The sequence below is a fragment of the Brachybacterium sp. AOP29-B2-41 genome, assembly GCF_052378395.1.
Lineage (GTDB): Bacteria > Actinomycetota > Actinomycetes > Actinomycetales > Dermabacteraceae > Brachybacterium.
Map to the genome: position 1 here is coordinate 1 of NZ_JBQSXR010000006.1, position 55,441 is coordinate 55,441.

Consider the following 55,441-nt stretch of genomic DNA (forward strand, 5'->3'; position numbering starts at 1 on the left):
CCCCCCCCGTTGGGGGGGGGGCCCCGCGTCGTCGTGCTGCGGAGCAGCGGCCAGGACCGCCGGGTCAGGCGCCCTGGTGGCCTGCGAACTCGTCCGGGTTCGGGCCGCGGCGGGCCTCGGGGCCCTTGTGCAGCGCGTTGATCTGCGCGACCTCGTCCTCGGTGAGGGTCAGCTCGAGGGAGGCGAAGTTCGAGACGATGCGCTCGGGGGTGACGGACTTCGGGATCACCACGTTGCCGAGCGCCAGGTTCCAGGCGATCAGCACCTGCGCCGGGGTCGCGCGATGGGCCTCGGCGATCCGGGTGATGACGGGGTCCTCGAGCTCGCCGCCGCCCTGGCCGAGCGGGGACCAGGACTGGGTGATGATGCCCTTGCTGGCATGGAACTCACGCAGCTCGGGCTGGTTGAGGTAGGGGTGCAGCTCGATCTGGTTGAGCACCGGCAGCACTCCGGTCTCGGATTCGAGCACGGTGAGGTCTCCGATGCGGAAGTTCGAGGTGCCGATCGAGCGGATCCGGCCCTGTTCCTGCAGCTCCACGAGCGCCTTCCAGGTCTCCACGGCGAGGCCCTTGGACGGGGCGGGCCAGTGGATCAGGTAGAGGTCGAGCTCCTCGAGGCCCAGGTCCTCCATGGTCGCGTCGAACGAAGCGAGGGTCGCCTCGCGGCCCTGGTCCTGGTTGGGGACCTTGGAGGTCACGAACACCTCGTCGCGGGCGAGCCCGGCGGTCGTGAGTGCCTGGCCCACGCCGGCCTCGTTGTTGTAGCCGCGGGCGGTGTCCACCTGGCGGTAGCCGGCCTCGAGGGCCCTGACCACGACATCCGCCGCCACCGCGTTCTCGACCTTCCAGACGCCGTAGCCGAGCTGCGGGATCGAGCGGCCATCACGGAACGCGATGCTGGGTGAGGTGATCATGGGGCTCCTTGCGCTGGGGGGCACGGCGGGTGCCGTGCGGGTAAGCCCTTCCAGACTAGCGGTTCATGCCCTGCTCACCCCGAGGGAGAGCGGCCGGTCGCTGGGATCGGACTCGAGCCAGCGGGCGAGCGCGGGCGGTTTCACGTCGTATTCGTCGAGGCGGTCAAGCGGCAGCCAGGCGGTGCCTGCCTGGCGGCCGTCGGGCGCGGTGCCCTCTCCGGGCTCCTCCCCCTCGGCCAGCCCGCACCAGTAGGCGACGTTGACCTGGTGGAAGGGCGCGATCGGGGTGTCGTCGCGCACGCTCCGCTCGGTCATGAACTCGTAGAGACAGGCGACCTGATGCACCTCGACGCGCGCACCGATCTCCTCCCTGCACTCACGGATCAGGGCCGTGGGCTGATCCTCGCCGTGGTCCTGACCGCCTCCGGGCAGCTCGAACATCTCGTGTCCGGCAGGATGGACGTATCGGTTCATGAGCACCTGCCGGTCTCGCACGATGAGCGCCTTCACGGCCACCCGCGGGGTCCTGGGGCTCATGCGCCAGTCTCCTGAGCATCGGTCTCATCTCCGCGGGCGGGGCCGACGGCGGGTCCGTCGGTGGGTCCGCCTGGAGGTCTGACAGCGGGTCCGTCGGTGGGTCCGCTGGAAGGTCCCTCGGTGGGCGGGAGAATGCTCGCCAGGCGCTCCTCGAACCGTCGGCGCAGCTCCTCATCATCGGGGGCGGCCAGCAGATTCTGCACGGCGGCCTCGTCGCTGAGCAGGCTCATCAGCTGCTGGAGGGCTGCAAGATGCTCGCGGGCGTCGGTGAGCAGCGGCATCGCCACCAGGCGCACGTCGACGGTGCCGTCTCGGGTGCCCATCTCCCCGAAGGTGACCGGGCGGACGAGCGTCGCGACCGCGAGCCCCGGCACCAGCACGTGCTGCGGATCGGCATGCGGGATCGCGGAGGGGATGGGCGTCGGCAAGCCTGTCGGATAGGTCCGTTCCCGGGTGCGCAGCGCCTCCGGGAAGTCCAGGGTGACCGCCCCGGCGTCCAGCAGCCGGCCCGCGAGGGAGCGCAGCACGTCCTCGCTGTCGGAGACGTCGAGGTGGGCCAGGACCACGGTCAGGGCAAGGGGCGCGGCGGGCCCCTCGGCCGCGGGCGGCCTCGGATCTGTGCTCATGGTTCCTTCCCGGGTGGCGACCCCTCGATTCTGACACCTTCCCGCCGCCCGCCTGCGTACCCTGGGCTGATCCGGCAGGGCGCGTCCTGCGCGCCGCCAGCCCCTCATGACCAGGAGTGCCCATGCCTGCCCCTCGTGACTCCGCCGTGGTGGTGCGGGCGGCGCGGCTCTACTACGAGCAGAACCGCTCGCAGACGGAGGTCGCGCAGGAGCTGGGGCTGTCCCGCTCGAACGTCTCGCGGATCCTCACCCAGGCGCGGGACCGCGGGATCGTGGAGATCACCATCCATGACCCGGAAGGGCCGCCACGTCGCGACGAGACCCTCGAGGCGGCGCTGAGGGCGGCATTCTCCCTGCGAGCGGTGCATGTGGTCTCCGCCCCGCGGGCCACAGCGATGGAGTCGGTCGCCCGCGAAGGTGCCGCGATGCTCGCCGAGCGGGCGGCGAGCGTGCGCAGCATCGGAGTGTCCTGGGGGCGGACGGTCCAGAACGTGGTCGCGCAGCTGGAGACACTCCAGCTGCGGCCCACCCCTGCCGTTTTGCCACTGGTGGGCGGGCATAGCGCACTGGACCAGTTCGACTCCGGGGACTCCGTGCTGAAGGTGCTCGCCTCCCGGCTGGGAGCAACACCGCAGACGCTCTACGCCCCAGCGGTGCTCGAATCCGCGACCACAGTGGCCACGCTGCGCGCCGAATCCAGCATCGGCAGGGTGCTGGCGGCGGCCGCGCAGGTCGAACTCGCGCTCGTGGGCATCGGCTCTCACGGGGTGCATTCCTCCCCGCATGTGCTCGAACTGATGCGGCTGAGCGAGTCCGAGCGGGCGACCTTCGAAGCCCAGCAGCCAGTGGGCGATGTGTGCGGACGCTTCATCGACGCGCACGGGGTGCCGCTGGGGGCGCCGACGGACCAGCGGGTGCTCGCGGTGACCTTCTCGGAACTGCTGCGGATCCCCGAGGTGCTGGGGGTCGCCGCCGGAGCAGAGAAGGCCGAGGGCGTGCTCGGGGTGCTGCGCAGCGGAGCGATCGACACCGTGGTGTTCGACGTCGACCTGGCCCGCGAGGTGCTGGCCCGGGCCTGAGCCCACGCTCGGCGCAGCGCTGAGACGCTCACCGGCTCGGGCCGGATCGGGCCCGCTCGCGTCAGCTCGGGCCTGTGCGCCTCGGATCCCACCCGCTCACCTCGAAGTGGGCGATTCCGAGCCGGATCCGGCCCGCTTCTGGTTCGGAATCGCCCGATCCACGGCGCAGCGGGCCGGGCAGCTCAGGCCCGGCCCTTGAGGACCTCCTGGAAACGGGCCGTGAGCTCGTGGTCCACCGGCAGTTCGACTTCGTCGAGGTGGGTGATCGGGGCGGCCAGCCGGGTCGAGGACAGCAGCCACGCACCGTCGGAGCCGGTGACGTCCTCCACGGTCAACAGCTGCTCGCGCACCGCCGCGCCCTCATGCTCGCCGAGCCAGTCGAAGAGCATCTTCACGCAGGTTCCGGGCAGCACACCGGCGCTGACCGGGGTGGTGAGGAACGTCCCGTCACGGCGGACCAGCAGCGTGGAGGTCGGCCCTTCGAGCACATAGCCGTCGCTCGCCACGAACAGGACATCGACCGCGCCGCGCCGCTTCGCCTCGCGCACGGCCGCCATGTTCACGGCATAGCTGAGGGTCTTCGCACCGGGCAGCAGCCAGGGGCTGGTCCCGGCGGAGGCGGTGGACAGGCCCCGGTCCAAGGCCGCCACCTTCATCCCGGCCCGGTACGGGGTCCAGTCGTCCGAGATCCGGGCATGGATCCAGCAGGTGGGGACGCCGGTGCCCTCGATACCGCGGGTGTACATCACGCGCACGCTGAGCTCGGCCACCGGGTCGTGGGCGGCGATCGCGGCATCGACCGCCTCGGCCAGGGTGGCGAGATCGGGCTCGGGCAGCTCGACCTGGGCGGCGCTGCGGGCGAGCCGTGCCAGGTGAGGGCCGACGTTGACCGGCACACCGTCGAAGGCGCCGATGGTCTCGAAGACACCGTCGCCGCGAGTGGCGACGAGGTCCGTAACCGACAGCTGCGGGACGTCCGCGTCGGCCAGGTGGAAGCGGGCGCCGCCGTCCGCCGGGGCGCCGGTGGCACCTGGGACGAGGACGAGGACCGGAGCAGGGGAAGGGCTGGTCGTGGTCATGTCACGGCTCCTGATCGGGGGGCCTCACGGGGGTGGAGGCGGTCCGTCCAGGGTAGACCCCCGACCGGGAGGGCACGCTGCGCCGGGGCCGAGAGGCTGCGCCAGGGCCAACGGGCCGCCATGGCGCCGAGAGGTCGTGCGGACCCCGATGGGTCAGGAGTGCCCGATGCGGTCGCCGATCACGGAACCGCTGGCAGCACCCGGGTCGAGCGCGTCGCCGAGCATCTCCAGCAGCCGCTCGAGCAGGGAGCGCGGCCCCTGCTCCCCGTCGTTCGTGATGCGTCCGGCGGGTCCGGAGCCCGCGCTCTGCGCAGGACCGTTCTCCAGAGCCTGAATACCCGCCGAGCGGTCACCAGCCGGCGCTCCCTCGCTGGCCCCCTCAACCCCGGCTTCCGCACCGGCACCGGACTCCCCGCCCGCGCCGCCGCCACCGGAGCCGCCGCCCGAGCCTGATGCGCCACCGGACCCGGAACCGCTGCCGGAGCCGCCCGCGGACTCGCCACCGCTGCGCCCTGCAGCGGAGTCCTCACCTGCGGCGTCCCCACCTGCGGAGTCCTCACCGCCAGCGCCCCCCAGCGCGGCGGGCTCGTCAGAGAGCAACGAATCCTGCGGGGTGATCTGACCGGATTCTCCGATCAGGTTTCCGAGACCGCCGGCGAGGCCGAGCCCGGTCAGCAGGCCCTCGAGCGCGAGACCCATCCCGATCGCGCTGCGGATCATGTCGGCGAGCAGGCCACCCAGCAGGCTGCCGAGGAAGGCGCCCAGGAACGCCGCGCACCCTTCCGGGGTGCTGAGCACCTCGCGCAGCAGCTCCGCGAAGGGGCCGCCCCGACCGGGGCCCGTACCGCGCAGCGCGTCCTCCACCATCCCGAGCAGGTCGCGCAGGAACTCTCCGGGGCTCGACCATCCGCCGCCCCCGGACCCGCCGCCGAATCCGCCGAGGGGGCCGTCCGGTGCGGAGGCGGCCTCCTGCTCGTCGGCATGCTGGGCGAGTCGGCGCGCCCGCTGGCGCAGCTCGACCTCCTGGTCCTGCAGGGAAGGACGCACGACGCCGGACCAATCGGCACGGAAGCGATCGGCGTCCTCTCCGATCCATTCGATGTTCTCGATGCTCGAGGTCAGCAGGGCCTCGAGGTCAGCGAGCGCTTCCGCTCGGCGCGAGTACACCGTCCCCATCGTCCGCAGAGCCTCGGTGTCCGCGCCCCAGAATGCGTTCATCAGCCGCCGGTCCCCTTCTTCATCCCCATGACCGGCCGCGCCGGATCCCCCACTTGTCGGTCCTACGGTAATGACTCCCCGACCCGAGGGCCATGGGGAGGACTACCCATGCTCCGGCCTGCACCGATGCCCGAGAGCAGGTAGCGGACAGGCCGTGCTCGCACAGCAGTCAGGAGCCCCTGAGCAGCTCCCGCACCCAGGAGGGCAGGCGACCCTCGCCGACGCGGGCGGCGAGCAGGTGCGCGTAGGCCGTGTCGATCCCCCCGCGCCCGTCGAAGCTGCCGGGGTCCCGGTCGTAGTTCATGTCCGTCTCGAGCCGGATCCGTTCCGGTTCCTGCGGGCTGCGGCTCGCCTCCAGCCGGAGGGAGACGAAGGCCTGCTCCTGCTCAGCGGCGGCCTGCTGGAGAGCATCCAGCAGCAGGGTGATCTGCGAGTCGGTCGCGAAGGCGGCATCGCCTCCGCCAGTGGTTCCGTCGCGGTCCGTGATCACGAGCCGGCCGGCCCATTCCTCGCCGTGAGGGATGAAGGCTGCTGCGACGGCAGCCCAGTCTTCGGAGAGCTCGAGCGAGCTCAGCAGCACCCCGGCGAGGTCCTGGACGAGAGCGCCCTGGCGTGCCATCGGAGAGTCGGACGGAGGCGGGGTCTGGGTCATCAACGGAGATTCCTCCACACGGGTCGGTTCGCAGTGTCGTTCAGGAGTGCCGGTCAGGAGTGCCGGTCAGGAGTGTCAGCCGGGGAAGCGGGCTCCGTCAGGATAATTGGGCAGGTGCTCCTCCACGATCTGCTCGCCGTTCTCGTGGATCCGCACGTCATAGCCGCTGGGCACGTACTCCCAGGGCTCGCTGCCCTGCTCCGGGCTGACGCCCTCGGGCTGCTCCTCGCCCCAGGTCACGCGGGTCTCGTACGAGTAGGAGCTGCCGTCGTCGGCGATGCCGTCGGCCATCAGCGATTCAAAGGAGTAGATGGTCTCCGCCCCGCTGCGGGCCTGGTTCACCTCATCCCACTGCCGGGTGTAGTTGATCTCCTCGCGGATGCCGCCGAGCTGGCGGGCCAGCATGTGCCCGGCGTTGAACTCGACCGGTTCGGAGGTGCCGTCCCCGGCCATGTCCCAGCGCTCGGCGATCTTCGACTGGATCGACTGGCTCCGAGACATCTCGCGGTCGACGATGACGTCGGGAACGTACATGTGCTCGGTGCGCCCCAGCTCATCGGTGCGATAGAAGGTCGAGTCGTTGACGTGATACGTCGCGTCGGGGAACACCTCGCGGAGGTTGGGGTTCATCTCCTTTCCCCCGCCAGTGGCCTCGATGTAGGTGATGCGGCCCTCGCCGTCGGTGTAATAGGTGCCGTGGTCTCCCACGTCGTAGGTGGTGTCCGGGGAGAGGTCGAGCGGGGCACCGTCCGCGTCCAGGCCGAACGGTTCGTCGTCCGCGACCGGGGCGAGTTCATGGTCACCGTCCACGGTGACGGTGGAGGCGGTCTCCGGTGGAATGAGCTCCATGCCGGAGTCGGGGAAGGCGAGCCCGCTCTCGCCGACCGCCGCGGAGACGTCCAGGGCGTTCACCGCAGCCCCAGCGGTCTTGGCATGCATGGTCGGCGGGACGCCCCCGGCCATCAGCCGGAGATCTGCGGCAGCGAGGGTCGCCATGGTGCCGACGGCGGCGGAGGCTCCGGCGCCCTGGAGCAGGTCGGTGCGGGATATGGGCGGTGGTGGGGATATGACGGGCGGCGCCGCGTCCCGGCCTCCTCCCCTGCCCGCAGGCCCCTCTCGTCCCACGCCGCCACCTCCGGCGGTTCCGGCGGAGGAGGTCTCGTCCTGTTCCCAGGCATGCGCATCGAGCTCTCGCTCCTGCTGCCGGAGCCGGGAGACGCGCGCGAGCAGTCCCGGGCGCACCTGACCGCTCCAGTCCGCGCGAAAGGACTCGGCATCCGGCCCGACCCAGTGGACGGCGTCGATCACCGCGCCGAGCCGAGCGGCGAGGTCGTCGATCCGTTCGCTGCCGCCGCCGAGAGCGCCGGCCGTCTGCCGCAGCACCTCGGTGTCTGCTCCCCAGAAACCGGTCACGTCATCTCCCCCGCTCGTGGCCACGTGGCATTCACGCTACGGAGCGGCGTCGTGCCGCGGGAATGGGGAGTTCTCCCCATCAGGCGTGGCGGCGCCGAGAGTTCACCGGTGCGCCACCGGACGGCCAGGGCGAACCTGGCCGCCCGCGGAGTTCAGCCTCCCAGCACCGCGATCACGCGGCCGTGCCGGCTCCAGGCGACGTGCGTCTCGAGCGGGTCACCGGGCACCTCGAGCTCCATCAGGTCCACGCGCGCGCCGACCGGTGCTTCACGCAGATCGGCGACGGCGAGCGCGCCGACCGGCAGGTCCGAGAGACCCGAGGCCGCAGGGTCCTGCAGGGGCACCTCGACGCCCTCGGCGAGCTCGGTCATGCCCAGCAGCTCGGCGAACAGGTGCTCGTCCATCAGCTGCTCCGCGGCGTCGGTGCGGGCATCCTTCGAATCCTCCGCGACCGGTCCCCGCTCGGCGAGCGTGACGAGGGTGGCCTCGAGCGCATCGGCGAAGCGCACCAGATAGGCGCCGAGGTCGGGGGCGGCCAGCTGCAGGGCGAGGTCCTCGCCGATGCCGTAGACCGCGCCGGGCGTGCCATCCGGGTCCAGGGCGAGCACCACGGCCGCCTCCGGCGTCTCGTACAGGGGGTAGAAGGAGGTCGCGTCGCCGAGCAGGGTGTAGGGGCCCACGTCGGTGCGGTCCTCGATCTGGAGGGTGAGCATCGTCAGCCCGCGCACGATCACCCCGCCCAGCTCGTCGGCGATCTGCTCGAGGGCGGGCGGCGGATCAGCCGAGACCTCCTCCTCGGTGACGGCGAGGCCGGGGATCGCGGCGGCGTCCTGCTCGTAGATGTTGACCAGCGAGGCCAGTCGGTCCAGGACCGGGCGCACAGAGGCCAGCGGCAGCACCTCGGCGTCGGTGGGCCAGGGCAGGGAGGAGTTCATAGGCGTGCTCACACGCTCAGTGTGTCACGCGGGAACGGGCCGGTTCAGGGCAGTGCCGGTGAGCCTGGGCTCCTACCGCTCGTCCCTCGCAGCACGTCGCCCAGGCAGGACCAGATCGCCTGGGCTCCTACCGCTCGTCCCTCGCAGCACGTCGCCCAGGCAGGACCAGATCGCCTGGGCTCCTACCGCTCGTCCCTCGCAGCACGTCGCCCAGGCAGGACAGGAAGGCGTCGGGCCGCGCCGCCGGGGCGGGTGACCGACGCGGTGGCGCCCTGGCGCTCCGGGTGCGCGGCCCGGTAGGCCTCCAGCCAGCGCTGCCCGAACTCCTCGGCGCCGTCCGTCGGCACCAGCGCCCAGACACTGCCCCCGAACCCTGCTCCGAAGGCGCTCGCTGCATGGGCGCCCAGCTCGCGGGCGAGTCGCTGCAGCGCGATCGTCTCGGGCACCTGGTTGCGCAGGCCCTGCTCAGCACCGGACTGGGACTCGTCGACCAGGCGGCCGAACTCCTCGAGGTCCCCCTCCTCGAGGGCGACCGCGGCGGCGGGGATCAGTCTCTCCGACTCGGTGAGGAACTGGCTCAGGCGGCCTCGAAGGTACTCGTCCTCCGCGGTGAGCTCTCGCAGCCGGGCCACCGCCGCGGGACCGCTCGCGACTGCTTCAGCGAGGGTGCGATCTTCGCGCCCGGAGTCCTCGCGCCAGCGGCGCAGCGTCTCGGTGACGGCGAGGGAGACGCGGTTGTAGGCGCCGAGCGCGGCGCCGGTCTTCGCCGCCTCGACCCCGCTGACGGCGACCACGAAGGCAAGCTCGGGGCCGAACGCGATGGTGCGCTCGTGCCGCACCGGGCAGAAGGAGTACTGCACCAGGGCGTCCTGGACCCCGCAGAGCATGGCGGTGTGGTCCTCGCTGCCACCGAAGGTCCCGACCCCGCGGTAGCCCTCGAGAGCGCCGAAGCTCTGACCGTTCTCGACGGTGCCGAGGTACTCGCCGAGCTGCTCCGGGGTCGTGATCTCGGCGGTGAACGCTTCGTCGTCGGCGATGTCGGCCAGGTCGATCAGCGTCAGGGCGAGCCCGACCACGAGCGCTGAGGAGCTGGACATCCCGGCCGCGAGCGGGAGGGTCGAGCTGATCGTGATGTCCGCGCCGCGCAGACGGCCCGGGAAGTTCGCATCGAGCCGGTCGGCCACGGTGCGGACATAGCCGCCCCAGTGACCGTCGGCTCCGGCGGGGCGTGCCTCGCGGTGGTCGAGGTCGACGGTGACGGTGCTGCCCACCACCTCCGAGTGCACGGTCAGCACCCGATCCGGGCGGGCCGTGGCGGTGATGGTGTGGCCGGCGTCGACGGCGGCGAGCAGTGAGCGTCCCCCCGCGTAGTCGGTGTGCTTGCCGAGCACCTCGATGCGGCCGGGCACGAACCAGGAGACGGAATCCCCCTCGATCCCGGCGGCGAGCTGTGCAAGCACATCGCTCACAGCGCCACCTCGATCCCGGCGAGCGCCGCCTGGACTGCGGCGACGTCGCCGCGGGAGGACATGTCCAGCACACCCACCGCAGCGGGGACCACCGTGAACGCCTCTCCCTCCTCCAGCAGCAGGCGGACGGCGTCGATGATCTCGAGCTCCCCGCGCACCGACGGCTCGATGCGCTCGCAGGCATCGAAGATGGCGGGCGTGAACAGCCAGGCGTTCATCGAGACCGGGGCGTCCTCACCGTAGGCGGCGAGGGTCTCGTCATCGGGCTTCTCGACGATGTCGCGCAGGTGGCCCTCAGCATCGGCTGCAATCAGCGCGAAGGCTCGGATGCGATCGGCGGGGATGTTCGAGCTCCGGACCAGGGCGGCACGGTCGAAGCCGACCAGTGCGCTGCCGGGAGCTGCGGCGAGAGCGGCGAGCGCTTCGCGCGGGTAGTAGTTGTCGGAGTTCAGCACGATCACGCGCTGGTCTCCGGCGAAGTCGCGGGCGGCGGCGACGGCGTCGGCGGTGCCGCGAGGCTCGGCCTGGATCGCGGTGGTCACGCTCACCCGGCCGCCGCTGATGCGGGCGGCGTACTCGCGCAGCATGTCGTGCTCCGGGCCGATGACCAGGCACAGCTCCGTGACGCCGGCGTCGGCGAGGACGGAGATGACGTAGTCGAGGAAGGGGCGACCCACGTCGATCAGGGCCTTCACCCCGCTGGCGGCCACCTGGGCCTGCTGCTCATCGAGCTGTGCGGTGTCGTCCGCTCGGCGCATGCGGGTGCCGAGCCCGCGTGCGAGGATCACGGCCCGGGTGGGGGCATCTGCGGGGATTTCCTGGTTCTGATCAGCCACGCAGGAAGTGTACGGGGGGACTGCGCCGAGTTCTCAGCCGCCCGGGATGATCTGCTCCTCGAGCGAGTCCGCGGGGAGCTGGCCCTCCTGTGAGGCGGCGATGACGTCGCTGGCTCGGGGCACCGAGTCCCAGGTGTTCCACAGCAGCACGCCCTCGACCGCGCCGTCCTCGAGGTAGTACACGACCGCGGCGCTGCGCTCCGCATTCCACACCTCGCGCATCTCCAGCTCGGCGTCGAGTCGTCCCACCGCCTCGTACCCGTCGTCGAAGAGGTCGGAGAAGAACAGCGGCGTATAGGAGTACTCCTCCGGCGCCAGCGAGTCGTCCAGCAGGGCGCGCGCCATATTCCTGCCGGCGACGGTGCCGGAGGCCTCGGCATGGTCGACGTGCTCGACGTGTCGCAGCCCCAGCAGCGGGTCGTCGAACAGAGCGATGTCGCCGGCGGCGTACACATCCTGCTTGCTGGTGCGCAGCTGAGGGTCGACCACCACCGCCCCCTGCTCGAGGTCGATGTCCGCATGTGATGCGAGGGTGGTGTTCAGTGACGCGCCCAGGCCCAGCACGACGACATCTGCATCGAGGCTGCGACCGTCCTCCGCACGCAGCACGAGCTTCTCACCGGCATCGACTCCGGCCAGGCGGAATCCGGGCACCATGGTGATCCCGTGCGCGGTGAAGGTCTGCTGGACATGGTCGGAGATCGAGGCGGGGAACAGATGCTCCAGGAGCCGCTCTCCGGAATGGGCGAGGGTCACCGCAGCACCGGTGCGGGTCAGCGCCGCGGCGACCTCGGAGCCGATATACCCGCCACCGACCACCACGACGCGGGCACCGTCCACCGCGAGCCGGCGCAGATGCCGGTAATCCCCGACGGTGCGCAGGTAGGCGACCCGGTCATCGCGAAGCCCCGGGAGCCGACGGGGCGAGGCCCCGGTGGCCAGCAGCACCTTCCCGAAATGGGTGCGGTTCCCGCGGGCGGTGACCACGCTGTGGGAGGCGGGCAGGAGCTCGGTGACCAGGGTGCCGGTGAACAGCTCGGCGCCGGTCTCCTCCGCGGTGTGCAATTCCTGGCTGCGAGGATCGGGGTCCTCGCCATGCCAGAGGGCCTTCGACAGGGCCGGGCGGTAGACGGGAGCGTGGGGATCCGCAGAGAGGATCGCGATGGTGGCGTCGGGGTCCGCCTCACGGATCGCCCGGGCCGCTCGGTCCGCGGCGATGCCGCCTCCGATGATCACGTGGTCGTAGCGGTGCTTGAGGTCCGACATCGCAGGCTCCTTCGCCGAACGGATGGGTGCTGCCACGATATTCCGCAGCGGTCACTTCAGCAACGTCTCCGGCCCCGGCCTCTCCTCCACAACGCCTGGTCATCCACATCCCGAACCCGGACGCGGCGCTGCGGACGGCTGCGATGGTGCACTGCCGTCATGACCGATACACCGCTGACGGCGGCCGAGGAGATGCTGCGGGATCTCTCGGCTCAGCTGACCGACCCCGTCCCGCCCGAGTGCCTGCTGTGCTACGTGTTCCGCATGCTCGAGCACGGCTGTCGCGGGCTGCGCTGGGCCCGCCGCTACCGAGACCTGCGGGCGCCGCAGGCGACCGCTCTGGTGCGGCGCCTGCGCCAGGTGGGCGCCGGCTGCGACTGCGAGATCTTCTGGAACGGGTACGTCCTGCACGATGAGCATCTGGTGCGCACGATCCAGCGTGACCAGGACGGCCGTGCCCATCCCGGCGAGCTCGAGTACCCCGAGCTGATGCCGGCCTGCCAGGGTGCCCGGACGGGATCGACCCGGCCCTGCGCGCTCTGGAGACGGCAGGGCCGGTACCGGCCCTGGTGAGGTGAGACGATCACAATAGCCATCTGCATACGTGCCCGCGGTGCGGACGTGCTTGGATGAGCGCCATCATCCCGCCACCAACTGGAGGTCACCATGGGACGCGAGATCGGCAGCACCGAGTACACCCGTTCCCAGCGCACGCGCTACCGCCGGGAGCTGCGTCGGAACCTCGACCTCTTCGAGACCTTCCTGGACACGGCCGAGTTCGTGGACGAGGGAACCGTCGGGGTCGAGCTCGAGATGAACCTCGCCCAGACGGACACCATGGCTCCAGCCCTGATCTCCGATCTGCTGCTCGAGGATCTGGACGACGAGGACTACGTCCACGAGATCGGCCGCTACAACCTCGAGGCGAACCTGCCTGTCTCCCGCCCGCAGGGTGAGGGGCTGCGCGCCCTCGAACGCGAACTGACCGAGAAGATCGACCGCGCAGATGCCGCCGCCCAGGCCCGTGGCGCACGGGTGATCCCCATCGGGCACCTGCCCACCATCACCGAGGAGCTCTTCTCGGGCGACGAATGGCGCGCCCCGGGCGCCCGCTACGAGGCGCTCGAGAAGAGCGTCCTCGAAGCGCGCGGGGAAGAGATCTACCTGAGCATCGAGGGCGAGGGGAAGGGCAAGGGCCTGGACGCGACGTTCGACTCGATCGCGCCCGAATCCGCCTGCACCTCGATGCAGCTGCACCTGCAGGTCCCTCCGGAGCAGTTCGCCGCCGCCTGGAACGCCGCTCAGGCGATCGCCGGACCACAGGTGGCGCTCGCCGCGAACTCGCCCTTCCTGCTGGGCAGGCGGCTGTGGCACGAGACGCGCATCCCCACCTTCGTGCAGGCTCTGGACACCCGCCCGCCCGAGCTCGCCACCCAGGGCGTACACCCGCGGGTGTGGTTCGGCGAGCGCTGGATCACCTCGATGTTCGACCTCTTCGAGGAGAACGTGCGGCTGTTCCCGGCGCTGATCCCCGAGTCGCGGGAGATGGCTGAGGAACCCCTGCTCACCGAGGGCTCCTCACCGCGGCTGCATGAGCTCATGCTCCACAACGGCACCGTCTGGCGCTGGAACCGGCCGATCTACGACCCCGGCGTCGACCTCCCGCACCTGCGGCTCGAGAACCGTCTGCTGCCGGCGGGGCCGACGCCCGCGGACATGGCCGCGAATGCCGCGTTCTTCTACGGCATCCTCCACTCGCTGGTCCATGAGCGACGGCCGCTGTGGTCCCGGATGAGCTTCGAGCAAGCCGCCGAGGCCTTCCAGCAGTGCGCCCGGTGGGGCCTCGAAGCCCGGGTGCGGTGGCCCAAGGTGGGGAGGGTGCGCGTGGCGGATCTGCTGCTCGAGCAGCTGATACCCCAGGCCATGGAGGGACTGCGGAACCTCGGTGCGGATGCGGACGTGGTCGAGCGCTATGACGGCATCCTCTCCGAGCGTGCCCGCACCGGCCGCAACGGCGCCCGCTGGCAGATCGACACCGTCACCTCGCTCGAGCTGCGCGGTGCGACACGATCCGAGGCTCTGGCGGAGATGACCCGTCTCTACCGGTCCGCGGTGGACACCGGCGAGCCGGTGCACGCCTGGCCGGTCCCGGCCCGCCAGCGCGGCTGAACCCGGCTCGTCCCGCCGTGGCGACCGATGGGGAGCTCTCCCCATCGCGCCGTCCGCTCGGCGCGCTTACCGTTGCGAACCAGCAGTGGGCGCACCAGGCGCACGCAGGGTTCATCAGGGGGATATACGGACATGGGCGAGTTCTGGGGGGCGGACACCGAGCAGCTGCAGGACCTCTACCGCGATTTCGAGCGGGGCTCGGACTCGATGGAGGACGAGTTCAAGCGCGTCGGCAACAGCATGTTCGCCTTCAACCGTCCGTCCTGGGAGGGGCCTGACGCCGATGCGTTCTACGCGGAGTGGGAGCGCATCTCGAACGAGGCGCGCGATCTCTACACCGCCATCGAGGAGATGGGACGCCAGCTGCGCGACGAGGCGCAGGAACAGGACGACGTCTCGGAACCCGAGGACGGCCTCTGGGAGACCCTCAAGGACCTCGGCGGCACGCTTCTGGCCGGCTGGGGGATCCTCACGGACACCGCCCAGGCGATCTGGGACGGGCTCAAGGAGGGCAGGATCGACTGGCCCGCCTTCCGAGAGGGTGGGAGCCGCTTGAAGAACTGGTGGAACGGCGCCGAGTTCGACAAGAAGCTCGGCCGGCTGCTCGAATCCAAGGGATTCAAGCGGATCTCGAAGCTCATCCCGATCGTCGACATCCCCCTCACGATCGACGGGATCATCAACGCCGACGATCCGGTCGAGGCCATCTTGGGCGTCGCCGGACTGGTGGGGTACATCCCCCACCCCGTCACCATCGGCATCGGACTGGTCGCCGACGTCATCTCGATCGCCGACTGGGCAGGCGAGGAGTTCTTCGACTTCGACCTGAGCCGCGAGGTCGGCGACTGGTTCTCCGACACGATGAACGACGGCTTCGACACCAAGCGCTGGAACCCCCTGCTCGTCTGACGAACCCCACCCTCCCGTTCCCACCACCGTTCCCACCCCGACCCCGAGGCAGAGATGACCACGCCGCACACCACCACCGATCACGACACCCTTCACACCCGCCGCTCCCTGAGCGCCGCGGCCTCCGTCCTGCGAGACGGCACGCGCGAGCGCGTCGAGCTCGGATCCTTTCTGGACGAGGAGCTCGCTGTCCTCCTGCAGGAGACCGGGCTCCCCGACTCCGAGGTGTGGATGCCCTGGGCGGAGCAGCATCCCGGCGGGGTCGAGGCCGGTGCCGCGAGCGTGCGACGGATCCTGATGCGTCGCCACCAGCTGGTCCCCGAGGCGGTCGCCGCCGAGCTCGAGGAACGTGAGCCCGAGATCGCCGATGAGGCACTGGTCGCAGATCCCACGACCGCCGGGACGCTCGTCCTGCGCCGCAGCGCCGTCGCGGTGACGACCGCGCTGCGCACGATCTACGTCGAGGACGCACCCCGGGAGCTGCGCTGCTACTTCTACCATCAGAGCGTCGGGGTAACCCTCGAGGAGACGGTGACCGCCGAGGGTCTCCACTCCTTCGCCGTCCTGCCCACGCCTGCAGTCGGCGAACGCCTCGTGCGGGTCGTGGACCCCCGAGGCGTCGCCTCCACAGACTCGGAGATGCGGGAGGTCTCCGCGGGAGCGCCGCCCGAGGAGTGGGGCGCGGGAATCGCCGAGGGCACCCGCCATCTCACCCAGGTCGTCACCTCGACCCCCGACAGCGCGACGGCCCGCAGCGCCTCCTTCCACGCCACCGACGAGGCCGTGCACGTGGTCGTCGCCGACTCCGTCACCGCCACCCCGGATGACTCCGCCGTGCTCCGGATCGCGCAGGTCGGGCCCGAGTCGCTGCGGGATGCCCTGGGCCAGCTCATCACCGGCGAGCACGCCGCGGCGCCCGACCCCGCGTGACCTTCCCCGGCGCCCCGATGCCATACTCGGCTCCCATGGCACAGCAGACTTCTCTCGGCCCTCGGCTGCAGCGATATCGCACGCGGGTCCCGATCCTCGCGGCGATCGGCTGGCTGAGCGTCGGGCCCTTGATCATCCTGGTCACGCTCGTCGTGGCCGGGGTGTGGAGGCTGCCGGAGCTGCTGCTCGTCACCCTCATCGGCGTCATCATCACCGCGGCCATGGCGGCATATCTGCTGTGGAGCGGCTCTGCGCATCTGGATGTACATGCCGGCGGCGTGGTGGTGGGGCGGAGCATCCTCGCAGGCCGTCCCCGGGAGCTGCGGTTCACCGAGATCCACCCGGCGACCCTTCGCGTGCACACGGGGATCGACAGCCTCCAGCCGACATGGGACCGTCGCTTCCGTCGCCCCTCGAGCGCCCACCTCTTCCTGGGGCCGGGGGCTGACCACGCCGTCAGCTTCCTGGGCCCCGACCGCGACTCCGAGCTCTCCGGCACCGCACGGCCCCCGGTCCCAGGACGCGGGATCATCGTGTTCGCCTCCCCCGCAGCGGAAGAGATCGCCGATCAGCTGCGCGCCGGGCTCGAGCGGGCGGGATGTCCTCCCCCTCTGGCCCGGGAGTACCTGCGGCACGGAGTGCGGAAGCTGCCCGGCAACGGGCTCCGCGCGCGGCAGGAGATCCCCGGCATGGAGTATCGCTGACCGCGGTCGGGACCGCGGATCGGTGCCGCAGGCTCGAGTGACGTGATCCACACGCGGCAACTGGTGGTCCACATCATGGGACGCCATCTCATCGGGCGATACCATGCGGGGCATGAGCACTCCATCCCCCTCGACCACGGAGACGCGACCCCCCGCTGCGTCCACCGCCCGCACCTCAGAGGACCGCTCCGCGCGCATCGCGGTGACCGTCTTCCCCGCCCTGATCCTCGCTGCCGCGGCCTTCGGCTTCTTCGTGCCGAGCGTCGGTCAGTCGCTGGCGCAGTTCACCAGCATCTACCTGGGCATCATCATGTTCGCCATGGGCCTCACCCTCACGGTGCCCGACTTCGCCCTGGTCGTGAAGCGACCGCTGCCGGTCCTCATCGGCGTCATCGCCCAGTACGTGATCATGCCGCTGATCGGACTCGGCATCGCCGTGCTGCTGCAGCTCCCGACGGAACTCGCCGTCGGCGTGATCCTGGTGGGCTCCGCCCCAGGTGGCACCAGCTCGAACGTCATCGCCTACCTGGCTAAAGCCGATACCGCCCTGTCGGTGACGATGACCTCCATCTCCACGCTGCTCGCCCCGCTGTTCACCCCGATGCTGACCCTGTGGCTCGCGGGCTCCTACCTGCCCGTGGATGCCGGAGCGATGGCGATGTCGATCGTGAAGATGGTGCTCATCCCGGTCATCGGCGGCCTCGTGATCCGGCTGATCGCCGGCACGCTGGTGGACAAGATCCTGCCCGCGCTGCCGTGGGTCAGCGTCGCCGGCATCTCGCTCGTGGTCATCGCCGTGGTCAGCGGCTCCACCGAGGCGATCGTCACCGCCGGCGGCATCGTGCTGCTCGCAGTGGTGCTGCACAACGGCGTGGGCTACCTGCTCGGCTACTGGGCCGCCCGCCTCCTCCGCCAGGGCGAACGCGCCGCCCGCACCACCTCCATCGAGGTCGGCATGCAGAACTCCGGCCTGGCCGCGACGCTCGCCGCGAGCGCCTTCAGCCCGACCGCCGCGCTGCCCGCCGCGATCTTCTCGATCTGGCACAACCTCTCCGGCGCCGTGCTCGCGATGTACTACCGCCGCAGCGCCGACAAGCATCAGGTCGATCCCTCCTGATTCGCGCCTCCGGCACGCAGAAGGGCCGACGCACCGCTCTCGCGGGCGTCGGCCCTTCTGCGTCGTGCTCTCCCGCCGCTCAGCGGAGCTCGGTCAGCGGGACTCGTCCCGCCCCTGCTCCGGAAGTTCTGCCCTCGCGCTGCCGGTGCGCGAGGGCAGGGTCCCGGTTCCCACCGCCGACGGATCGGCGCCGTCCTCGGCGGACTCCTCGTAGATGTCGCTCATCACCGGCACCTCCGAGGTGAAGGTCGGCTCCACGACGTAGTCGTCAGTGTCGTACTCCTCGTCCTCCTCGCGGCGCTCGTACTCCTCCGGCGGCAGCACCTGCGCCCATTCCCGGGTGCGGATCGGCGGCAGCTCCCCGGCGTCCTCGCGGAGGGCTCGCAGCAGGGCGTACATCTGGAACCAGCCCATGATGAAGAACGGCAGTCCCACCAGGATGATCGTCGACTGCAGCGCCTCCAGCCCGTCGGAGCCCGAGAACACCAGCAGGGCGGCGGTGACCAGCGCGATGGCCACGCCCCAGAAGATGCGCTGCCCCAGGGGGTTGAAGTCCTCGTGCCCGTTGGCCATCGAGTCGGTGACCAGGGCGGCAGAGTCCACCGAGGTGACGAAGAAGATGACCACCAGGATGATCGCGATCACCGAGATGACGAACGCGCCCGGGTACTGGTCGAGGAAGGCGAACAGCGCGCCGGGGATGTCCCCGTCGCCGACCACCCGATCGACCAGCCCGCCCTCGCCGTTGAGCTCGATGTCGAAGCTCGCGTAGCCGAAGACCCCGAACCAGATCACGGAGAAGGCCGAGGGGACGGCGAGCACGCCGGTGACGAACTGGCGGATGGTGCGGCCCCGTGAGATGCGGGCGATGAAGATGCCCACGAAGGGCGACCAGGTGATGGTCCAGGCCCAGTAGAAGACGGTCCAGGTGTTCTGCCAGCCGGTGTTCGCGAAGGTGTCGTTCCACAGCGCGAGCTCCGGCAGAGCCACGAGGTAGTTGCCGAACGACTCGAAGGTGCCCTTGAGGATGAACAGCGTGGCACCACCGGCGAACAGCACGAAGAGCAGCAGCAGCACGGCCACGACGATGTTGAAGTTCGAGAGCACCTTGATGCCCTTGTCCAGGCCCATCGACACCGAGATCAGTGCGAGCCCGCAGACCACGCCGATGATGATGAGGTTCCAGCCGGCGCTCTCAGGGACCCCGAACAGCTGGTTCAGCCCACCGTTGATCTGCAGCGTGCCCAGGCCCACCGAGACGGCGATGCCGAACACGGTGCCGATGATGGCGATGATGTCGATGGTCTTGCCGATAGGGCCGTGGATGCCCTCGCCCAGCAGCGGCTGGAAGATCGAGCTGACGCGCGGCGGCAGGTTCCGCTTGTGGATGAAGTAGGCGAAGCACAGCGCCGGCAGGGCGAAGATCGTCCAGGTGTGCAGCGTGAAGTGGTAGTAGGTGAAGTTCATGGCGTCCCGCGCGGCGGCCAGGGAGCTGGCCTCGATGCCGAGCTCGGTGGCGCGCGGCGGGTCACCGAAGTGGCTGACCGGCTCGGCGACACCCCAGAACATGAGGATCGAGCCGATGCCAGCGGCGAAGAGCATCGCGAACCAGGCACCACCGGAGTGCTCCGGCGGTTCGTCGTCCGGTCCCAGCTTCACGCGGCCGAAGCGACCGGCCGCGATGAAGATGAGGAATCCCAGGAAGACGGTGACGCCGAGGATGTAGAACCATCCGAGGTTGGTCAGCAACCAGTCCGAGGCGGCGCTGGTCGCTCTGCCCATCGGCTCGGTGAAGGCGATCGTGCCGATCACGAAGGCGATGATGATCGCCGCCGAGCCGAAGAAGATCACGGGTGAGGTGCGCAGTCGCAGCGCATCATGCAATCTGGTCAACATGGCCAGTCTCCTCGTGGTGCGGAAGGCGTCTGGTGCGGTAGGGCGTCGTAGGGAGCGAACTCGACCGGACCGTTGCGCCGTGGCGAGGCAGTCCGGCTCTCCGACAGTACCGCAGAGGTCGGTCTGGTCCCGGGGGAGTTCTCCCCATCGCGCGCCGGTGGACCTGCCGATACCGTGGGCACCATCAATCGAGCGTCATCGTGGAGGAGACCATGAGCAACCCCTACGGCGTGCCGAGCGCACCTCCGCAGAAGAGCCGTACCGGCCTGTACGTGGGCGTCGCCTGCGGCTGTCTCCTGCTGGTGACGATCCTGGTGGTGGTCATCGGCGCCGGTCTCTGGCTGTTCTCCCGCGACGGTGGCGGCGAGGGCCCCACCAGCGGTCCCAGCTCCAGCCAGACCCCGTCCGAGGATCCGACCACGGACGATGATCCGACGGATGACCCCACCAGCGATGATCCGACCGACGATCCGATCGAGACGCCCAGCGACGATCCCTCGGCAGATCCCACCTCGGGCGCGGGCTCCTCGTTCTCGATCCATGTCTCCGCGCCCTCGGAGGGCGCCACGCTGGACACCCAGGACGAGACCCTGGAGACCGAGAACGGGAAGTTCATCGGCGTGGCCGTGACCATCACCAACAACGGCACCGAGGACATCGGCCTGGCGGGCGCGAACTTCCGCTTCTACGACGACGCGGGCACCGATCATCCGTTGCGCTACGCCTCGTTCTCGACCTCGGGGCCGCAGGTGGCTCCCGGCGAGGAGGCGACCGCACTGCTCTACGCGGATGTGCCCGAGGACATGGTGCTCGAGGAGATCAGCTACACCGATGAGGTGGGCACGGGTGGCGAGGAGCTCAGCTTCCCCGTGGGCTGAGCGACCAACCGGTCTGGACCGATCCCCGCGCAGGCCACGAGCACATCACGCATCGCAGGCCGTCGCACTCAGGGATTGACCAGCCTCACCCCAGTGGTTTTTCCGGAAGCCGGGGTCTACTGGTCTCAACGCGTCACCGGAGGACCTGCCGACTGAGGAGGAAGCAGGCTCCGACAATCCGGGGGCGCGGGGGAAAGGGATGGCCCCGGCTCGTGGGGACGAGCCGGGGCACTTTTCTGTCCCGAGGACACTTTTCTGTCCTGAGACACATTTCCTGTCCGGGGATCGTGATGCGCCATCCGAGACCGCGATGCGCCGTCCGCGGAGATCTCCGGTCGGTCTCAGACGCCGGTGCTGCTGAGATCACCCTGCGCGCGCTGCGGATGCTGCCCGGCCGTCCGCACCACGCTGACGTGGACGAGGAGCACGAGGGCGCCGACCCCGAGAGCGGTGATCACCACGATCAACGGCTCGCTGCGCAGCAGCTGCGGGATCAGCCGCGCCGGGACCAGGGCGGCGAAGGCGAAGGCTGCGAGGGTCCCGAGATAGGAGCCGATCATGAAGCCGCGATGGACGCCCACGTTCCCGGCACGGATCCCGAGGATCGCCACGACCATGCACACCAGGGTCCAGATCGACAGCCCGTGCAACCACGAGAAGCCGTCGGGCGCGATCCAGAAGCTCGAGATGCACACCGTGAGGATCGCCGCCACCCAGGTGACCCCGACCAGCCGATGGGCGAGGTCTCGGCGGCGACGCAGGATCTGCAGCGGACCCAGCACCAGCACGTAGGTGGCCGCGAGGGCATGCAGGGTGATCACTGGCGTGAAGGCGTCCATGGGGTGCACGATAGTTCCGCTATCCCATGCCGCGCCATCAAGATAGTTGCTGGTCGGCACACTATCCACGGTCGCCACGACGCACAGACCCGGAGGTCCTGCGATGCTGTTGGCAGAGCTGTCCGAGGCCAGTGGGGTCTCCACCGCCTCGATCAAGTACTACCGGCGCGCGGGGCTGCTTCCCGCCGGGGAGCGGCTCACCGCGACCCGGCAGGACTACGGGCCCGCCCATCTCGAGCGCCTCGAGCTGATCCAGGTCCTGCGGGAGGTCGCAGGGGCCCCGATCACCCGCATCGCACAGCTCACCGCGATCCTGGACGACCCCGAGCAGACGCTGCTCAGCGCACTCGGCGCGGCCCAGCTGATCGTCCTGGGCCTGCCCGTCGAGGAACCGGACACCGCAGCGGAGGGCCACCTGGAGCACCCGTCGATCACCCCGCTGCTCTCGCACCTGGGCTGGCCGGATGCACATACCGCACCGCGGTGGGCGCTGGATGCGCTCCTGCGCTCGCTCGAGAGCTGGGGGATGCCGACGGATCTCGAGACGCTGCGCCGCTACGCCGAGCCGATGGCCGAGATCGCTCGGGCCGACATCGCCTCGATCCGGGATCAGTCCGGGCAGCCCGGCACGGAGGTCAGCGACGACGTGCAGGTGATGCGAGCGGTCGCCGGCGCGATCGCCTTCGACCGGATGATCCAGCTGCTGCGCGCCCTCGGGCACACGTCGTACAGCATCCTGCGTGCCCGAGGCTCAGGCTGAGCTGACGTCAGTGCCGCAGGTCGATCCCGAAGACGCGCCGGATCTGCGCGACCGCATGCCGGGTGAAGCGGCGGTCCGAGGGCGTCGAGGCGAAGGGCAGCACCAGCCCGGGATGCTGCGGATGGGTGACCCGGCCGTGGGTGGAGCCCGGGGTGACCACGAACCCCGCATCCTCCATCCGGCGCAGCAGCTCGCGCCGAGAGGTGGGATGGCGGGTCCCCTGCCCACCCCGGGTGCTCGGTCCGGCCGCTGCCTCGGCGATGTCCAGGGCGGGTTCGTACTCCGCCGGGCGCACGGACAGCGCATAGCGGGTCGAGAACAGGCCGATCACGGCGTTGTCCGCCCGGCGCACCTGCACCACCAGCTCCGCGCGGAGGAAGTGGTCGCTCGCGCCGGCATCCGCAGTCCAGGCGTCCTCCGGATCGGCGACCGTCTGCACGATCTGCTCCGTGGGCAGCCCGGCCACCCCGACGGAGCGGATGTCCGCGTCGGTGATCCGCAGCGGCCGCGGCACGGGGCGCGGATCCTCGGCGCTCAGCGTGTGCACGGCGCCCGGCGGTGCGCTCGGCACCGGGCGCGGGAGCTCGACGGTGCGGGCGCGGCGCGGCGGCAGCTGGGCCGACGGGCTTCGCTCCCCGGCTGTGGCCCGTTCCCGATCTGAGCCCTGATCCGCTGCCGGCTCGCTCACCCGGTTCGTCTCGCTCCCGGGGGGCCGTCCGCTCGCACTCCAGTCCACCGGCCGCACTCGCCGCGCGGGATCGCTGATCCCGCGCAGGATCTTGGGGGTCGGTCGCGGTCGAGGTGTGCTCACCCCTGAGATGGTGGCATGCCGGAGCCGTCCGCTAGCGTTGCACTCGTCGACGTCGCCCTCCGTGAGGATCCGTGTGCCTGCTCGCTCCACCGTCATCCGTCCGTCCGCCGCCCGTCTCGCCGGGGCCCTGTTCGCGGTGACGCTGCTCGCCGCCGGCTGCGGGGAGAGCGCGCCGGGCCCGGAACAGCCGACTCCCGCCTCCGCGCCCTCCGCAGCCTCCGACGGCGGCGGCACCACCGATGCCGGGAGTGCCTCTGATGGCGGGAGTGCCTCTGATGGCGGGAGTGCCTCTGATGGCGGCGGGCAGACTGCGGCCGCAGTTCCCCCGGAGCCGTATCCGGTCACTCCCGCCCCTGAGGGCTTCGCCCCGCCGGCGGCCTGCTCGGGTGAGGGCGCCTACCTCGGGAAGGTCGGGAGCACGGCCACGCCTGAGCTGCCGGGGCGCGCCGGGGAGACGCTCACCATCGACGTGGTGGGCATCGAGGGCGAGGACGCCCAGCTGGCAGCCACCGTCGGTGAGGGCAGCCCGCGGGAGGTCGAGGCGGTCACCCTCGGGGAGAGCGTGACCATCGACCTGTGGACGATCTCCGTCACCAGCGTCTGCGGGGACACCCAGCAGGTCGAGTTCGACCTCATCGACTGAGCGCCCCCGCGCACCCTCCGCTCGGGGCTCAGGCCAGGCGGGAGCGACGGACCAGCCAGAACCCGCCAGCCACGAGACCCAGCGCCGTCGCAGCGATCGCCGCCGCGCTCACGCCGGTCCGGGCCAGCACTCCCGAGCGCGCCCCCTCGGAGCCCGCTTCGCCCTCGGCGCTGACGGAGACCTGAGCGCCACCCGGGGCCGCAGCCCCGGGACGGTCGCCCTCAGCCCCGGGAGATGCCGAGGGGTCGCCGCCATCGTTCGGCGTGGGTGCTGGCACAGGATCAGCATCCTGGCCACCCTCCTGGTCGCCCGCCTCGTCACCCGCGCCTGGTTCCGGGGCAGGACCGGGCTCCGGCGTCACCTCAGTCGCACGCTCGCATGCCGGGTCCAGCAGGCCGATCCCGCGCAGCGCGTGCCCGTCGGTATCCGCGTCATCGGCGAACCAGGCCCGGCGCACGCCGTCGGTGCAGACCTCGGTCGGCTCGAGAGCTACGCCCTCGTTCGCGAACTGGGCGGGCATGCCGTCGGCGCGGGCGAACACCGCGGAGGCGACCACTGGAGCCGCACCGAGCTGGTACTGCACGGAGACGCCGTCGAGGGCCTCGTCGGCGAAGGCCCACAGGGTGTTCGAGGCGGCGTCATGGTCCAGTGCCATCAGGCCGGGCAGCGGAGAAGGCAGGGTCGCCACCAGCACGGCGTCGCCCCCGGCCTGCAGGGCGAGGGCGTAGACGTCGCCGGTGTCCTCGAGGACCACGAAGGCGTAGGCCTCGGCGACCGGGACCTCGGCGCCCAGCTGCGCGAAGGCGCTCGCAGGCACCATCTCGATGCCCTCGAGGCCACCGTTCGCGGAGGTCGCCGGCAGCACGGAGGTGAGGTCCCACTCGGAGGCTGCGGTCAGCACGTCCCCCTCGGCGCTCGTGTCATAGGCGAGCACGGTGTTGCGGGAGGCACCCTTGGCGGCGTTGTCCCGCTCCACGGAGAGGTAGATCCGCCCGTCCGCGCCCACGGAGATGCCCTCTCCGTCGGGCTCTCCGGTGCCATCGGCGAAGAGCGTGTGCTTGCCGCCGGTGGGCCAGCCTTCCGACTGCTGCCAGGTGCCGTCAGGCGCCGGGACCAGGCGCGAGATCTGGCCGGCATCGTTGTTGACACCCCAGAGCACCGTGCTGCCGTCCTCGAGGATCTGCAGGTCCAGACCCGAGAGGTCCTCGCCCCACTCCCCCGCGTCGTCGAGGACGGTGACGTCCCCGTCGGTGGGCAGCGCCGTGGTGACCACGGGCTCGGCGGTGCCGCAGTCGTTCTCCTCGCCCGGGGTGGCGGTCCGGGAGGGGACGTGCTCGCCGTCGCACAGGGCGTTGGACTCGGTGACGTGCTCGGTCCAGGAGACCTGGCCGAGCAGCGTGCCGTCGGCGTCCTGCAGGCGCACCTGGTCCTCACCGCCGAGTCCGTAGCCGAGCTCGTCGCCGGTGATCAGCAGCAGCGCACCCGGCGCGAGCACGGTGCCGGCGGGCAGCGTGTGGACGTGCTCGTCGTCGGAGTCGAGGATCCGGTGGCCGCTCAGGTCCACGGGCTCGGAGCCGAGATTCTTCAGCTCCACGAAGTCATCACCGCTGGAGTTCGTCTCGTTGATGACCCCATCGCCGCAGGCGTTCGGAGCCCCAGGGGTCGCGACGTGGCTCCTGCCGAACTCGCCCTCGCCCCCGCCGCAGCGCTGCCAGGACGGGAAGGCGTGAGTGTCCTCCGGCCACTTCGTGCCGTCGACCAGGTAGCCGTTCGGGGCGAAGATCCGTGCCTGGTCACCCTTGCCGAGCCCGAACGGCATCCCCTGGAACAGGTAGCGCTCACCGGGGGCGAGCTCGGTGCCAGCGGGCACGACGGCGGGGACCTCGGCGGGGAGGTCCTTCTCGTCCAGCAGGTACCAGGCGGAGAGGTCGATCGTGCGGTCCGAGACGTTCATGATCTCGGCCCAGTCATCCCCCTCGGAGACGACCTCGGTCACGCGGATCGCCTCGGCGTCCGGGTGCTCCTCGGCGGCCGGCGGTGGGACGTACGGGCCGGAGTTCGCCGACCCCTTGGTGACCTCGGCGGAGGCGGTGACCTCGCCGTCGATCACGATGTAGCTGGTGGGCGCGTGCTCGGTCCAGGCGAGGGAATCGATCAGCGTGGTGCCGTCGGCGGCGAAGAGCCGGGCGATGTCAGCCTTGCCGAGCCCGAAGTCGAAGCCGCCAGGAACCGCATCCGCATGGTCCAGGACCAGGTGCTCGCCGGCGACGAGCACGGTGCCGGCGGGGATCGTCCAGTCGCGGGCATCGTCGTCGTCCTTGAGGAACCAGCCGGAGAGATCCACCGGCCCGGCACCGGTGTTCACCAGTTCGACCCAGTCCTCGCCGCCGTCGGGGTCATCAGACTCGACCTCGGAGATCTGCACGTCGGCCGGGGCGGCGAACGCGGGGGCCGACGGCGCGAGCACGACGGCGGAGACCAGTGGTGCGGACAACGCGAGAGCGCCGGTCAGCGCACCGAGACGGTGAAGCGTGGGACGCCGGACGGCGACGTCCGACGGCGAGGGGGCAGGGCTGGGGCGCACAGATACTCCTGGGTCATCACGAGGGGGCCTGCGCATCCCACCAGCGCGCGATGAACGGCGGCCGAGGCGCGCATGTCCGGGAGATGGCGCCAGGAGGGCGAGCCCGAGAGCCGCCAGGAGGGCGAGCCCGAGAGCAGAGCCGAGGAGCACCCCCACCCGCCGGCGCGGCATGATGGGAGGATGCCCGTCCCGCCGACCGTCCCGCCCGCACCGCACCGCTTCGACCTCGACGCCATCGGCACAGGGCTGCCGGTCGCCGCCGCACGGAGCGAGCTCGAGGCGGCGGCCCGCAGCGGCGCGATGGTCGTCACCGCGCCGCCCGGCACCGGCAAGACCACGCTGGTGCCGCCGCTGGTCGCGAACCTCTCCGAGGGACTGACCCTGGTCACCCAGCCGCGCCGGGTCGCAGTCCGGGCAGCCGCGCGCCGTATCGCCCAGCTCGACGGCTCCACGCTCGGCGGGCCGGTGGGCTTCACGGTGCGCGGGCAGCGGGAGGTGGGCGCCGGCACGCGACTGGAGATGCTGACCCCGGGGGTGCTGCTGAGGCGTCTGCTCGCGGAGCCGGAGCTGCCCGGGGTCGCCGCGGTGCTGCTCGATGAGGTCCATGAGCGCTCCCTGGACACCGACCTGCTGCTGGGGATGCTCGCCGAGGCCCGCTATCTGCGCGAGGACCTGCTGGTCGGAGCGATGTCCGCGACGCTCGACGCCGCGGCGGTGGCGGGGGTGCTGGACGGTGCGGCGATCGTCGAGGTCCCCAGCGCTCTGCATCCGCTCGCGGTCTCCTATGCCCCCTCCCCTGCCCCGCGGCTCGACGCCCGTGGCATCACACGGGAGTACCTGGACCATCTCGCCCGCACCACGGCCCGCGCACAGCGGGAGCACGGCACCGATGCACTGGTCTTCGTGCCCGGTGCCCGGGAGGTCGACGAGGTGGTCGCCCGCCTGCAGGGCCTGGTGGGAGGCGAGGTGGAGGTGCTCGCCCTGCACGGCCGGCTCCCCGCCAGCCAGCAGGACCGTGCCACCGGTGGTCGGCGTCCCGGTGAGCTGCCACGCATCGTGGTCTCGACCGCGCTCGCGGAGAGCTCGCTGACCGTGCCGGGGGTGCATCTGGTGGTCGATGCGGGGCTCTCCCGGGAGGTACGGCGGGACCGTGGCCGGGATATGTCGGGCCTGGTCACCGTCAGCGCCTCGCGCGCCGCGGCCGAGCAGCGCGCGGGCCGTGCCGCCCGGCAGGGCCCGGGCGCGGCGGTGCGGGTCTTCGCGCAGTCCGACCTGGCCGGGATGCCGGCGCAGTCCCCGCCGGAGATCGCCTCGGCAGATCTCACCGATGCGGCGCTGTCGCTGGCCTGCTGGGGAACACCCCGTGGGGAGGGCCTGCCGCTGCTGACCCCGCCACCCGCCGGGGAGATCGCCGCCGCGGAGGCAACCCTGCACGCCCTCGGTCTGGTCGATGACGAGGGCAGGCCCACCCCCTCCGGGACCCGCGTGGCCCGCCTGCCCGTCGGGGTGCGGGAGGCGCGTGCGCTGGTCGACGGGGCGCAGCGCCTGCCGGGCAGGGACGCGGCCCGCACCGCTGCGGAGGTGGTCGCGGCCGTCTCCGACGACCATCGGCCGACGGGAGCGGACCTGCCCCGGCTGCTCGCAGACCTGCGTTCCGGTCGCGCGCCCGGCGTCGAGCGCTGGCGCCGCGAACGCGACCGCCTCACCCGCATCGCCCGCACTTCCGGCGAGCCGCACCGAGCCGAGCCGCGCCGCGGAGCCGCTCCGCTCCTCACAGCCACCGATGCGGCGCACCAGGCCGGCGCCGTCCTCGCCCTCGCCCGCCCCGAACGGATCGCCCATCGCACCGCCGAGGGGTCCCGCTCCTACCTCCTGGCCTCCGGCACCCGGGCCGCGCTGCCCGAGGGCAGCGGCCTGCTGGGCCGGGACTGGCTCGCCGTCTGGGAGGTACAGCGGGCGGAGGGCCGCGCGGCCGACGGCACCGGAGCGGTGATCCGTGCCGCCGCACCGCTGAGCGAGGAGGACGCCTTCCTCGCCGGGTCCGAGCTGCTGGTCTCCGAGCGCACCGCCCGCCTCGAGGGCGGGACCGTGCGGGCCCGGCAGCGACGCCTGCTCGGGGCGATCGAGCTGACCTCGACCCCGGTGACCGCGACCGCCGCAGACACGCTGCCCGCGGTGCTCACCGAGGTGCGAGCCCGGGGCCTCGCGGGGCTGGCGATGAACGAGCCGGCCACGGCGCTGCGTGCCCGGCTCGGGCTCGTGCATCGCGAGCTCGGCGAGCCCTGGCCCGCGATGGACGAGGCCTCCCTGCTGGAGAGGCTGGAGACCTGGCTCGCCCCGCAGCTCTCGGCCCGCACCACGAAGCTCTCCGGCATCGATGTCACCGGCGGGCTGCGGCTGCTGCTGCCCTGGCCGGAGGCGTCCGAGCTCGCCGAGCTGGTCCCGGAGCGACTCGCGGTGCCGTCGGGGAACACGGCTCGCATCGACTATCCCGCGCCGGATGCCGAGGACGGCCGCCCGGTGGTGGCGGTCAAACTGCAGGAGCTGTTCGGCCTGGCCGAGACGCCGCGCCTGGTGCGGGGGCGGGTGCCGGTGCTGTTCCACCTGCTCTCCCCGGCCCGTCGGCCGCTCGCGATCACCGACGACCTGCGCTCCTTCTGGGACGGGCCCTACCGCGAGGTGCGCAAGGAGATGCGCGGCCGCTATCCCCGCCACCCCTGGCCGGAGGATCCGTGGACAGCGCCCGCGACCGCACGGACGAAGCGCGCTGCGGGGCGCTGAACGAGATCAGGTCGCGATGCTCGCAGTGGTGGTCACCATCAACACGGCGGTCATGTCTTCCATGATCTTCTTGACGGCCTTTGCCGCCGGGTGGTTGATGTCCAGCGCCGTGATCCGCTGGTCGAGCTCGCGGCGGGAGAGGTCCGGCAGGTCAGTCTTGAGAATGCGGTGGGCGATGCCGAGGGCGCGCAGCAGCTCGAGCAGGATGCCGTCCTGCAGGCTCGCCGTCCCGGGATCGGTGACGGCGGCGGCGAGGCGGGCGCGCAGGGCCGTCTCGAGGGTGTCGTCGTGGGTCGGCCAGCTGGTGGTGAACCAGCCGTCCTTGCGCTGTACCGCACCCACGGCGGCGAAGCCCTCTCCGATCACCTCGGTGAGGTCCATGGTGCGGTGGGAGATCACGTGGGTGACCTTCTTCCCGTCGAGCTCGGTGAGCGCGCCGAGTGCCTGATCCAGCACCGGGAGGCCCGTCGGCGCGGTGTCGCGCACCTGGACCTTCGGCGCTCGTTCCTCGCTGAGCGCGAGCTTCTCGCGCAGCGCCAGCTCCGCCACCGCGGCGGCGGCGAGCGCCTGCTTCCGGTAGGAGGTCGAGTCCTGGCGGCCCGCGTCGTTGGTCAGCAGCAGGAAGAGTTCTCCGGGGATGGTGTGCGTCGCCATCCCCCTACTGTGACGCTCGGCACGCGGCCCTGACACCCCAGATCGTCCACCAGCGGGTCCGCCTTTCGTCGGGCCTCGCATCCAGCGGATCCCGAGCACCAGCTGGCACCATCGACCCCATGCGCCTGTTCTCGACTCCCTCCCGCCTCTACCGGGTGCTCGCCTTCGCCGAGATGATCACCTGGACCCTGCTGCTGGCCGGCATGTTCGTGAAGTACGTGCTGGAGTCCACCGAGCTGCTGGTGCGCATCGGCGGCGGGCTGCACGGCTTCACCTTCCTCTCCTACGGGGTGGTGACGGTGCTGGTCGCGATCGACCAGAAGTGGCGGCTGAAGGATCTGCTGCTGGGCATCGGATCGGCGATCGTCCCCTACCTCACGGTGCCCTTCGAGCGCTCGGCGATGCGACGCGGCCTGCTCAGCGACACCTGGCGGCTGCGCGAGGAGCGGGGCCGCACGGCACCGGAGCGCCTGGTCTCCCTCGCGCTGCGCCACCCGGTCCCGGCAGTGCTGATCGCCGTCGTCGGCGTCGCGATCGTGTTCTCGGTGCTGCTCTCCCTGGGCCCGCCCACCGAGTGGTTCGCCTGAACGATCAGCCTGCCCAGCGCTCGTTCAACCTGCCCAGCGCTGCTGAGAGGTGAAGCGCTGCTGAGCAGCGCAGGGCAGGCGTCCTGCTGAGCAGATCACCGCGAGCCCGCCTCAGCGAGGAGGCACGATCGGATCGATGCGCACCACCTCACCGCCGCGCAGGTGGAGGCGGCTGATCTGAGCCACCGGCATGCGGTGGGAGAGCCGCGGGACCGGCGGCTGATCGGGCTCCGGCGGCAGAGCCTCTCCGAAGCACACCCCGCATCCCTGCACGGAGAGCGCCTGGGAGCGCCGTGCCTCCCAATCCACCTGTGCCGCATGCGCGGCCCGGATCCAGGGCCCGCCATGGGGCCGGCAGGGCCCTGCTCCGTCCTGCCCCTGCAGCGGGCACTGCGCAGGCCGGGCCGTGACCAGCAGGTCCAGGCCCTCGAGCTCCGGGACCCGAGGGTCGGCACCGGTGGGAATCACGTCCAGTCCGCCCGGCCCGATCCGCAGCACCGCCCCCTGCCCCTGCTCGACAGCGATCAGCAGGGCGCTCTCGAGCGCCTGATCCGGGTGGGAGGCGAACAGGTCCTCGCGGGCGGCGGCGGCCGGTTCGAACCAGTCTCGCTGGGTCCCGACCAGCGCTCCGAGGGCCACCGGCCCGCCACGGCGGCGCAGCGCGGCGGCCACGGCGGGCCGGCGGTACCAGCTCAGCCCGGGCGGACGGACCGCACGGGCCCTGCCCTCGACGGGAGCACCGGCCCGGGCTCCTTCCCGGCTGGGTCGGGCGAGCTGCTCGGGCGGCTGCGTGCGCACCTCGAACGGTGCCTGGCCGCCGCTGAGATCAGCGACGATCGTGCCCTCCGGGCTGAGGGTGGGCAGCACCGGCCCCAGCGCCGGCACCACCAGCCAGGAGTGGGCGAGCTCGAGCGGTCGACGATCCCGCAGCGTGGACCGCACGATCTGCGGTGCGGGCGGGGTGGTGGGGCGGCGCCGACGATAGACGAGCCCCTCCTCCTCATCGGCGCCTCTCTCGAGGTCCTGCTCGTTCCCGCCTGTGAACTCGTTCCCGTCCGCGGAGGGCTCCACGTCGAGCAGCAGCTGCGGGTCCGCGCTCGCGGTGATCGGGCCGACGCCCGGCAAATCCAGCTCGATCAGCTGGTCGCGCCAGGTCTCGGCGAGGGGGTCGAGGTCCAATCGGTCATTGTCCCGAGTCATGTCTTCTGCCTTCCGACGTGGGCCCTCACGGGCCGCCTGACCGGACGAGCGGCTGCTCTCCGGCCGGGTCTTCCTCGACGGGCACCGAGTTCGGTTCCGGTTGCCGCGCGGCCTCTGTCGAAGAAGTGCAGCCGCGTCTCATGACCCACCTGCGACGGTAGCGGAGGGGTCCGACAGTCGAAGCCCCCACCGGCGCCTGCCGCTGCCCCATGCCTCGTAGACTCCTGGGGTGCGGTGCCATCATTTCGAGTCCGGTGAGTGCAGGTCCTGCACCCTCCTGGACCTCCCCCGCCCCCGCCAGATCGCCGAGGGCCGTGACCGCGTCGAGCAGCTGCTCGCACGCTTCCTGTCCCCCGGCACCACCTGGGGCGCTCCGCTGCTCGGCGCCGACTCCGGATTCCGGGCACGCGGGAAGATGGCCGTGGCCGGCACCGCCCAGGAGCCTCGGCTCACCCTGCCCGGTCAGGCCCTGGGGGTCGATCTCAGCGACTGCCCGCTCTATCCGGACGGGGTCGAGGAGGTGCTCGAGGGGGCCAAGGCGCTGATCCGGCGGGCACAGGTGCCTCCGTATGACGTCGCCCGTCGCCGCGGCGAGATCAAGAACGTGCTGGTGACCGCCTCGCCCGACGGCGAGCATGTGCTGCGGCTGGTGCTGCGCAGCGAGCAGGCGCTCGAGCGGATCCGCGAGCATCTGCCCCGGCTGCTCGAAGCCCACCCCTCCGTGATCGCGGTCTCGGCGAACGTCCATCCGGACCACACCACCGCGGTCGAGGGCGAGCAGGAGATCCCGCTGGCCGGCGCCGCATCGATCGCTGTGCGCACCGGGGACGTCACCCTGTTCGCCCGCCCGCAGTCCTTCCTCCAGACCCACACCGAGGTCGCCGGGAAGCTGTACCGCCAGGCTGCGGAGTGGGTCGCGGAGATCGCCGCCGCGCACGAAGGATCTCCGCGGCTCTGGGACCTCTACTGCGGGCTCGGGGGATTCGCGCTGCACGCGGCGCTGGCCGCCCCCGCCGCCCGTGTCACCGGGGTGGAGGTCTCCGCGCAGGCCATCGACGGGGCCCGCGAGGCCGCCGCCGCTCAGGGCATTGCAGCGGACTTCCTCGCGGCGGATGCCACCAGCTGGGCGATTGAGACGGCCACCGGCGCCGAGGGCCCGCCCGAGATCGTGATCGTCAACCCGCCCCGTCGCGGGCTGGGGCCGCGCCTGGCCACGTGGCTCGAGGACTCCGGCGTGCGCGACGTCCTCTACTCCAGCTGCAACCCGACGACCCTCGCCACCGACCTCGCCGCCATGCCCTCGCTGCGCATCACCGCCGGCCGCTTCGTGGACATGTTCCCGCACACCGAGCACGCCGAGGTCATCGTGCGGCTGCGCCGCACCGATCCGGCCTGACACCCACCCGGCCCCACCTGACCTGACACAGTGGGCCCTGTACATCGCCTTCGAAGGAGCCCCATGACCGCCACGCCCACCAGCCAGCTGACCGACGTCACCCGCACCGTCACCCTCTCCACGGACGGCAACACCGTCACGCTCGAACAGACCTTCCCGGTGCACCCCGAGGAGCTGTGGTCCGCCCTCACCATCGGCTCGCACCTCGAGGTGTGGTTCGGCCGGGCGAGCGGCGAGGTGACCGAGGGCGGCCGCTACGAGCTGCCCGATATGGAGACCCGCGGCGCCGTGCTCGCCGTCGAAGAGCCCTCTCGCCTGCTGCTGAGCTGGGACGTCGGCAAGAGCACCAGTCAGCTGGAGCTGCTGGTCGCCCCGGTCGACGCATCAGGCGCAGCAGAGGCAGCACCAGCAGCAGGTGCCGATGAGGAGGGAGTCCAGGCAGCCCCCGCCGGATCCCGCTTCACCCTGCGCCACACCGTCCCGGATGACGCCCACTGGAAGACCTTCGGCCCCGCAGCCACCGGGCTCGGCTGGGATGCGGCGCTCTATGCGCTCGCGCTCCATCTGCAGGACCCGTCGGTGGACCTGATCCCCCAGCTCGGGGACTTTGCCGGCTCTGAGGAGGGCGAGACGTTCACCCGCTCGACCGCGGAGGCCTGGTTCGAGGCGCACGCCGCCACGGGGGCGGACAAGAAGCCTGCCCGCAAGGCGTCGGTGCGCACCGCTGCCTTCTACCTGGGCGAGGAGCCGGAACTGTCGTGACCAGCACGTCGGACCCCTCGCAGGCAGCACCGGACGGGTCGTCAGCACCGGTGGCGGCAGCGCAGGACGGTTACGCAGCACCGGCAGCGCCGACGGCGCAGGAAACAGCTGCCGTCACCCTGCTGACCCTCGGCGGCACCATCTTCATGACCCAGGGGGCCGACGGCGGGCATGCCGTCCCGGACGAGGCCGCCGGTCAGCGCCTGCGCGGGACGCTCGTGGACGGTATCGACCTGACCGCTCTGGCGATCGCGAACATCTCCTCCTCCGATGTGCGCCCGCGGCATCTGCGCGAGGTGCTCGAGCATGCCCGGCGCGCGGTGGACGAGGGCGCCGCCGGGGTGGTGCTCACCCACGGCACCGACACCCTCGAGGAGACGGCCTTCGTGCTGAACCGGTACTGGGACCGCCCGGCACCGCTCGTGGTCACGGGCGCGATGCGGCCGGCGAGCGTTCCGGGGGCTGACGGCCCGGCGAATCTGCGCGACGCGGTGCGCGCAGCGACAGCCCCCTCGGCCCGGGATCAGGGGGTGCTGGTGGTGTTCGACGGCCACGTGCACCTCGCGGACCAGGTCACCAAGGCGTCCTCCCGCTCCGTCTCCGCCTTCGCCTCCGCCCCGTCAGGGCCGTTCGCGATGGTCGACGAGGGCGACCTCCATCTGCTGCACCGGCCCTTCGACCGCGCCGCTCGGGTCATCCGGGAGAACAGCGTGCCCCCGGACCGGTTCCCCGAGGTCCCGATCCTGACCGCGGGCCTGGACGAAGACTTCACCCTGCTGGATCACCTCCCGCCGCACGCCACGGAAGGGCTCGTGATCGCCGGGGTCGGGATGGGGCACGTCTCCCCCGCCGCGATGCCGCGCCTGCGCCGCCTGCTCGAGGCGGGCACGCCCGTGGCTGTCGCGACCCGCATCGCCGCGGGCGGCACCTCCACCCACCACTACGCCTACCCGGGCAGCGAGGTGGACCTGCTGGAGGCAGGTGCGCTGATGACAGGGTTCCTGCCCCCGGCGCAGGCCCGTCTCCTCCTGCAGGTCCTCCTCGCCGACGATGCCGGCCCGGACCGGATCCGCGAGTCCTTCCAGGCCTACGCCAGCTGAATCCTCAGACTCGCGGCGCCTGCGCGAGCTGAGCCCTCAGACTCGGGCCCGCAGGATCTCGCCGAGCACGGCGCCGTCGGCCTCGGGGAACTCCAGGCCCAGCAGATGGGCGAAGGTCGCCGCCTCGTCGGGGACGGTGCAGCGGTGGAAGCGCACGCCCTCGGCGATGTCGGGGCCGGCCATCGCGAAGACTGCCTGGATGTCCTGCTCGGGCAGGTGACCGTGCTGGGAGATGAGGAAGGTGTAGTCCTCGTCGAAGCGGCCGTACAGCGAGCGGCCCTCCCACAGGTTCTGGAAATTCGTGCCGCTGGTGCCCTCGAGCACGCCGAGGAAGGGGCCCGCGTAGCCGTAGTCCTCGGTCATGTCCGCCAGCGGGTGGAAGGCCGCGACGGGGATCTCGGGATCCTCGACCCAGTCCTCGACCAGGGCGAGCACCTTCTCGAGCGTGGTCTCGTCGGCCTCAGGGTTCAGATACAGCTGGCCGGTGAGCCCGCAGCCGTGCACCCAGGCGTCCCAGCTGCTGACGTCCCCGGACTCGTCGAGTCGCACGAAGCCGCGCTCGACCAGCAGGTTGTTGCCGCGGAAGCAGCGGCCCACCTCGACGTGCCCGTGATCGGAGACGATCGCGACGTTGGTCTCCTCCGCGATGCCTGCGTCCTCGAGGGCGTCGAGGATCTCGCCGATCCAGCCGTCGACGCGCTCGAATGCCTCCTTGACCTCGGGGGTGAAGCGGCCGGTGGAGTGGCGTGCGGAGTCCACGTCGACCAGGTGCACGAACAGCACGTCGGGGCGGTCGGTGCGGAGGATGTCGGTGGCGACGGCGGTGTTGAAGCGGCCGAAGACCTGCTTGCGCTCCCAGCTGATCTCGCCCGCGTGGCGGTCCACGTACTCACGCCCACGGGGCGTGGAGGCGTCCCTCAGCACGGCGAGGGTCTGCTCGAGCCCGGCCCGGTCCCAGATCTCCGGCACCGCGATGTCGATCGAGGGCGACCAGCCGGTGACCGGCCAGCCCACGCTCGCAGTGGTGAGACCCTGCTCCTTCGCGAGGTCGAAGATCGTGGGGCTGGCGATGTCGCGCGCGTCCCAGAACCAGTCGGGCACGCGGACACCCGGGGAGACCTTCTCGTTGGCGTAGATGCCGTGCCCGTCGGCGGTGCGGGCGGTGGTCTGCGAGGTGTGGTTGGGGTAGGTCACCGTGGGGTAGATCGCCTCGGCGCTGCCCCAGCCCCCGGCGAGGATGCGGGCGAAGTTGGGCAGAGTGCGGGCGAACGGCACGTCGACGTCGCTCATGGCGTCGACCGAGAGCACGACCAGCCGGCGGCGTCCCTCGGGGGCGGTGCGGGCGGGGCTCTCGGGACGGGAGGTCTGGACGGTATCGCTCACGGGGACTCCTCAGGGGCGGCGCGGGTGGAAGCGCTCCCACGCTAGGAGCACTCGGTCACGTCCCGGGGACGCCGCGGTGAACGCGACGGGAACAGGTCCCTCGGATCCGTTCATCGTCGCCCGTGCCGCTCCACCCGTCCGGAGGTGGAACGGCCCGGAGTCAGGGCTCCGGCCCACGCGGGAGTGGTCGCCCACCGGGGGCGGTCGCTCACCGGAGGCGGCCACTCACCGGAGGCAACTACTCACACGGAGCGGCACAGGCAGAACGGGTGGCCCGCCGGGTCGAGGTAGACCCGGAAGCCGCCCGATCCGGAGGGCTGATGATCGTGGACGACAGCGCCGAGCGCCAGTGCGCGCGGTTCTGCGGCGTCGATGTCCGAGACCGCGAAGTCCAGGTGGAACTGCTGGGGATGCTCCCCACCCGGCCAGGTCGGGCGCTGGTAGTCGTCGATGCGCTGGAAGGCGAGGGTGGCCTGCCCGCCTGGCTCGTCGGCCGAGATCCGGCCGGTCGGCGGCAACAGCTCGGCCCAGTCGGAGTCGCTGCCCTCCTCCACGCGCCAGCCCATGAGCTTCGCGTAGAAGGTCGCGAGCTGCAGCGCGTCGGGGCAGTCCAGAACGGTGACATCGAGCAGGGGGATGACGGGTTCCTGATCCGGGTTCTCCATGCGCCCACCGTAGGAGCCGGACGGGCGCATGGGAAGGGGTGCGGGCTGCCCGCTCCGAGCGCAGGGAGATGCGGCATGGACTCTCCGCCGCGAGCGAAGGGGGCGAGGCGAGGGCTGTCCGCCGAGGGCGAAGGGCTCGGTGCGCCATTGGCCGCGCTCCGGTGACAGACTGGGGGTACATGTCGCGCGCCATCGACCGTCGAAAGGTGAACTGATGACCGTTCCTGTTGATCCCACGCCTGCCCTGCAGGAGTACACCCACCCCGAGAAGCTGGTGACCACGCAGTGGCTCGCCGACCAGCTCGCCGCCGGGCGCCCTGATGGGCTCGTGGTCGTCGAGTCCGATGAGGATGTGCTGCTCTACGAGACCGGCCATATCCCTGGCGCGGTGAAGATCGACTGGCACCTGGATCTCAACGACCCGGTCACCCGCGACTACGTGGGCGGCGAGGGCTTCGCGAAGCTCATGGACGCCTCCGGCATCACCCGCGACACCACCGTGGTGGTCTACGGCGACAAGTCCAACTGGTGGGCCGCCTACGCCCTGTGGGTCTTCGAGCTGTTCGGCCATGCGGACGTGCGCCTGCTCGACGGCGGCCGTGCGGCCTGGCAGGCCGAGGGTCGAGAGCTGACCACCTCGGAGGACGGCAAGCCCGCCCCCACCAGCGGCTACCCCGTCATCGAGCGCGAGGACGCCCCGATCCGCGCCTACCGCGAGGACGTCCTGGACTTCCTCGGCGGGCCGCTGATCGATGTGCGCTCCCCCCAGGAGTACTCCGGCGAGCGCACCCACATGCCGGACTACCCGCAGGAGGGCACCGTGCGCGGCGGGCACATCCCCACCGCGCGCTCCGTGCCGTGGGCCCGCGCCGCCGCCGAGGATGGCCGCTTCAAGCCGCGCGCCGAGCTCGAGGCGATCTACCAGGGAGAGCTCGGTTTCGAGACCTCAACTCCCACGATCGTGTACTGCCGCATCGGAGAGCGCTCGGCGCACAGCTGGTTCGTGCTCACCTACCTGCTGGGCTTCGAGAACGTGCGCAACTACGACGGCTCCTGGACCGAGTGGGGCAACGGCGTGCGCCTGCCGATCGCGCAGGGCACCGAGCCGGGCGAGGTCCCCGCGCGATGACCGACGGCACGTCCACCTCCGACACTGCGTCCGGCGCAGGTCTCCCCGAGTCGTTCGCGGAGATCGCCGACGACTTCCACGCCCTGACCGGGCGGGATCGGCTGCAGCTGCTGCTGGAGTTCTCCCACGGCCTGCCCGCCCTGCCGGAGCGCTACGCCGAGCATCCCGAGCTGCTCGAGCCGGTCCCGGAGTGCCAGTCACCGATCTTCCTGATCACCGAGGTGGAGGGCACGGGCCGCGAGGCGACCGCGCGCCTGTTCTTCTCCGCCCCGCCGGAAGCGCCGACCACCCGCGGCTTCGCAGCGATCCTCGCGGAGGCGCTGGACGGCCGCAGCGTCGGCGAGGTGCTCGACACCCCGGAGACGGTCACCGGCGCGCTGGGCCTGGCCGAGGTGGTCAGCCCGCTCCGGCTGAACGGCATGGCCGGGATGCTCGCCCGGATCAAGCGCCAGCTCACGGTGAAGGCCGGCCTCTGACCTGACGAGGCTCTGTGCAGTGAATCAGAGCGGCGGGGTGCGGGGCGTGCCCCCCGGCGGCTTCTGCTCCCCGCCCGTCGTGCCGCGGTGGCCGTACCGTTCGTACGCCCTGCCCGCGGCGCGCTCCGCGCCCGAGCGCAGCACCCCGAAAGCCGCGCGTCCCGCCTCGGACTGCGCGAACTCGAAGGCCGATCGCGCCCGACGGCTGAAATCGGCGCGCTCCTCGGCAGTGGCGTGCTCATCCCCGGGGCCGCCGGCCGGCGAGGCGAAGTCCCCGTCGTCCTCGCCGCTCTCGACCCGGGCATGCCGGTCCCGCGCCACCTTCAGCTCGAGCGGCACCCGCACCTGCCGCACCAGGGCGGTGCGCATGTCCTCGCGGATCTGGGAGGCCTGCTCGTCCAGATAGTCGTCGAGCGCGATCGCCCCATCCTGCAGCGCGAAGGCCCTGCCCAGCAGGAACGACGCGAGATCAGAGGCGACCTCGGGCGAGAGGCCGTAGGCATCGGAGGAACCGCGCGCCTCGCGGAGCTCCACCGCGTCATCGCGCTCCAGCGGGCTGGGAGCGATGTCCACGGCGCTCAGCACGTCCTCCACAAAAGCGTGGAAGGCGGCATCCCCGGGCACATCGGCCTGGCGCAGCTCCACCCGGCTGGTCCCGTCGGGCAGACGCAGCCGGGAGATGCCCTCCCGCGCGAACTCATCCTTCGCAGCGCGGCGCAGCAGGCGCCGTGCGGCCCGCTCCAGATGACCGGCATCCGCATCACGGGAGATCTCCGGCGCGACCGCCCTCGCGTCGGCGATCAGGGAAGCACGGGCGCCCGAGGCTTCGGCGCGCCTGCGCACCGTGCCCGGCAGCGCGGCGAGCCGTTCGCGGAACGTGAAGATCTGCACCATGGGCGCACCTCCTGGAGGAGTAGGCGTGAGGTCCCCATCGTACGGACGCCAGAGCCGGAGGCCGAGACCTGAGACGGAACGGCCGGACACCGGCTTCCCGGCCGCCCGCCTCGAGGACTGATCCCTTCCGCGCGGCCCGGGTGCCGCCGAGTACGGTGAGGACACCCGACCCGAGGAGGACCCCGGCATGCCGATCGCCGCCCCCACCGCCGACGAGCTCATCACGCTGCAGGACGAGGCGGTCCGCTTCACCCGCGAGCTGATCCGCATCGACACCACCAACTTCGGCGGGAACGACCCCGCCACCTGGGGCAAGGGCGAGACCGAAGCTGCGGAGCACGTCGTCGCGGCGCTGCGCGAGGTGGGGCTCGAGCCGACGGTCATCGAATCTGCGCCCGGCCGCCCCAGCGTGATGGTGACGATCCCGGGCGAGGATCGCTCGCGCGGCGGGCTCATCCTCCACGGCCACCTCGACGTGGTGCCCGCGAAGGCGGAGGACTGGTCGGTGGATCCCTTCGCCGCCGAGCTGATCGACGGCATGATCTACGGCCGCGGCGCCGTGGACATGAAGGACATGGTCGCGATGCTGCTCGCGATCGCCCGCCATCTCGCCCGCACCGGACAGGTCCCTCCCCGGGACCTGATGTTCGCCTTCTTCGCCGACGAGGAGAACGGCAGCGTGTGGGGCGCGCAGTGGCTGGTCGAGAACCACCCCGAGCTGTTCGAGGGCATGACCGAGGCGATCAGCGAGGTGGGCGGATACTCGATCACCCTTCCCGAGAAGGAGACCGGCCAGGACGTGCGCGCCTACCTGGTCCAGACCGCCGAGAAGGGGATCGCCTGGGGGCGCCTGCGCGCCCACGGCCGGGCCGGCCACGGCTCGGTCCCGAACGACGAGAACGCGATCGTGCGCCTCGCCCGCGCGATCACCGCGATCGACGAGCACGAGTTCCCGATCGAGTTCATCGCCAGCGTGCGGGCCCTGTTCGACGGGATCACCGAGATCACCGGGGTGGGCTGGGACGAAGAGGACATCGAGTCGTTCCTGCCGTTGACCGGCGGGGCGCGCCACTTCGTCTCCGGCACCCTGCGCGACTCGGCGAACCTGACCATGCTCGACAGCGGCTACAAGGTCAATGTCATCCCGCAGACCGCGGAGGCCGGCATCGACTGCCGCTTCCTGCCGGGCCACCAGGAGCAGCTGCTGGAACTGCTGGACGAGCTGGTCGGGGAGCATGTCGAGGTGGTCATGGACCACATCGGCGTCTCGGTCGACTCGCCACGGGAAGGACCGCTGGTGGACGCGATGACCGCCGCCATCCAGGCCGAGGACCCGGGATCCCGGGTGCTCCCCTATGCCCTGAGCGCGGGGACGGACAACAAGCCGCTGAGTGCGCTGGGGATCACCGGCTACGGCTTCGCACCGCTCCAGCTGCCGGCCGATCTCGACTTCGCCCCACTGTTCCATGGAGTAGACGAGCGGGTGCCGGTGGACGCGGTGCGCTTCGGCGCAAGGGTCCTGCTGCGCCTGGTCAGCGACTGCTGAGCCGGCCGCTCAGACGCTCAGTCCTCGAGGGCGTCGTCCGGGTCTGCGGTGCGGCACAGCGCGAGCAGCTCGGCCGCCGCGATCGGATCCTCCGGACCGATCCCCGTGTACCAGCTGGGCGCGAAGGCCAGGACCGTCTCCAGCAGGGAGGTGGCGTCGAGCGACTCGCCTTCGGTGGCCCGCTGCTCGGTCTCCACCAGCCACTGCGCGGCCAGGGCCAGCGCCGAGCCCGCGATGGAGCGGCCTGCCGACTCCGTCCGCAGGCGGACAGGCACCCGATCGCCGAGGCGGGTCAGGGCTTCCCCGTGCAGCTTCGTCATCGTGTCGACCAGGATCATGAAGGTCCGGTGAGAGAACTTCCAGTCCAGCGCACCGCGCAGGAATGCATGATGCCGCTCGACATAGGCCACGAACATCCCGAAGCCGAACTGCACCGCGTCCTGCAGGCTCTGCTTCTCCTGGGAGAAGACGACCCCGCGCTTCCAGGCGGCATCGAACATCTGCTGGAGCATCGCACCCATCAGGTCATCGAGCCCGGAGAAGTGGCTGTAGAACGCGGCCCGGCTGACACCGGCTCGCTTCGCGAGGGCATTGACCGTCACCTCCCCGTCGAGGGCGGTGAGGTCTCGGGCGGCGGCGAAGATCGCGGCCTTGGTGCGTGCCGGTCGGGGATCCGGGGCGCGGTCGCTCATGCTGGGCATCTGCCCATAGTAGCCCCGAGAAGATGTCCAGGGCCTGCACCGATACGTCGACCACTGCGGCAGGATGGGGGCATGCGCTCCTTCCTGTCCGGCCTGACCGGACACCACCCGCCGCAGGGCCACCCGCTGCTGGAGGGACTGCGGGGACAGACGATCGTCCACACCCGTGTGGCCTCCCGCGGCACTTGGACCATCACGGCCAGAGGCTGGGTGCTGCAGTCCCGGATCCAGCAGCTGGACGGCCCCGCGCTGACTGATGATCCCCCGGCTGCCGTCGGCCTGCGAGACCCCCGTCTGGTGGGGGCCGCGATCCACGGCGCCGAGCTGCTCGGCGACGGCCTCCTGAGGCTGGCCCTGCAGAGCCCGCAGGGCCCGCTGCGGCTGAGCACCGTCCCCCGCTGGAGGCTCGAGGCCCCGCGCGGGGCTCTGCTCCAGATCGCGGACAAGGGCGAGATCACCTCCCGCCCGGCTGGGCCGCCGCTGCACGCCACCCCTGCCGCCCTCGCCGAGCACGCCGCGTCCACCCGCAGCGGCATCGAGGAGCGCCTGCTGGCGATGGGTCGCGAGCAGTGGCTGCATCCCGGGCATGTGGTCACCGTCCTCGCGAATGCGGGGGCGCTGGACGATGCCGAGTTCGAGCGGCGCGGACCGCTGCTGCTGGCCCGGCTGATCGCCCGTGAGGAGATCCGGGCCGGTTTCGTGACCGCGGGCCGCTTCACCCCCTGGAACCTGCCGACCCAGGACATCATCGAGCACATCGCCACCACCTGGACAGCGATCGGCGGGCGTACACCAGACGCCGACATGATCGCGTGGTTCGAGCTGACCGACCTCGGCCGCGCGGCCCTGGGCCCCACCAGCGACCAGACCATGCCGCCGGGGATGTCGGGATACGACTCCCCCGGCATAGTCGGCGGCGCCCGGTGAGCATCCCCCTGCGCTCCCCGGTGCCCGAGCCCTTCCTCGACGCTCGGCCTGACGCGCGGCCCGGCGCCCTTCCTGGGCGCGCTTCCCGCCGCCCCCTCGGCGCTCCCCCGATGCTTCTGAGCCCGACACCCCTGACGGTTCCCCTTCACGATAATCGTGGCGGACGCCCGGACCGGGCCGATTCTGGTCGGCTGTAAGGTTTCTCTCTGGTCACCAGAACAGCTGGTGAACAGCGGCCGAACCATGGGCGAGTCACCGTCGGCGGGTGAGCGGCGTTACGCTGAGGGTCGTCCCACGTCGAGAAAGGCGTCCCGATGCCAGCACGTACCGTGAAGGTCGCGAGCACCAGCGGCCTCCATGCCCGCCCCGCGGCGATCTTCTCCCAGTCCGCCAGCGAGCAGCCTGTCGCCGTCACGATCGAGACGGCAGCCGGCGGCCCCGTGAAGGCCTCCAGCATCCTCATGCTGCTCACGCTGAACGTCGACCACGGCGACGAGGTCACGCTCCGCGCCGACGGCGAAGGCGCCGAGGAATCCCTCGAGAAGCTCGCATCCCTCCTGGAGACCAATCTCGACGAAGAGTTCCGGGACCGCTGATCACGCAGTCGCCTCGCGGGCATGCTCGCGAGGATGGGGCGCGGGTATGACGAAGGCCCCCGTCGAAATCCGACGGGGACCTTCGTGAACCTGGCATATCTCCAGGTCAAGAGCGGTAGCGGCGGGATTTGAACCCGCGGTGGCTATGAACCACACATCATTTCGAGTGATGCACCTTCGGCCGCTCGGACACGCTACCGTCGGACAGCTTAACTGCCACGGCACCGTGCGTTCAAACCCGCCGCCCGTGGACGCGAGTCACATCACTCGTCCGAGGTCCCCCGGACCACCGTGACATTGCCGGTGGCATGCAGCACGGTCGCCTGCGCGGTCGAGCCGACACGGCCGCGGCTGAGACCGCGATGGCCGAGGACCAGCATCCGGGCACCGTCCGCCGCAGCCAGGAGCCCTTCGGGCACGGTGCGGTCTTCGAGCATCCGCGCCTGGACCTCGAGTCCCTTATGCCGTGCGGCCGCTCGCGCCGCACCCTCGTCGAGCATCTCCCGCGAGCGGCTGCCTGCGCTCCAGGCCTCCGCCCCGCTGCCGTAGGGAGCGTGGCCCCCGATCTGGACATGGACCACCCGGAGCACGCAGCCCCAGGCCGCGGCGAGATCCGCAGCCACATCGATGGCCTCGCCCGCCGCCTCGGAACCGTCATAGGCGGCGAGCACAGGACCCGCCCGGTACTGATCAGAGCGGATCACCACGACCGGGCAGCCTGCGTCATGGAGGATGCCGCGGCTCACCGAGCCGAGCAGAGCACCCAGCACCACGCCGAGGCCCCGGGTGCCCACGACCAGCAGATCGGTGCTGCCGGAGATCTCCGCGAGCACCTCCCGCGGCATCCCCGCCAGCAGCTCGGCGGTGACCGGCACCTCCGGGAACTGTGCGGTGACCTTCTCCGCAGCGTCGTCGAGCAGGCGCCTGGCCTGATTGCGGGGCCCGGCCGGATCGATCACAGGGATGCCGGACATCCCCTGCCCGAGCAGCGGCCAGGACCAGGCATGGACGAGATGCACCCCCGAGCCGGTGCTCTGCGCGAGCTCGGCGGCCCAGCGCACGGCGGCCATCGCCGCGGTGGTGTCGTCGTATCCCACCACGATGTTCGAACCGGTCAGAACCATGACCCACACCTCCCTGTGCGGCCCACCGACAGTCACTCCACAGTACGCCGCCGCCTGCGTCCTGACGAGGAGCGGAGGTCCCGCGCTGTGCATCCGTCAGCCGGTGACAGCCCGGCGGCGGGAACGGCAGGCTCACTCGGGCTGTCAGGTGCCCGTCAGCATGAGCTCGTCGTCGTCATCCTCCTCGAGGTCCCCCCACTCCCAGCGCAGCCCGAATGTGCCCGGACCGAACCGGGCATCGCTGATCTGGAGTCGGTCACGACGGTCCAGCCGCGCCTGCGTCACCGTCTCCCCGGATTCAGTACGTCGATACCGCTCGAACCCCAGCGGCCTGCGATCCCCCCGGAACTCGACCTCGAGGAGCACATCGTTCGCGCGGCGAGGCACGCTGTACATCGCCGCGGTCAGGTCGGTGGCCTTCGCCTTCATCTCCACGCGATACGCGAGCGTCGCCACCTGGCCGGCGTCGAACATCCCGTCCACCTTCAGCTCCACGCCGTAGGCACGGTGCTCGGGCCACACGACCCGCCGGCCCACCGTGCAGCCTTCGAGAGGGATGAACTCGGGGGCCACGTTCGGCTCGGAGGGCTCGAGCAGATGCACTGCGGGAAGCCGGCAGGTCCCCGACTCGAGCGCACGCACGGTCAGTCGGTAGTCGAACCTCTGCACCTCGCGTGTCGAGTCGATGACGACGTGCTGGTGGAACACCCGTTCGTGGGCGTACTGCTGCGGTGCCTCGAACCCCAGCTCGCCGAGCGCTCGATGGAACACCTCTCGGCGGCCGCCCCGGCCCACGAAGCTGGCGGGCTGGACGGATCGTCCGCGCAGCCGCGGTGCACCTACCAGGTCCGCGAGCGCGTCCGGCGCCTTGCCCAGCAGCTCCTCGAGCGCCGCGACCACGCCCAGCGACTGCTCTCCGCCGGGGAGGCTGCGTCCGGACTGCCAGTTGCTCAGGGTTGCGACGCTCACCGGGCGGTGCCGGGAGCGCAGCCGTTGGGAGATCACGGTCAGGGACAGGCCGCTCTGCTCGATCGACTCGCGCAGCACGGAGGCGAAGCGTTCGCCCTCGCCCATCGCCACCTCCTCGCCCATCCTCTGCGCGCCGACGTTCTCGGACCTTCCGTCCGGCCTCGACGAATCTGCTCGTCCGGACAGCCGTTCACCATTTCTTACAAACCTCTAAAACCCTGAGCGTACCGTTCATGACGAACCTCACACCCGAGTCCCAGCAATGAGTGGAACGGAAGGTCAGAGCGCGATGCATCTTGCAGTCTCGTCTTGGCGCGGCTCTCCGGCTCACCGTGTGCTCGCCACTCGGCAGCTCCAGTTCAACCGGTCGCAGCGCTACGACCCCTCCCCGGCCACGATGGCTCATCGTCGAGCCACCGTCACGGTGAAGGGTGGCTCCATCATGCACCCGATCTCCCTGCGCAGTCGACCCTGCACGATGCCGTACGGCGACGGAGCCGTCGGTTCCCGTGATCCCTGAGCCGCAGCAGGGTGCCTGCCATCTGATACACCACGATCCATGAGGCCGACGTGACCGTGGGGTGACGCAGTTCGACGACACGGCCACCCCGAGAGGAAAGCCGCACCATGACTCAGCACACCGTCTCCCCGACGGACTCCGCCCGCATCCCCCTGGACAGATCCGCCTTCGCTCCGCCCCGCCCCGCCCCGCATGCCCTCGAACGCACCTTGTTCGACGACACCACGCCCGTCCCCTATCGCTGGCTCCGTGATTCCCGCGCCCCCGAGGTCATCGACCATTTCGCGGCGGAGAACGCGTACACCGACCAGCACACCGCCCACCTCGAGGCGCTGCGCATCGAACTCGCCGCCCGGACCGATCAGCCCACTCCCCACCTCGAGCTCTCCGCCCCGGTGCTGCTGGACGGCTGGTGGTACATCGACCGTGCAGATCCCGCCGACGGCGCGACCTTCTCCCGAGTCCGGGACCATGACTCACTGCGCGGCCCCTCCGGAACCCCGCAGATCGTCCCTGGCAGGCTTCTCGACGGCGAGAAGATCCTGATCGAGGACTGCGTGGGGACGATCGGCATCGCGATCTCTCCCGACCATCGGCTGGTCGCTAGGGCCGAGGCCTCGCTGGGCGGATGCCGCGTCATCGTCATCGACGCCGAGAGCGGCGAGGAGGTCGACCGCTCGATCGTCGGCGCCGGGCCGGATCTCGTGTTCTCGGCTGATTCCCGCAGCCTGCTGCACACTCGGCTCGACGATCTCGGCCGCCGCCATCAGGTCCTCTGCCACCAGCTGGGCACCCCGGCCGCGGAGGACGCGGTGCTGGTCGAAGAACGGGACCATTGGGCACAGCTCTCGCTGTCCCGCGCACGGGACGGCTCCGCGGCGCTGATCCGCTCCTCCTCCCCGACCGGCAGCGAGGTGTGGCTCGTCGACCTCAGCTCTCCCCGCACAGCGCCACGCTCGGTGACCGGTCGGGTCCGAGATGCGCATCCCGTGGTCGAGCACGCCGGGGACAGACTGCTGGTGATCACCGAGGAGCGCGGGAGCCGCCGCAGCGTTCTCCGCCAGGCTCCTCTGGATGCCGCCGGGGAGCTGCCGGACGGTCCGGCGCTGCTGACCGCTCGCGACGGCGAGCACTTCGAATCCGTCGAGGCCTTCGCCGGCGCCGTCGCCCTGCAGATGCGGTGCGACGGGCTCCCTGAGGTGCGGATCCTTCCGCGCTGCCCGGACGGCTCGCTCGACATCCTCGGCATGTATGTGATGGGGCGCCGCGGCGAGCTGGATGCGGTGCGCATGGAGCCCACCCCGGACTGGCATCAGCGGACGCTGCGCTACCGGCTGGACAGCTTCCTCACCCCGCCCAGGATCATCGAGCACGACCTGGACACCGGCGCCAGCACCGAGCTGCTGCGCGTCGATCTGCCCGGCTACGACGCCTCGCGCTACGTCGAGCGCCGGCTGTGGGCGACCTCGGCCGACGGCACCCGGGTGCCGATCTCGCTGTTCGCGCGGAGCGACGTCCCGGCCGACGGCACCGCCCCCTGCCTGCTCTACGGCGAGGGAGCTTTCGGCACCGCGGTCGATCCGATCCTGCAGCTCGAGTCGCTGGCCATCGCAGACCGCGGCGTCGTCATCGCGGTCGCGCACGTGCGCGGCGGCGGCGAGCTGGGCCCGAACTGGCACCGGCAGGGGCGGGGGCTGCGCAAGACCAATTCCTTCGACGACTTCGTGGCCTGCGCGGATCATCTCGTCGCAACCGGTTGGGCGGCCGAGGGCAGGCTGGGCGCCGTCGGCACCGGTGCCGGCGGTCTGCTGGTGGGCGCCGCGGCGAACCGTGCCCCGCAGCGCTTCCGGGCGGTGGTCGCCGGCACACCCCTGGTGGACCCGCTGGAGACGCTGCTGGACTCCGACGTGATGCTCACGCTCGAGGAGTGGGCGGAATGGGGTGATCCGGCGGGCGATGAGGCGACCTATCGCTCCCAGCGCGGATACAGCCCCGCGGAGAACATCCGCGAGACCGAGTACCCGGCGGTCTTCGCCTGGACCGCGCTGGAGGGCACGGACGTCCCGGCCGCCTGCGCCGCGATCTGGGTCGCACAGCTGCGCGAGCGGGTCACCTCCGATCCCGCCCTGCGACCGATCCTGCTGCGCGCCACCGCCACCATGGGCTCCGCCGGCGACCCCCGGGTCGAAGGCGTGGCCTGGCTCCTCGACCAGCTGGGCGCGGCTACCCTCGGGGAATGACCAAGGAGCACCCCACCGCCCCCGTTTCGTCCCCCGCCCCCGTCAAGCGCCCCACCGAGCGGACCTTTCACGGCGACACCGTGGTGGATCCGTATGAGTGGCTGCGGGAGAAGACCGACCCCGAGGTGATCGCCCACCTCGAGTCGGAGAACGCCTACGCCGATGCCCGCACCGCCCATCTGGAGGGGCTGCGTGCGACGCTGGTGGAGGAGTTCATCGGCCATACCCAGGAGACCGACCTCAGCGTGCCGGTGCGCCGCGACCACTGGTGGTACATCACCCGCACCACCGCGGGAGACGACTACCCGAAGTTCACGCGGGTCGCCGATACCGGCACCCTGCCCCAGGTCGAACCGGGGGCGATGCTCGAGGGCGAGCAGGTTCTCCTGGATGCGCAGGCCGAGGCCAAGGATGCCGAGTTCTATTCGCTCGGCGGGCTGGCCCCGTCCCCCGACCACACCCTCTACGCCTCGGCGGTCGACACCGCAGGCGATGAACGCTTCACGCTCCGGGTCAAGGACCTCACCTCCGGGGAGATCATCGACGAGGCGGTCACGGGCGCCGGCTACGGGCTCGCCTTCTCCGCCGATCAGCAGTGGCTGTTCTATGCCCGGGTGGACGACTCCTGGCGCCAGCACCAGATCTGGCGGCACCGGATCGGCTCCGACGCGAGTGAGGACGTGCTGGTCATCGAGGAACCCGATGAGCGGTTCATGATCGGCTTCGACCGCTCGCGCGACGGTTCGACCCTGGTGATCCAGGCCGGTTCCACCACCACCACCGAGGCCTGGCTGCTGGACCTCACCGACCCGACCGCGGCCCCCGTGCCCGCAGGCGGGCGCCGCGAGGGGGTGGACTACGGGGTCGAGCACGCCGGCGACCGGCTCCTGATCGTGCACAACGACGGCCACCGCGGCTTCGCCCTCGCCCAGGCGCCGCTCGCGGCGCCGGATGCCTGGGAGGAGCTGCTGGTCGCGGCCGACGGTGAGCGCCTGCTCGCGGTCGAGGCCTTCGCGAGCTTCGTCGCTCTCGAGCTGCGCAGCGGCGGGCTCGCGAGCGTACGGCTGATCCCTCGGGCGGCCGACGGGTCGCTGCTGGTCGCCGAGGCCGCCGACATCACCCACGGCGGGGAGCTGGACACCGTTGAGCTGGACGCGAATCCGAACTGGGACCAGAGCACGGTGCGCTATCAGCTCACCAGCATGCTCACCCCCACCACCGTCGCCGAACGGGACCTCGCCAGCGGCGAGAGCACCGTCCTGCGCGTCACCCCGGTGCCGCACTACGACCCCTCCCTGTACGTCGAGCGTCGCGAGTGGGCACGCGCCGAGGACGGCACCGCGATCCCGCTCAGCGTGGTGGCACGACGGGATGTCCCCGCCGACGGCACCGCTGCGGGCTACCTGTACGGCTACGGCTCCTACGAGGTCTCGATCGACCCGTCGTTCGTCCCCACCCGGCTCTCCCTGCTGGACCGCGGAGTGGTCATCGCGATCGCGCATGTGCGCGGCGGCGGCGAGATGGGCCGCGACTGGTACGAGCACGGCAAGCTGCTGGAGAAGAAGAACTCCTTCAGCGACTTCGTGGCCGCCGCGAAGCACCTCACCGACTCGGGCCTGGTGGCTGCGGGCCGGCTCTCCGCCGAGGGTCGCAGCGCCGGCGGCCTGCTCATGGGCGGCATCGCGAACCTCGCCCCGGAGCAGTTCCGTGCGGTGATCGCGGGTGTGCCCTTCGTGGACGCGCTGACCACGATCCTGGATCCCTCGCTGCCGCTGACCGTTGGCGAGTGGGAGGAGTGGGGCGACCCGCTGCATGATCCGGCGGTGTACGAGTACATGCGCGAGTACACCCCGTACGAGAACATCGCCGCGGTGGAGTACCCGGCGATCTTCGCCTCGACCTCGCTGAACGACACCCGGGTGTTCTTCGTGGAGCCCGCGAAGTGGGTGGCGCGCCTGCGCGAGACCGTCACCAGCGATCAGGCCGAGCGCCCGATCCTGTTCCGCTGCGAGATGGTCGCCGGGCACGGCGGCCGCTCGGGCCGCTACCGCAAGTGGGAGCAGCGCGCGGACGAGCTCGCCTGGCTGCTGGATCAGCTCGGAGCGACCGAACTCGTCAGCTGACCAGGTACCCGCCGTCGACGGGGATCTCGGCACCGTTGATCATCGAGGCGGCGTCAGAGGCGAGCCAGACGGCGACGTCGGAGACCTCGCGGGGCTGCGCGAAGCGGGAGAGCGGGATGCGGGCGAGCATCGGCGCGGCCTTGGCCGGCTGCTCGCCCCACACCGTCCGCCCCATATCGGTGAGCACCACGGTGGGGCAGATCGAGTTCGCGCGCACGCCGTGCTCGCCGAGCTCGAGAGCGAGGGTGCGGGTCGCCATGACCAGCCCGGCCTTGGCGGTCGAGTAGGCGTAGTGCTCGGCTAGGGGACGCAGCGCGGCGGCGGAGGCGATCGTGAGGATCGCCCCGCCGCCGGAGGCCGCCATCGCCGCCCCGGCGCGGGCGGCGAGCAGGGCGGGGGCCCGCAGGTTCACCCGCAGGGTCTCGTCGAAGTGCGCAGTATCCAGTGCTGCGACCGACTCGGGGTGGGAGAGGCCGGCGTTGTTGACCAGCACGTCCAGGCCCTCCATCAGGGCCGAGGCCTCGCCCCAGAGCCGGTCGGGGACGTCGGGGTCCGCGAGGTCCGCAGCGAGCACCGCGGTGACGATGCCGTGCTCCTCGGCGAGCCGCGCGGCCGGCTCCTCGAGCGAGGACGCGTCGCGGGCGCTCAGGACCAGATCGGCACCGGCGGCCGCGAAGGCGCGGGCGATGTCCGCTCCGATCCCACGGCTCGCACCGGTGATCAGGGCGCGGCGGCCGAGAAGGGGACGGGGCTGATCCTGGGAGGTCATCTCCTCAGGCTAGCGGCCGTCCCCTCGTCGGCTCAGACGGCTGGCGCAGAAGGCCGGTTCAGAGGGCCCGCTCAGAAGGCAGGGATCACTGCGCCGGAGTAGGTCTCCTCGAGGAAGGCGCGCACGTCCTCGGAGTGGAGCAGCTCGTCGAGCTTCTTCAACGCCGCGTTCTCGACGTCCTCGGTGCGGACCACGAGCATGTTGGCGTAGGGGTTGTCCTCACCGGACTCGAGGGCGAGGGCGTCCTCGGCGGGGCTGAGGTCCGCCTCGAGGGCGTAGTTGCCGTTGATCACGGCGATCGCGTAGTCGCCCAGGGTGCGGGGCAGCAGCGCCGCGTCGATCTCCTTGAACTCGAGCTGCTTCGGGTTCTCGGCGATGTTGTCGATCGTCGCCTCGGTGGGCTCGATCCCGTCCATGAGCGCCAGCAGGCCCTCGGAGGCGAGCAGGGCGAGGGCGCGGCCGCGGTTGGTGGGATCGTTCGGAACGCCGACGGCGGCGCCCTCCTCGATCTGATCGAGGCTGGTGAGCGACTCGGAGAAGATGCCCAGCGGCTCGATGTGCACGCCCTCGAAGGGGGTCAGCTCGTAGCCGTTCTCCGCGATCTCGGTCTCGAGGTAGGGCAGGTGCTGGAAGAAGTTCGCATCCACCTCGCCCTCGCTGAGCAGGCGGTTCGGGATCGGGTACTCGGTCTGCTCCTGCAGGTCGAGCTCGAGCCCGGCGTCGGCGGCGAGGTTGTCCTTGACGAAGGTCAGGATCTCCATGTGGGGCATGGGAGTGGCGGCGATGCGGATCGTGGTGGTGCCACTCTCCTCGGTCAGCGGGGCCTGCTCCTCCCCGCCGCAGGCGGCGAGGGTGAGGGCGGCCAGGCCGGCGCCAGAGGCGAACAGGGTACGGCGGGAGATGGTGCTCATGGCGGGGTCCTCCAAGGACGGTGGGGTGGGGTTCAGACGGTGCGGGCGCGGTGGTCGACCGCGCGGGCGAGGCGGGAGCCGAGCATCTGCACCAGGATCACGATGGCGATCAGCAGGATGACGGTCACGATGATCATCTCGGTCTGGTAGCCGGTGTAGCCGCGGTTGTACGCGAGCTGGCCGAGACCGCCGGAGTTCACGGAGCCGGCCATCGCGGTGTAGCCGATGACGGCGATCGTGGTGGTGGTGATCGAGCCGATGATGCCGGGCAGCGCCTCGGGGATCAGCACCTGGCGGATCACCTGCCAGCGGCTCGCGCCCATCATCCGCACCGCCTCGATCTTCCCGGCGGGGATCTCCCGCAGGTTCAGCTCGAACAGCCGGGCGGCGAAGGGCACCGCGGCGATGGTCAGGGCAATCATTGCGGCGTTCGGGCCGGTGGAGCGCCCGGTGATCGCGGAGGTGACCGGGATCAGCGCGATGATCAGGATGAAGAACGGGAACGAGCGCAGCACATTGACCACGAAGCCGACGACCTGGTTGATCGTGCGCACCAGGGGGGAGGCGGACCCTTCGGTCTCGAACAGGGCGATGCCCAGCGGCAGGCCCAGCAGCACCGTCAGCAGCATCGTCACGGCGGTCATGTAGAGGGTGACCAGAGTGGCCTCCCAGGGGCCGCCGTCCCAGCGGGTCAGCAGCGGGTTCGACAGCCACTCCTGCAGGATCTCGATCATGCGGTCACCTCCGTCGCGACCACGCCGGCCGCCTCGAGCTCGGTGAGGAAGGCGGCGAGCCCCTCGGCGCTGATCGCGGCGCCGGAGCTGTTGCGCAGGGCGAGCTGCACGCGACCCACCTGGCGGCCGCCGATGGTCTCGATGGTGCCGGCGACGAGCGTCGCCTCGGCCTCGTAGGTCTCGGCGAGCTGGATCAGGTCCTCTGTGGTGCGGAAGCGCTCGGAGTTCCCGTAGTCGCAGTTCACCACTAGGGCGTCGATGCCGGTGGGCGCCGGCGGCAGCGGGATCAGCTCGGCGCTCAGCGGGCCGTGGGGATCTGCGGCGACGTCGAGCAGGTCACCGGTCTGGGTGATCCGCCCGTCCTGGAGCAGGGTGACGGTGTCGCAGACCTCACGCACCACCCCCATCTCGTGGGTGATGATCACGACGGTGATGCCGAGGCGCTCACGCAGGTCACTGATCAGGCGCAGGATCTGGCGGGTGGTGGAGCCATCCAGGGCGCTGGTGGGTTCGTCGCACAGCAGCACCTTCGGCTCGGCGGCCAGTCCGCGGGCGATGCCCACGCGCTGGATCTGCCCGCCGGAGAGCTGCGCGGGGTGGTTGTGCTCGCGCCCGGTGAGGCCCACCAGCTCGACCAGCTCGGCCACGCGCTGCTGACGCTGCGCGCGGGGCACGCCGGCGATCTCGAGCGGGTGGGCGATGTTCTGGGCGGCGGTGCGGGAGTCCAGCAGGTTCGCGTGCTGGAAGACCATGCCGATGTTGCGGCGGGCGGCGCGCAGGGCGGCACCCTCCAGCGCGGCGATGTCGGTGCCGTCCACCTCGACGCGCCCGGAGCTGGGCTTCTCCAGCCCGGTCAGGCAGCGGATGAGGGTGGACTTGCCGGCACCGGAGCGGCCGACGATGCCGTGCACGCGGCCCGGCTCGAGGTGGAGGTCGATACCGTCGAGCGCGACGACGGGGTCTCCGCCGCCGGGTGCGGGGAAGACCTTCGTGAGGCTGTCGAGAGTGATCACCAGGGCAGTACAGCACCCGCGACCGGATGCACCGAAGCATCCCGTCATATGGCGAAACAAACGTCACAGACCTGCAGGTCCGTGTGTGGAGGAGGTCACGCCCGGGGCTCTGTAGAGACCTCCTGAAGCCTCGTCTGACATTTCTCATGGGTGGGCCATGACGTTCCCACTCCAGGCGGTGAGGTGGCGCCCTACTGGCCGGAGCCGGTTCTGGGGAGAGTGGGGGCATGACATCGACACACCGCACCGACCCTCCCGCCGACCGCTCCGCAGGTCGCTCCTCCGAGCGATCCGTCCTGATGGACCTCATGGCCTTCACCCCCTCCGCGACCCTCGGCCGCGAGCTGCTCGCCCTGTTCGCGAACCTGGCTCTGGTCGGGCTCATCGTCCTGGTGCTCCAGCCCGAGACCCTCGTCACCGCCGTCATGTTCGCCGTCGTCGGCCTCTTCATGGGGGTCCGACTGGTGGTCGGCTTCCGCACCCGTGGCTACGCCGCTGATCTGACGGGAGGGCGCTGAGATGACGACCCTCGATCAGAACCCCCTCCCCGTCGGCCCCGCCGCGTCGGGCCCCGGCCTCACCGACCAGGCGTCCATCGCTCCCGCCGCCATCGCTCCGACCGCCGATCCCGCCGCCGACGTCGTGCTGGAGGCACGCGGCCTCAGCCGTCGATATGGGCGGGGCAGGGACTCCTACCTGGCCGTCGATGGTGTGGACCTCACCCTTCGCCGCGGCGAGCTGTTCGGCCTGCTGGGCACGAACGGCGCCGGGAAGACCTCCACGCTCGAGGTGCTCGAGGGCCTGGCCCGACCCACCTCCGGCACGGTGAGCGTATTCGGTCACGACCCCTACCGTGAACGGCGCGCCGTACGCCCCCGCCAGGGGCTCATGCTGCAGACCGGTGGCTTCCCCGCAGACCTCACCGCCCTCGAGGCGCTGACCATGTGGAGCAGGACGCTGAGCACCCCGCGCCCCGTGCTGGACGTGCTGGCCGACGTCGACCTCACGGACCGGGCCAGCACCCGCATCTCCTCCCTCTCCGGCGGCGAGGTGCGTCGCCTCGACCTCGCCTGCGCGATCGCCGGCGACCCGGAGCTGCTGTTCCTCGACGAGCCCACCACCGGGCTGGACCCGGAATCGCGGGCCCGGGCCTGGGAGCTCATCGCCTCCCTCAAGGCGCGCGGCACCACGATCGTGCTGACCACGCACTACCTCGATGAAGCAGAGACCCTCGCCGACCGGCTCGCGATCATGCACCGCGGACGCATCGCGCGCGAGGGCACGGTCGCCGACGTCGTCGCCGGGCACGCCGCCCGGATCCGCGCCACGCTCCCGGCGAGCGCCCCCGCGCTTCCCGCCGTGCACGGTGAAGCCTTGCGCAGCCCCGAGGGTCACCTCGAGGTGTCCACCACCTCCCTCAATGAGGACCTCCACACCCTGCTCACCTGGGCACGCGGCGCGGGTGTCGAACTCACCGGGCTCGATGCCCGCGCCGCCAGCCTCGAATCGGTGTTCCTCGAGATCGCCAGCTCCACCCACACCCTCGAAGGATGATCATGACTGCCTCACCCGCCCTCGCGTCCGCTCCCCTCACCAGCTCCCCGCACTCCGCCTCCCCCGTGCGCCCCCGCCGCATTCCTCGCCTGCTGGGGCTCGCCGCCGCGGAGCTCTCCCTCCTGCGACGCAATCGCATGCAGCTCGGCACCGCCATCCTGCTGCCGCTCGCGCTGCCGTTCTTCTTCCTGCCGCTCGCGCAGAACGGTGCCTCCGGGGCCGCCCTGGCCAGCGTGCTCGGCACGATGTTCGTGATCGTGCTGCTGTTCGTCGTCTACTACAACCTGCTCTCGTCCTACGTCGCCCGCCGCCAGGACCTGGTGCTGAAGCGCCTGCGCACCGGCGAGGCCTCCGACGCGACGGTGCTCGCCGCGACGGCCACCCCGGCACTGCTGCTCGCCGCAGTGATGATCGTCCTCACCAC

52 protein-coding genes, 1 tRNA gene and 1 riboswitch (1 of these 54 cut by a window edge) are annotated in these 55,441 nt (G+C 71.2%); of the genes, 25 read left to right on the top strand and 28 right to left on the bottom strand.

Annotated features, from left to right (window positions below; all coding sequences use genetic code 11):
* Positions 1-64: 64 nt before the first annotated feature.
* From ACT3T9_RS07455 to ACT3T9_RS07465, 3 genes are all read right to left on the bottom strand, one after another.
* Complete coding sequence (locus ACT3T9_RS07455; RefSeq protein ID WP_444606226.1) at positions 65-913, bottom strand: aldo/keto reductase; 849 nt, start codon at positions 911-913, stop codon at positions 65-67.
* Positions 914-976: 63 nt separating this feature from the next.
* A complete protein-coding gene (locus tag ACT3T9_RS07460; RefSeq protein WP_444606227.1) occupies positions 977-1,450 on the bottom strand; it encodes an NUDIX domain-containing protein in 474 nt (157 codons plus the stop codon).
* Positions 1,447-2,076, bottom strand: coding sequence for a PTS sugar transporter subunit IIA (locus tag ACT3T9_RS07465; RefSeq protein ID WP_444606228.1), 630 nt, complete (start codon positions 2,074-2,076; stop codon positions 1,447-1,449). Before ACT3T9_RS07465 ends, ACT3T9_RS07460 begins: the two co-directional genes overlap by 4 nt.
* A gap of 122 nt (positions 2,077-2,198) precedes the next feature.
* On the opposite strand from ACT3T9_RS07465, the gene ACT3T9_RS07470 reads away from it, so the two are divergent.
* The gene (locus ACT3T9_RS07470; RefSeq protein WP_444606229.1) at positions 2,199-3,155 is read left to right on the top strand and encodes a sugar-binding transcriptional regulator; all 957 of its coding nucleotides are present in this window, start codon (positions 2,199-2,201) and stop codon (positions 3,153-3,155) included.
* Positions 3,156-3,337: 182 nt separating this feature from the next.
* On the opposite strand, the gene ACT3T9_RS07475 is transcribed toward ACT3T9_RS07470, so the two are convergent.
* From ACT3T9_RS07475 to ACT3T9_RS07510, 8 genes are all read right to left on the bottom strand, one after another.
* Entirely contained in the window at positions 3,338-4,234 is an 897-nt protein-coding gene (locus ACT3T9_RS07475; RefSeq protein ID WP_444606230.1) for an aminotransferase class IV, read from the bottom strand.
* A gap of 153 nt (positions 4,235-4,387) precedes the next feature.
* Positions 4,388-5,452 carry a hypothetical protein gene (locus ACT3T9_RS07480; RefSeq protein WP_444599112.1) on the bottom strand — a complete coding sequence of 355 codons (1,065 nt, stop codon included), beginning with the start codon at positions 5,450-5,452 and terminating at the stop codon, positions 4,388-4,390.
* Between the two features lie 169 nt (positions 5,453-5,621).
* On the bottom strand, positions 5,622-6,104 hold the full coding sequence (locus ACT3T9_RS07485) for a hypothetical protein (protein WP_444599113.1): 483 nt from the start codon (positions 6,102-6,104) through the stop codon (positions 5,622-5,624).
* 75 nt (positions 6,105-6,179) lie between these two features.
* Positions 6,180-7,517: a DNA/RNA non-specific endonuclease gene (locus tag ACT3T9_RS07490; protein WP_444599114.1), complete on the bottom strand. Its 1,338-nt coding sequence runs from the start codon at positions 7,515-7,517 to the stop codon at positions 6,180-6,182.
* Positions 7,518-7,669: 152 nt separating this feature from the next.
* Complete coding sequence (locus tag ACT3T9_RS07495; protein WP_441445328.1) at positions 7,670-8,464, bottom strand: hypothetical protein; 795 nt, start codon at positions 8,462-8,464, stop codon at positions 7,670-7,672.
* Between the two features lie 170 nt (positions 8,465-8,634).
* Positions 8,635-9,921: a galactokinase family protein gene (locus ACT3T9_RS07500; RefSeq protein ID WP_441444022.1), complete on the bottom strand. Its 1,287-nt coding sequence runs from the start codon at positions 9,919-9,921 to the stop codon at positions 8,635-8,637.
* Entirely contained in the window at positions 9,918-10,757 is an 840-nt protein-coding gene (locus ACT3T9_RS07505; protein ID WP_441444021.1) for a nucleotidyltransferase family protein, read from the bottom strand. Before ACT3T9_RS07505 ends, ACT3T9_RS07500 begins: the two co-directional genes overlap by 4 nt.
* 33 nt (positions 10,758-10,790) lie before the next feature.
* Positions 10,791-12,023, bottom strand: coding sequence for an NAD(P)/FAD-dependent oxidoreductase (locus ACT3T9_RS07510; protein ID WP_441444020.1), 1,233 nt, complete (start codon positions 12,021-12,023; stop codon positions 10,791-10,793).
* A gap of 159 nt (positions 12,024-12,182) precedes the next feature.
* Between ACT3T9_RS07510 and ACT3T9_RS07515 the strand changes: the two genes are divergently transcribed.
* The 6 genes from ACT3T9_RS07515 (at position 12,183) to ACT3T9_RS07540 (ending at position 17,852) form a co-directional block, all read left to right on the top strand.
* On the top strand, positions 12,183-12,596 hold the full coding sequence (locus ACT3T9_RS07515) for a DUF2695 domain-containing protein (protein ID WP_441444019.1): 414 nt from the start codon (positions 12,183-12,185) through the stop codon (positions 12,594-12,596).
* A 93-nt stretch (positions 12,597-12,689) separates the two neighbouring features.
* Complete coding sequence (locus ACT3T9_RS07520; RefSeq protein ID WP_441444018.1) at positions 12,690-14,192, top strand: glutamate--cysteine ligase; 1,503 nt, start codon at positions 12,690-12,692, stop codon at positions 14,190-14,192.
* A gap of 132 nt (positions 14,193-14,324) precedes the next feature.
* Positions 14,325-15,101: a WXG100 family type VII secretion target gene (locus ACT3T9_RS07525; protein WP_444606231.1), complete on the top strand. Its 777-nt coding sequence runs from the start codon at positions 14,325-14,327 to the stop codon at positions 15,099-15,101.
* 54 nt (positions 15,102-15,155) lie between these two features.
* Positions 15,156-16,031: a hypothetical protein gene (locus tag ACT3T9_RS07530; RefSeq protein WP_441444016.1), complete on the top strand. Its 876-nt coding sequence runs from the start codon at positions 15,156-15,158 to the stop codon at positions 16,029-16,031.
* Positions 16,032-16,066: 35 nt separating this feature from the next.
* The gene (locus ACT3T9_RS07535; RefSeq protein WP_441444015.1) at positions 16,067-16,735 is read left to right on the top strand and encodes a hypothetical protein; all 669 of its coding nucleotides are present in this window, start codon (positions 16,067-16,069) and stop codon (positions 16,733-16,735) included.
* A gap of 112 nt (positions 16,736-16,847) precedes the next feature.
* A complete protein-coding gene (locus ACT3T9_RS07540) occupies positions 16,848-17,852 on the top strand; it encodes a bile acid:sodium symporter family protein (RefSeq protein WP_444606232.1) in 1,005 nt (334 codons plus the stop codon).
* 93 nt (positions 17,853-17,945) lie between these two features.
* Here ACT3T9_RS07540 and ACT3T9_RS07545 read toward each other — a convergent pair whose 3' ends face one another.
* Complete coding sequence (locus ACT3T9_RS07545) at positions 17,946-19,748, bottom strand: BCCT family transporter (RefSeq protein ID WP_444606233.1); 1,803 nt, start codon at positions 19,746-19,748, stop codon at positions 17,946-17,948.
* Between the two features lie 212 nt (positions 19,749-19,960).
* Between ACT3T9_RS07545 and ACT3T9_RS07550 the strand changes: the two genes are divergently transcribed.
* Positions 19,961-20,626, top strand: a complete 666-nt coding sequence (locus ACT3T9_RS07550; protein WP_442332038.1) for a DUF4352 domain-containing protein — start codon at positions 19,961-19,963, stop codon at positions 20,624-20,626.
* A 341-nt stretch (positions 20,627-20,967) separates the two neighbouring features.
* Here ACT3T9_RS07550 and ACT3T9_RS07555 read toward each other — a convergent pair whose 3' ends face one another.
* The gene (locus ACT3T9_RS07555) at positions 20,968-21,465 is read right to left on the bottom strand and encodes a DUF2306 domain-containing protein (RefSeq protein ID WP_441444011.1); all 498 of its coding nucleotides are present in this window, start codon (positions 21,463-21,465) and stop codon (positions 20,968-20,970) included.
* A gap of 103 nt (positions 21,466-21,568) precedes the next feature.
* Between ACT3T9_RS07555 and ACT3T9_RS07560 the strand changes: the two genes are divergently transcribed.
* Entirely contained in the window at positions 21,569-22,225 is a 657-nt protein-coding gene (locus tag ACT3T9_RS07560; RefSeq protein ID WP_441444010.1) for a MerR family transcriptional regulator, read from the top strand.
* Positions 22,226-22,232: 7 nt separating this feature from the next.
* On the opposite strand, the gene ACT3T9_RS07565 is transcribed toward ACT3T9_RS07560, so the two are convergent.
* Positions 22,233-23,036: a hypothetical protein gene (locus ACT3T9_RS07565; protein WP_442332039.1), complete on the bottom strand. Its 804-nt coding sequence runs from the start codon at positions 23,034-23,036 to the stop codon at positions 22,233-22,235.
* 73 nt (positions 23,037-23,109) lie between these two features.
* On the opposite strand from ACT3T9_RS07565, the gene ACT3T9_RS07570 reads away from it, so the two are divergent.
* Positions 23,110-23,679 (top strand): hypothetical protein, encoded by a 570-nt coding sequence (locus tag ACT3T9_RS07570; RefSeq protein WP_444606234.1) that lies wholly within the window; start codon positions 23,110-23,112, stop codon positions 23,677-23,679.
* Positions 23,680-23,707: 28 nt separating this feature from the next.
* On the opposite strand, the gene ACT3T9_RS07575 is transcribed toward ACT3T9_RS07570, so the two are convergent.
* Entirely contained in the window at positions 23,708-26,263 is a 2,556-nt protein-coding gene (locus ACT3T9_RS07575; protein WP_441444007.1) for a lamin tail domain-containing protein, read from the bottom strand.
* 180 nt (positions 26,264-26,443) lie between these two features.
* On the opposite strand from ACT3T9_RS07575, the gene hrpB reads away from it, so the two are divergent.
* A complete protein-coding gene (hrpB, locus tag ACT3T9_RS07580; protein ID WP_441444006.1) occupies positions 26,444-29,044 on the top strand; it encodes an ATP-dependent helicase HrpB in 2,601 nt (866 codons plus the stop codon).
* A 6-nt stretch (positions 29,045-29,050) separates the two neighbouring features.
* Here hrpB and ACT3T9_RS07585 read toward each other — a convergent pair whose 3' ends face one another.
* On the bottom strand, positions 29,051-29,698 hold the full coding sequence (locus tag ACT3T9_RS07585) for a GOLPH3/VPS74 family protein (RefSeq protein WP_441444005.1): 648 nt from the start codon (positions 29,696-29,698) through the stop codon (positions 29,051-29,053).
* Between the two features lie 119 nt (positions 29,699-29,817).
* On the opposite strand from ACT3T9_RS07585, the gene ACT3T9_RS07590 reads away from it, so the two are divergent.
* The gene (locus ACT3T9_RS07590) at positions 29,818-30,285 is read left to right on the top strand and encodes a DUF3817 domain-containing protein (protein WP_441444004.1); all 468 of its coding nucleotides are present in this window, start codon (positions 29,818-29,820) and stop codon (positions 30,283-30,285) included.
* A 111-nt stretch (positions 30,286-30,396) separates the two neighbouring features.
* Here ACT3T9_RS07590 and ACT3T9_RS07595 read toward each other — a convergent pair whose 3' ends face one another.
* Positions 30,397-31,485, bottom strand: coding sequence for a hypothetical protein (locus ACT3T9_RS07595; protein WP_441444003.1), 1,089 nt, complete (start codon positions 31,483-31,485; stop codon positions 30,397-30,399).
* A 29-nt stretch (positions 31,486-31,514) separates the two neighbouring features.
* Positions 31,515-31,631: riboswitch (SAM riboswitch) on the bottom strand.
* Positions 31,632-31,714: 83 nt separating this feature from the next.
* On the opposite strand from ACT3T9_RS07595, the gene rlmC reads away from it, so the two are divergent.
* From rlmC to ACT3T9_RS07610, 3 genes are all read left to right on the top strand, one after another.
* A complete protein-coding gene (gene rlmC, locus ACT3T9_RS07600) occupies positions 31,715-32,881 on the top strand; it encodes a 23S rRNA (uracil(747)-C(5))-methyltransferase RlmC (protein ID WP_441444002.1) in 1,167 nt (388 codons plus the stop codon).
* A gap of 63 nt (positions 32,882-32,944) precedes the next feature.
* On the top strand, positions 32,945-33,643 hold the full coding sequence (locus ACT3T9_RS07605) for an SRPBCC domain-containing protein (protein WP_441444001.1): 699 nt from the start codon (positions 32,945-32,947) through the stop codon (positions 33,641-33,643).
* Positions 33,640-34,743, top strand: a complete 1,104-nt coding sequence (locus ACT3T9_RS07610) for an asparaginase (RefSeq protein WP_441444000.1) — start codon at positions 33,640-33,642, stop codon at positions 34,741-34,743. Before ACT3T9_RS07605 ends, ACT3T9_RS07610 begins: the two co-directional genes overlap by 4 nt.
* 36 nt (positions 34,744-34,779) lie before the next feature.
* Here the strand turns inward: ACT3T9_RS07610 and ACT3T9_RS07615 are convergent, their stop codons facing one another.
* Both ACT3T9_RS07615 and ACT3T9_RS07620 read right to left on the bottom strand, forming a co-directional pair.
* Positions 34,780-36,126 (bottom strand): alkaline phosphatase family protein, encoded by a 1,347-nt coding sequence (locus ACT3T9_RS07615; protein ID WP_444606235.1) that lies wholly within the window; start codon positions 36,124-36,126, stop codon positions 34,780-34,782.
* A 242-nt stretch (positions 36,127-36,368) separates the two neighbouring features.
* Positions 36,369-36,791, bottom strand: coding sequence for a VOC family protein (locus ACT3T9_RS07620; RefSeq protein ID WP_441443998.1), 423 nt, complete (start codon positions 36,789-36,791; stop codon positions 36,369-36,371).
* 214 nt (positions 36,792-37,005) lie between these two features.
* On the opposite strand from ACT3T9_RS07620, the gene ACT3T9_RS07625 reads away from it, so the two are divergent.
* Complete coding sequence (locus ACT3T9_RS07625; RefSeq protein WP_441443997.1) at positions 37,006-37,920, top strand: sulfurtransferase; 915 nt, start codon at positions 37,006-37,008, stop codon at positions 37,918-37,920.
* On the top strand, positions 37,917-38,396 hold the full coding sequence (locus ACT3T9_RS07630; protein ID WP_441443996.1) for a SufE family protein: 480 nt from the start codon (positions 37,917-37,919) through the stop codon (positions 38,394-38,396). The genes ACT3T9_RS07625 and ACT3T9_RS07630 overlap by 4 nt, the downstream gene beginning before the upstream one ends.
* A gap of 24 nt (positions 38,397-38,420) precedes the next feature.
* Here ACT3T9_RS07630 and ACT3T9_RS07635 read toward each other — a convergent pair whose 3' ends face one another.
* Positions 38,421-39,290 (bottom strand): hypothetical protein, encoded by an 870-nt coding sequence (locus ACT3T9_RS07635; protein WP_441443995.1) that lies wholly within the window; start codon positions 39,288-39,290, stop codon positions 38,421-38,423.
* A gap of 187 nt (positions 39,291-39,477) precedes the next feature.
* Between ACT3T9_RS07635 and ACT3T9_RS07640 the strand changes: the two genes are divergently transcribed.
* Positions 39,478-40,836 carry a M20/M25/M40 family metallo-hydrolase gene (locus tag ACT3T9_RS07640; RefSeq protein ID WP_441443994.1) on the top strand — a complete coding sequence of 453 codons (1,359 nt, stop codon included), beginning with the start codon at positions 39,478-39,480 and terminating at the stop codon, positions 40,834-40,836.
* Between the two features lie 17 nt (positions 40,837-40,853).
* Here the strand turns inward: ACT3T9_RS07640 and ACT3T9_RS07645 are convergent, their stop codons facing one another.
* On the bottom strand, positions 40,854-41,537 hold the full coding sequence (locus ACT3T9_RS07645; protein WP_441443993.1) for a TetR/AcrR family transcriptional regulator: 684 nt from the start codon (positions 41,535-41,537) through the stop codon (positions 40,854-40,856).
* Between the two features lie 72 nt (positions 41,538-41,609).
* Here ACT3T9_RS07645 and ACT3T9_RS07650 point away from each other — a divergent pair, with 72 nt between their 5' ends.
* Both ACT3T9_RS07650 and ACT3T9_RS07655 read left to right on the top strand, forming a co-directional pair.
* Positions 41,610-42,464 carry a hypothetical protein gene (locus ACT3T9_RS07650; RefSeq protein WP_444606236.1) on the top strand — a complete coding sequence of 285 codons (855 nt, stop codon included), beginning with the start codon at positions 41,610-41,612 and terminating at the stop codon, positions 42,462-42,464.
* A gap of 314 nt (positions 42,465-42,778) precedes the next feature.
* Positions 42,779-43,060 carry an HPr family phosphocarrier protein gene (locus tag ACT3T9_RS07655; protein ID WP_441443991.1) on the top strand — a complete coding sequence of 94 codons (282 nt, stop codon included), beginning with the start codon at positions 42,779-42,781 and terminating at the stop codon, positions 43,058-43,060.
* 113 nt (positions 43,061-43,173) lie between these two features.
* Here ACT3T9_RS07655 and ACT3T9_RS07660 read toward each other — a convergent pair.
* From ACT3T9_RS07660 to ACT3T9_RS07670, 3 genes are all read right to left on the bottom strand, one after another.
* Positions 43,174-43,259 (bottom strand) — tRNA-Ser (locus ACT3T9_RS07660).
* 64 nt (positions 43,260-43,323) lie between these two features.
* The gene (locus ACT3T9_RS07665; RefSeq protein ID WP_441443990.1) at positions 43,324-44,184 is read right to left on the bottom strand and encodes a universal stress protein; all 861 of its coding nucleotides are present in this window, start codon (positions 44,182-44,184) and stop codon (positions 43,324-43,326) included.
* Between the two features lie 144 nt (positions 44,185-44,328).
* Positions 44,329-45,258 (bottom strand): helix-turn-helix domain-containing protein, encoded by a 930-nt coding sequence (locus ACT3T9_RS07670; protein WP_444606237.1) that lies wholly within the window; start codon positions 45,256-45,258, stop codon positions 44,329-44,331.
* A gap of 522 nt (positions 45,259-45,780) precedes the next feature.
* On the opposite strand from ACT3T9_RS07670, the gene ACT3T9_RS07675 reads away from it, so the two are divergent.
* Complete coding sequence (locus tag ACT3T9_RS07675) at positions 45,781-47,913, top strand: prolyl oligopeptidase family serine peptidase (protein WP_444606238.1); 2,133 nt, start codon at positions 45,781-45,783, stop codon at positions 47,911-47,913.
* Entirely contained in the window at positions 47,910-50,036 is a 2,127-nt protein-coding gene (locus tag ACT3T9_RS07680; protein ID WP_444606239.1) for a S9 family peptidase, read from the top strand. Before ACT3T9_RS07675 ends, ACT3T9_RS07680 begins: the two co-directional genes overlap by 4 nt.
* Here ACT3T9_RS07680 and ACT3T9_RS07685 read toward each other — a convergent pair.
* From ACT3T9_RS07685 to ACT3T9_RS07700, 4 genes are all read right to left on the bottom strand, one after another.
* Positions 50,029-50,805 carry an SDR family NAD(P)-dependent oxidoreductase gene (locus ACT3T9_RS07685; protein WP_441443986.1) on the bottom strand — a complete coding sequence of 259 codons (777 nt, stop codon included), beginning with the start codon at positions 50,803-50,805 and terminating at the stop codon, positions 50,029-50,031. The two genes, ACT3T9_RS07680 and ACT3T9_RS07685, sit on opposite strands and share 8 nt — an antisense overlap.
* Before the next feature lie 71 nt (positions 50,806-50,876).
* A complete protein-coding gene (locus tag ACT3T9_RS07690; protein WP_441443985.1) occupies positions 50,877-51,716 on the bottom strand; it encodes a MetQ/NlpA family ABC transporter substrate-binding protein in 840 nt (279 codons plus the stop codon).
* 32 nt (positions 51,717-51,748) lie between these two features.
* The gene (locus ACT3T9_RS07695; protein WP_442332041.1) at positions 51,749-52,450 is read right to left on the bottom strand and encodes a methionine ABC transporter permease; all 702 of its coding nucleotides are present in this window, start codon (positions 52,448-52,450) and stop codon (positions 51,749-51,751) included.
* Entirely contained in the window at positions 52,447-53,463 is a 1,017-nt protein-coding gene (locus ACT3T9_RS07700) for a methionine ABC transporter ATP-binding protein (RefSeq protein ID WP_441443983.1), read from the bottom strand. The genes ACT3T9_RS07695 and ACT3T9_RS07700 overlap by 4 nt, the downstream gene beginning before the upstream one ends.
* Before the next feature lie 227 nt (positions 53,464-53,690).
* On the opposite strand from ACT3T9_RS07700, the gene ACT3T9_RS07705 reads away from it, so the two are divergent.
* The 3 genes in view from ACT3T9_RS07705 to ACT3T9_RS07715 are tightly spaced (at most 2 nt apart) and all read left to right on the top strand, a layout consistent with a single transcriptional unit that may run on beyond the window.
* Complete coding sequence (locus ACT3T9_RS07705) at positions 53,691-53,981, top strand: hypothetical protein (RefSeq protein WP_441443982.1); 291 nt, start codon at positions 53,691-53,693, stop codon at positions 53,979-53,981.
* A gap of 1 nt (position 53,982) precedes the next feature.
* A complete protein-coding gene (locus tag ACT3T9_RS07710) occupies positions 53,983-55,017 on the top strand; it encodes an ABC transporter ATP-binding protein (RefSeq protein WP_441443981.1) in 1,035 nt (344 codons plus the stop codon).
* A 2-nt stretch (positions 55,018-55,019) separates the two neighbouring features.
* Positions 55,020-55,441, top strand: the beginning of a protein-coding gene (locus tag ACT3T9_RS07715; protein ID WP_441443980.1) for an ABC transporter permease. The gene runs 427 nt beyond the window's last position; only the first 422 of its 849 coding nucleotides appear in the window; it begins with the start codon at positions 55,020-55,022; its stop codon lies off the right edge, out of view.

Excerpts from the sequence above, each read along its gene's own strand:
- ACT3T9_RS07545 (WP_444606233.1), bottom strand. The coding sequence starts at position 19,748 with ATGTTGACCAGATTGCATGATGCGCTGCGACTGCGCACCTCACCCGTG.
- ACT3T9_RS07650 (WP_444606236.1), top strand. The coding sequence starts at position 41,610 with ATGCGCTCCTTCCTGTCCGGCCTGACCGGACACCACCCGCCGCAGGGC.
- ACT3T9_RS07625 (WP_441443997.1), top strand. The coding sequence starts at position 37,006 with ATGACCGTTCCTGTTGATCCCACGCCTGCCCTGCAGGAGTACACCCAC.
- ACT3T9_RS07530 (WP_441444016.1), top strand. The coding sequence starts at position 15,156 with ATGACCACGCCGCACACCACCACCGATCACGACACCCTTCACACCCGC.
- ACT3T9_RS07480 (WP_444599112.1), bottom strand. The coding sequence starts at position 5,452 with ATGAACGCATTCTGGGGCGCGGACACCGAGGCTCTGCGGACGATGGGG.
- ACT3T9_RS07455 (WP_444606226.1), bottom strand. The coding sequence starts at position 913 with ATGATCACCTCACCCAGCATCGCGTTCCGTGATGGCCGCTCGATCCCG.
- ACT3T9_RS07525 (WP_444606231.1), top strand. The coding sequence starts at position 14,325 with ATGGGCGAGTTCTGGGGGGCGGACACCGAGCAGCTGCAGGACCTCTAC.
- ACT3T9_RS07675 (WP_444606238.1), top strand. The coding sequence starts at position 45,781 with ATGACTCAGCACACCGTCTCCCCGACGGACTCCGCCCGCATCCCCCTG.
- ACT3T9_RS07535 (WP_441444015.1), top strand. The coding sequence starts at position 16,067 with ATGGCACAGCAGACTTCTCTCGGCCCTCGGCTGCAGCGATATCGCACG.
- ACT3T9_RS07515 (WP_441444019.1), top strand. The coding sequence starts at position 12,183 with ATGACCGATACACCGCTGACGGCGGCCGAGGAGATGCTGCGGGATCTC.
- ACT3T9_RS07670 (WP_444606237.1), bottom strand. The coding sequence starts at position 45,258 with ATGGGCGAGGGCGAACGCTTCGCCTCCGTGCTGCGCGAGTCGATCGAG.
- ACT3T9_RS07655 (WP_441443991.1), top strand. The coding sequence starts at position 42,779 with ATGCCAGCACGTACCGTGAAGGTCGCGAGCACCAGCGGCCTCCATGCC.
- ACT3T9_RS07635 (WP_441443995.1), bottom strand. The coding sequence starts at position 39,290 with ATGGTGCAGATCTTCACGTTCCGCGAACGGCTCGCCGCGCTGCCGGGC.
- ACT3T9_RS07590 (WP_441444004.1), top strand. The coding sequence starts at position 29,818 with ATGCGCCTGTTCTCGACTCCCTCCCGCCTCTACCGGGTGCTCGCCTTC.
- ACT3T9_RS07475 (WP_444606230.1), bottom strand. The coding sequence starts at position 4,234 with ATGACCACGACCAGCCCTTCCCCTGCTCCGGTCCTCGTCCTCGTCCCA.
- ACT3T9_RS07560 (WP_441444010.1), top strand. The coding sequence starts at position 21,569 with ATGCTGTTGGCAGAGCTGTCCGAGGCCAGTGGGGTCTCCACCGCCTCG.
- ACT3T9_RS07620 (WP_441443998.1), bottom strand. The coding sequence starts at position 36,791 with ATGGAGAACCCGGATCAGGAACCCGTCATCCCCCTGCTCGATGTCACC.
- ACT3T9_RS07645 (WP_441443993.1), bottom strand. The coding sequence starts at position 41,537 with ATGCCCAGCATGAGCGACCGCGCCCCGGATCCCCGACCGGCACGCACC.
- ACT3T9_RS07665 (WP_441443990.1), bottom strand. The coding sequence starts at position 44,184 with ATGGTTCTGACCGGTTCGAACATCGTGGTGGGATACGACGACACCACC.
- ACT3T9_RS07640 (WP_441443994.1), top strand. The coding sequence starts at position 39,478 with ATGCCGATCGCCGCCCCCACCGCCGACGAGCTCATCACGCTGCAGGAC.
- ACT3T9_RS07470 (WP_444606229.1), top strand. The coding sequence starts at position 2,199 with ATGCCTGCCCCTCGTGACTCCGCCGTGGTGGTGCGGGCGGCGCGGCTC.
- ACT3T9_RS07555 (WP_441444011.1), bottom strand. The coding sequence starts at position 21,465 with ATGGACGCCTTCACGCCAGTGATCACCCTGCATGCCCTCGCGGCCACC.
- ACT3T9_RS07705 (WP_441443982.1), top strand. The coding sequence starts at position 53,691 with ATGACATCGACACACCGCACCGACCCTCCCGCCGACCGCTCCGCAGGT.
- ACT3T9_RS07685 (WP_441443986.1), bottom strand. The coding sequence starts at position 50,805 with ATGACCTCCCAGGATCAGCCCCGTCCCCTTCTCGGCCGCCGCGCCCTG.
- ACT3T9_RS07460 (WP_444606227.1), bottom strand. The coding sequence starts at position 1,450 with ATGAGCCCCAGGACCCCGCGGGTGGCCGTGAAGGCGCTCATCGTGCGA.
- hrpB (WP_441444006.1), top strand. The coding sequence starts at position 26,444 with ATGCCCGTCCCGCCGACCGTCCCGCCCGCACCGCACCGCTTCGACCTC.
- ACT3T9_RS07605 (WP_441444001.1), top strand. The coding sequence starts at position 32,945 with ATGACCGCCACGCCCACCAGCCAGCTGACCGACGTCACCCGCACCGTC.
- ACT3T9_RS07540 (WP_444606232.1), top strand. The coding sequence starts at position 16,848 with ATGAGCACTCCATCCCCCTCGACCACGGAGACGCGACCCCCCGCTGCG.
- ACT3T9_RS07695 (WP_442332041.1), bottom strand. The coding sequence starts at position 52,450 with ATGATCGAGATCCTGCAGGAGTGGCTGTCGAACCCGCTGCTGACCCGC.
- ACT3T9_RS07595 (WP_441444003.1), bottom strand. The coding sequence starts at position 31,485 with ATGACTCGGGACAATGACCGATTGGACCTCGACCCCCTCGCCGAGACC.
- ACT3T9_RS07585 (WP_441444005.1), bottom strand. The coding sequence starts at position 29,698 with ATGGCGACGCACACCATCCCCGGAGAACTCTTCCTGCTGCTGACCAAC.
- ACT3T9_RS07630 (WP_441443996.1), top strand. The coding sequence starts at position 37,917 with ATGACCGACGGCACGTCCACCTCCGACACTGCGTCCGGCGCAGGTCTC.
- ACT3T9_RS07690 (WP_441443985.1), bottom strand. The coding sequence starts at position 51,716 with ATGAGCACCATCTCCCGCCGTACCCTGTTCGCCTCTGGCGCCGGCCTG.
- ACT3T9_RS07485 (WP_444599113.1), bottom strand. The coding sequence starts at position 6,104 with ATGACCCAGACCCCGCCTCCGTCCGACTCTCCGATGGCACGCCAGGGC.
- ACT3T9_RS07520 (WP_441444018.1), top strand. The coding sequence starts at position 12,690 with ATGGGACGCGAGATCGGCAGCACCGAGTACACCCGTTCCCAGCGCACG.
- ACT3T9_RS07465 (WP_444606228.1), bottom strand. The coding sequence starts at position 2,076 with ATGAGCACAGATCCGAGGCCGCCCGCGGCCGAGGGGCCCGCCGCGCCC.
- ACT3T9_RS07710 (WP_441443981.1), top strand. The coding sequence starts at position 53,983 with ATGACGACCCTCGATCAGAACCCCCTCCCCGTCGGCCCCGCCGCGTCG.
- ACT3T9_RS07550 (WP_442332038.1), top strand. The coding sequence starts at position 19,961 with ATGAGCAACCCCTACGGCGTGCCGAGCGCACCTCCGCAGAAGAGCCGT.
- ACT3T9_RS07510 (WP_441444020.1), bottom strand. The coding sequence starts at position 12,023 with ATGTCGGACCTCAAGCACCGCTACGACCACGTGATCATCGGAGGCGGC.
- ACT3T9_RS07680 (WP_444606239.1), top strand. The coding sequence starts at position 47,910 with ATGACCAAGGAGCACCCCACCGCCCCCGTTTCGTCCCCCGCCCCCGTC.